The following is a 55,743-nucleotide window of genomic DNA, read 5'->3' on the forward strand; positions in this document are numbered from 1 at the left end:
CTGCTTGTAGATCTCCGGGGTGATCCAGTTGGTGTCACTGCTGTTGGCCGGCTCAGCTGTGGGTTTGGGCAGCTGGTCCTCCGGGGTCTGCGACTCCGGCGGCACGGGGGCGCCGTCACCGTTGAGGAGGACGGGGCGGAAGTTCATGTCCGCGGAAGCCTGGATGAGGTTCCGGGTTTCGGCGGAGGGGGTGCCGGGAAGGCTGACCACCACGTTGCGCCCGGACTGGGTGCTGATTTCCGCTTCGGAGACGCCGGAGCCGTCAACGCGCTGCCGGATGATCGCCACGGCCTGGTTGAGCTGCTGTTCGTTGATGTCCGAACCGCCCTCCACCTTCGGCGCCAGGATCATCTGGGTGCCGCCCTCGAGGTCCAGGGCCAGTTTGGGTGCCCAGCTGGCCTGCCCGGCGACGGTGCCGCCGGCCAGGACGGCTGTCAGCGCTGCCAGGAGTACGCCAAGCCAGACCAGGACGCGGAGCCCTGGTTTCTTGCGGCCAGTTCGTGCCATTGTCGATCTTTCTCTTATTCGCGGAAGAACCGCCGGCGCGGGTTGTTACCTGCGCCGGCGGTGGTCCGCAGCGGTAGAGGGAGGAAAGGGGCCAGCGGGCCTAGCTGTCCTTCTTGCCCTCGTCGTTGAGGCGCTTCAGGGTTTCTTCCGGAGTCTCGGTGCCCGTTGCAGTGCTTCCGGCTTCCGGCGTGGTCAGTGAGGATGCGTCATCCGGCACCACGGGTGAGGCAGCGGCGGGCTCGACCGTGGCTTCCGCGGCAGGCTCGACAACCTTGGTGACCGCCTGGCGGTGCACGGTGGCCAGGTTGCCGGGGGAAAGTTCAAGGGTGACCTTGTTGTCGGCGTCGTCGATGTCCACGATCCGGCCGAAAAGGCCAAAGCTGGTCATGACCTCCACGCCCGGGGCGAACTTCGACTGGAGCTCTGCCTGCTGCTGCTGCGTCTTCTTGTTGCGGCGGAACATCATGAAGATGAACACGCCGAGCATGACGAACAGGAGAATTGACATTGGATCCAAGGGGGAATTCCGTTCTTTTGCGTGGTGCTGCTGGTTTTCCAGCGACGTCGGCTTCGCTTCAGCCGGGGCGGTTGGTGGCACAGGCAGAACGCCTGACATTTCCTTCCCCAAGCGACGGGGGCGTCAGGGCCACCCGCGAAACAAAGACCCGAACGTGCCGGGCGTCATACCAGTCTAAAGGGAAAAGCTGAACGGAGCCTGCTATTGGCTCTCCGGGGCCCAGTCCCCCGCCGCGGGGGCGTCCCCGCCGGGCTCGAAAAGGTCCAACCGCTCCTGGGCGAAGACCCCGGATGGAATGGCGTATCCGAGGTGCGTCCACGCCGGCGCCATGGCAATCCTTCCGCGGGGCGTCCGGCCCAGCAGCCCTTCCCGGACCAGGAAGGGTTCCGCCACGGTTTCCACTGTTTCGGTTTCCTCGCCAACGGCGATGGCCAGGGTTGACAGGCCGACGGGGCCTCCGCCGAATTTGGTGATGAGGGCATCGAGGACAGCACGGTCCAGCCGGTCAAGGCCTTTCTTGTCCACTTCGTACATGTCCAGGGCGGCGGACGCAGCCCTGGCATCGATTTGCTCGACACCATGCACCAGCGCCCAGTCCCGGACCCGGCGCAACAGACGGTTGGCGATACGGGGGGTCCCGCGTGAACGGCCGGCGATTTCAGCGAATCCGGCGGAGTTGACCTTCAGGTCCAGCAGCCCGGCTGACCGGCGCAGGACCAGTTCCAGTTCCGGAACGGAGTAGAACTCGAGGTGCCCGGTGAAGCCGAATCGGTCGCGCAGCGGGCCCGGAAGCAGCCCGGCGCGGGTGGTGGCGCCCACCAGCGTGAACGGCGGCAATTCCAGTGGAATGGCGGTGGCACCGGCGCCCTTGCCCACGACGATGTCGACGCGGAAGTCTTCCATGGCCATGTACAGCATTTCCTCGGCGGGCCGGGACATGCGGTGGATCTCGTCGAGGAACAGGACCTCGCCCTCGGACAGCGAGGACAGGATGGCCGCAAGGTCGCCCGCGTGCTGGATGGCGGGCCCGCTGCTAAGGCGCAGCGGAGCGTTCATTTCCGCGGCCACGATCATGGCGAGGGTGGTTTTGCCGAGGCCCGGCGGCCCGGAGAACAGCACGTGGTCCGCTGTGCGCCCGCGCATCCGGGAGGCCTGGAGCACGAGCGAAAGTTGCTTGCGCACCCGGTGCTGGCCCACGAAATCGTCGAGGTTCTTCGGCCGGAGCGCCGCCTCGATGGCCCGCTCCTCCGGTTCCTCCCCCGCGGCGACCAATGAAGGTTCAGCCACGGCTGCCTACGCGGTTGCCGGCGCGGGCGCCGTCCTGCCCCAGCCAGCGGAGGGTGGTGCGGAGGATTTCGGCCACATTGCCGCGGAAGGACACTTCCGGCTCGTCAGCCAGGGCTTTGTCGATGCTGGCGGAGGCATCCTTCTCGGACCAGCCCAAGCTGGTCATGGCGGCCACCACCTGCGGCTTCCATGCGGCCTCGGCAGGGGTGGCGGCGCCGGCGGGTGCAGCGGTTCCGTGCGGTACCAGCTTTCCGGCCAGCTCCAGCACGATCCGGCCCGCGACCTTGGGCCCGATGCCGGGAACCTTGGTGAAGGTCTTGCTGTCCTCCGTATGGGCCGCAACCCTGATTGCTTCGGGGTCGTGGACCGCCAGGACTGCGAGGGCAAGACGGGGACCGACCCCGCTGACGCTTAGCAGGACGTCGAAAACCTCACGTTCGTCGTCGGATGCAAAACCAAAAAGGGTGAGCGAATCCTCCCGGACAATCAGGGACGTAAACAGCTTGCCCTCTTCCCCCACGCGCAGCCGGCTCAGTGTCTGTGGGGTGGCGTTGACGCTCATCCCGGCACCGTTGAGGTCAATCACGGCCGTTGACAGGCCAACATGCGCTACGGTTCCGCGGAGGAAACTGATCAAGGCCGGGCTCCCGTTGTACTGCGGGCCCCCAATGTGGAGCCCGGCTATCCGAACATATCTACGAATACCCTAGCAAGCGGCAGGGACAATCAGCGTGCACGGCGCGCTTTCGCCTCTGCTTCCGCCCATGCCCGCTGGGCCGGCGTCAGGGAAGAGCTGCCGGGACCGGTGGTGGCCACGGCAGCGCCACTTCCGGCCCGCCACGCATGGGTGATGGCCAGCGCCAGCGCATCGGCCGCGTCGGCGGGACGCGGCGGAGCGTCAAGACGGAGGATCTTGGTGACGAGTTTAGTCACGGCGTCCTTGTTCGAGGACCCGCTTCCGGTCACCGCGGCTTTAACTTCCGACGGCGTATGCAGCGCCACCGGGATTCCCCGGCGGGCCGCCGCCGCGATCACCACGCCGGACGCCTGGGCGACGCCCATCACCGTGCTGACGTTGAGCTGCGAGAAGACGCGTTCGACGGCGAGGACCTCGGGCTCGTAACGGTCCAGCCACTCGTCGATGGCCGTGGCGATCACCAGCAGGCGGCGGTCAAGGGTCTCGTCCGGCGAGGTGCCGACAACCCCTACCGCCACCATGCTGGCCCGGCGGTTGCGTTCAACATCCACCACGCCGATGCCGCAGCGGGTCAGGCCGGGGTCAACGCCCAGGACGCGGAGCGTCACTTCTGCCCCGCTGCGGGCGGCAGGGCCGGCTGGAGCTCCCGCTGCGGTCTAGCTGGCAAGGCCGGACGTCACTCGGATTCCAGTGCGGCCTGGACTTCGTCGCTGAGGTCGGCGTTGCTGTACACGTTCTGGACGTCGTCGAGGTCTTCAAGAGCGTCCGCCAGCTTCAGGAACTTGCGGGCGCCGTCGACGTCGAGTTCCACCTGCATGGAGGGCACGAATTCAACTTCGTCCGTGTCGTACTCAATGCCGGCTTCCGCCAGGGCCTCCCGGATGGCCTGGAGATCGCCCGGTTCCGAGTGGATCTCGAAGGTCTCGCCGTTGTCCTTGACTTCCTCCGCGCCCGCATCCAGGACGGCCATCAGGACGTCGTCCTCGCTCAGGCCGTTCTTAGGCAGGTTCACTACGCCCTTGCGGGTGAAGAGGTAGCTCACGGAACCGGGGTCGGCGATGGTGCCGCCGTTGCGGGAGATGGCCAGGCGGACTTCGGAGGCTGCCCGGTTCTTGTTGTCCGTGAGGCACTCGATCAGCAGGGCCGAGCCCTGGGGTCCGCGGGCCTCGTACATGATCTCGGTGTAGTCCACCACTTCGCCGGTGAGGCCGGCGCCGCGCTTGATGGCGCGGTCGATGTTGTCGTTGGGAACCGAGGTCTTCTTGGCCTTGGTCACCGCAAGTTCCAGGCCGGGGTTGCCGGCGAGGTCCGGTCCGCCCATCCGGGCGGCAACTTCGATGTTCTTGATCAGCTTGGCGAACGACTTTGCGCGGCGGCTGTCAATGATCGCCTTTTTGTGCTTGGTCGTTGCCCATTTGGAGTGGCCTGACATGCTTTACGCTTCTCCTCTGATCATGCGGATAAAAAGTTCGTGTACGCGTTTCTCGCCGGTCACTTCCGGATGGAAGGAGGTGGCCAGCAGCTGGCCGGAACGCACTGCGACAATTCTAGCCGCCCCGGGCAGCGGTACGGCGTGCGAGGCGCGTCCGGGATCTGCCGGTTCCACCTGGGCCAGGACCTCCACGTCCGGCCCCACGCGTTCCACCCAGGGCCCGCGGATGAAGACAGCGTGCACCGGTTCCACGCCCGATTCGGTGGCACTGAAGTCCAGCCCCTTGAAGTCCAGGTCGGTTTCGAAGGATTCGCGCTGCCGGCCGAAGGCATTGCGGCGGACGGTGATGTCCAGGCCGCCGAACGTCTGCTGGGGGGCGCCGGACAGGTCGGTTGCCGGGTCGGTGATGTCCGACGCGAGCAGGATCATCCCCGCGCAGGAGCCGTAGACGGGCAGGCCCTCGGCGATGTACTTGCGCAGCGGGTCGGCAAGGTCGAAGGCCCGCGCCAGCTTATCGATCGTGGTGGATTCGCCGCCGGGAATAATGAGTCCGTCCAGGCCATCGAGCTCCTCCGGGCGGCGGACGGCAACACCCTGCGCGCCGGTGGCCTCTGCGGCACGCAGGTGCTCGCGAAAGTCTCCCTGGAGGGCCAGGACACCGATCCGCAGGCCTGAGCCCACGCGCGCAGGATCAGCAGAAGGGGGGTTTGTCATCCCTCCAGCATACGGCCCCGGCCCTCCGCCCGGTGCGGCGGGCCGGGGCGGGCAAAGGTTGCATGCCGCTGCTGGGATATATTCGAAACATGGTCTTCTTCACTGTTCCGCTCGGCAAGCTGGTCCGCAGGGTATCCCGGCTGCGGGGCGGCGGGTCCGCACTTCCGGGCCTGGTGGTCGAGAAAATCGATCCCGGCTTCATGCGGCGGACGCTCACTACCCTGCCCCACGGCGTAGCTGTGGTCAGCGGCACCAACGGAAAGACCACCACCACCAAAATGGTGGTCGAACTCCTGGAAAGCCAGGGCCTGAAGGTTTTCACCAACCGGACCGGCAGCAACTTCACGCGGGGCGTGGCAGCGGCCCTCCTGAGCGAGGTGGACTGGCGCGGCAGGCTGGACGCGGACGTTGCCGTCCTGGAACTCGATGAAGCCCACGCCGTCCATTTCGTGAACAGCGTTCCGCCCCGGTACTGCCTCCTGCTGAACGTGCTTCGCGACCAGCTGGACCGCTTCGGCGAAATCGACAAGACCGCACAGCTCCTGCAGCACATCGCCGCCAAGACCACGGGAACAGTGGTCCTGAACCGCGAGGACCCGCGGGTTGCCCGGATCGCCGACACGCTGACGGGACAGGACGTCAGGTACTTCGGCCTGGACGACTCCCTGCTGGGCACCTTCCCGAACGATGACGACATGCGCGCCGCTCCCGGCAGCCCCGCCCCGGCGGGCCTGCCCGCCAAGCCGCAGGCCGACGTCGTCCTCCGCAAGGTGGGCGCAGACAGCGCCGAATTCGAGTACGACGGCGTCACGGTCACCACGGCGATGAAGCTGCGCGGCGTGTACAACATCTTCAACGCAGCCGCTGCTCTTACCCTCGCCCGCAGCATTTGCGGCGGCGGGGCCGCCACCGCGAACCACGAGACCCTGCTGCAGGCGCTGTCCCAGGTGGCGCCGGCCTTCGGCCGCGGCGAAAGCCTGACCGTGGACGGCCAGCCCCTGGACCTGGTTCTGGTCAAGAACCCCAGCGGGTTCCGGCTGGGCCTGAAATCCTTCCCCGCTGCCGGTTACGCCACGATGATCGCCATCAACGACAACTACGCCGACGGCCGGGACATGTCCTGGCTGTGGGACGTGGAATTCGATTCGCTTCGCGGGGGCGGGGTGGAGGTGCTGACCGGATCGCGTGCCTACGACATGGCGCTGCGGCTGCAGTACGACGAAGTCCCCGTTGGCGCCGTGGACACCGACATTCCCGCCGCCCTTGCCGCCTTCATCCGGGAAGGCCGGGGCAAACCCAAACGGATCTTCTGCACCTACACCGCCATGCTTGCCATCCGCCGCGAGCTGTCCAAAATCACCACCGTGGAGGTTGTCTCGTGAGTCCGGCAGAAGCAGCAGAAGCTGGCGCCCAGTCCAAGGGCACGCTGCGCGTGGTCCAGCTGTACCCGCGGGACATGAACATCTATGGCGACTGGGGCAATGCCCTGGTCCTGCAGCGCCGCATCCAATGGCACGGGTACACCCCCGAACTGCTTGAGTACAACGTGGGCGATCCCTTTCCCGAAGGCGTGGACATCATTGTGGGCGGCGGCGGCCAGGACAGCGGCCAGCTGGTCATCCAGGACGACCTGCAGGCCCGGGCCGGCCAGCTGAAGGAGTTGGCCGAGGACGGCGCACCCATGCTGGTCATCTGCGGCCTCTACCAGCTTTTTGGCCGTTTCTTCAAGACGCGGACGGGTACTGTCATCCCGGGCATCGGCGTCCTGGACGTGGAAACCCACGGTACCGACGAGCGCCTGATCGGCAACGTCAAGGTCTCAACCACCGAGTTCGGCGAAGTCCTCGGTTACGAGAACCACAGCGGCCAAACCACCCTGGGCAGCGGGGTGCGGCCGCTCGGGACGGTGGCTAAGGGAACGGGGAACAACAGCAACGACGGCCACGAGGGGGCGCGGTACCGAAACATCGTTGCCAGCTACCTGCACGGCTCGCTGCTTCCCAAGAACCCTGCCATTGCCGACTACCTCATCCGCACGGCCGCGGATCGCAAGTTCGGCAGCTTCTCCCCCGGCACCCCTGACGACGCCTACGCGGTCCTGGCACGGGAGCACGCCGCCCGCCGGCCCCGCTGAACTGCGACCGCCTGGATCACCGCCACTGGAAGTACTCCCGGTGGATGTTGAGCCTGCGGACACCCGCTGCCCGGAAGGCTTTGCGGAACTGCCGGAGCATGGCGTCGGGCCCACCCATGAAAACTGACAGGAGGCGCGGTTCGGTGCCCACCGCGGCCATGACCGCGGCCGGGGTCAGCCGCCCGTCCCTTTCGGTGTCAACCACATGGACCTTGAGCCGCGGGTGGTTCCTGGCGATGGCGATGATTTCCTCGGCAAAAGGCGACGGGCCCGCCGAGGTAACGAAGAAGTCGACATCTTCCTGCAGCCCGCCGCCCGGGTCTGCGTCCAGCGACCGCAGCCAGCTCAGGAAGGGCGTGATCCCCACCCCGCCGGCGATCCAGACCTGGTGGGCAGTGCCCTTGTGCCGGTCAAAGCGGCCGTAGGGGCCGCCCACCACGGCCGGCATCCCAGGCTGGACCACGTCGGGAAGCCTTGTGGTGTGGTCACCCAGCGCCTTGACCGTGATGCTGATGCCGCCCTCCTGGGCGGGCCCGGAAATGGAAAAGGGGTGCCGCTGCCAGCCATCCGCTGTTTCGAGGTAGACCATGGCGAACTGGCCGGGTTTGAACACCAGGGGGCGGCCCAGGGGACGGAGCGCCACCTCCGCCAGATCGGCCGCGACCGGGCGGACCCCTGCGACCTGGTAGTCGTGATGGGGCAGGAAACGGCGCGCCAGCAGCTCCCGGTAGACGTAGAACGCCAGCCCCGTTCCGCCGATGGCCACATAGCTCCACCGCAGGACGGGCGCCGCTTCAAACGCACTGGCATCGAGCAGTCCATGCAGGAATCCGGCAGCCACGAACAAGCCTGTGAGGCGGTGGAAGCCGCGCCAGCGCTCATAACCACCCAGCAGGCGCACCACCAGGCGGACCCCCTTGGTCTGCAGTGCGGCGAGCACCACGCGGCGGACGGGCGCCGGCAGCATAGTCCGCCAACGCGGCAGCACCGCCCACACCACCAGTGCGGCAAGGCCGGAAATGGCCACCACGGCCAGTGTCTTACCCACGCTGGTTGCCTCCGGGTTGGACGCAAGTTCTATGTGCGGCAGCAACAGGACAGTAGCCGTAACGGCGGCCCTGCGGTGCCAGATCGCGGCATGGTCTATGCCGCCGAACACCGGCTCAACGTGCGGGAGTGTGCTGACCAGGACCAGGGCGATGGAGTACAGCAGCACGGATTCGCCGCCGAACAGCTGGCCGACGTGGCGGAGGACGGGTTCACCTTCCGGACGCGCGAAGTACCAAAAAATGCCGTAGGCCAGGGCCAGGACCGTGACGGCGCCCGGACCCACCCACCGTACGGGCACACCCAGGGATGCAGCCGCCTGTGTCGTGGCACTTTTGCTCATGGACCGGTGGCCCCCTCGTGTAGCCGAACCCGTGCACGCCTTCCAGCACGTGCGGAATGGGGCCCGGAACGGACACCATAGCGGCAATTCTAGGGATGTGACCTGGGAGGCAGCACCATTTCCATCAATTGAGAACCGCGCCCCGCTGTGAAAGGTTTAGCCCATGACCAACCCCCTCCTCACCGCCAGTCCCCTGCCCTACGGTCTTCCGCCTTTCGAGGCCCTCACAGCAGGCCAGTACGGCGCCGCCATCGAAGCCGGACTGGCTGCCCACCTGGACGAGATCCGGGCCATCAGCAGCAACGCCGCACCGGCCACGTTTGAAAACACGGCACTGGCCATGGAACGCTCCGGGCAGCTCCTCAACAGGGCGGCTGCGGCATTTTTCACCTTGGTGTCGGCGGATGCCTCCGCGGAAATCCGGGACCTTGAAACGGAGCTTTCGCCGCGCTTCCAGGCCCACCAGGACGAAGTTTTCCTCAACAGTGCACTGTATGGGCGCTTTGCCGGCATAGATACGGACAGCCTCGATCCCGAGTCAGCCCGCCTGGTGGAGGAGTACCTCAAGGAGTTCCGCCAGTCCGGGATCCAGCTCGATGCGCCCGGCCAGGAGCGGCTGCGTGCCATCAACGCTGAGCTGGCCCGGTTGGGCACGGAGTTCGGACAGCGGGTCAAGGAGGGGATGAAGTCCGCAGCGCTGCTGCTGGAGGACGCCGGCGACCTGGCGGGCCTGCCGGCGGACGACGTCGCCAGTGCCGCGGAAGCGGCACGCGCCGCCGGGCACGACGGGAAATTCCTGCTTACCTTGATCCAGCCCGGCAACCAGCCGGCGCTGGCCTCGCTCGAGAACCGGGACGTCCGCCGTCGTCTGTTCGAAGCATCCGTGGCCAGGGGCAGTGGCGGCGGGAGCCTGGATGTCCTGGACCTGGCCCGGGAGATGGCCGGGCTGCGGGCGGAAAAGGCCCAACTGCTGGGTTTCGCCAACTACGCCGAATTGGTGGCCGACCGGCAGACGGCGCCGGACTTCGAGGCCGTCCGGACGATGCTGGGCCGGATGGCGCCGGCGGCCGTCCGCAATGCCGACGCCGAGGCGGCAGCCCTGGCCGACGCCGCCGGGCATCCGCTGGAGGCCTGGGACTGGGCCTACTATTCGGCAAAGGTACGGCGGGAGAAGTACGACGTCGACGAACAGGCCCTGCGTCCCTACTTCGAACTCGACCGGGTAATCGAGGATGGTGTGTTCTTCGCCGCCACGTCACTGTACGGGGTCACCTTCCACGAGCGCCACGACCTCCGCGCCTATCATCCGGACGTTCGCATCTGGGAGGTCCGGAACGGGGACGGAACCGTCCTGGGGTTGTTCCTGGGCGACTACTATGCGCGTGAATCCAAGCGCGGCGGTGCGTGGATGAACTCGCTCGTGGACCAGTCGGGTCTGCTGGGCACCCGGCCGGTGGTGATCAATACGCTCAACATTTCCAAGCCGCCCGCGGGTGAGCCGACGCTCCTCACCCTGGACGAGCTGCGCACCCTTTTCCACGAGTTCGGCCACGCCCTGCACGGCTTGTTCTCCGACGTCACCTATCCCCGCTTTTCCGGCACTGCCGTGCCCCGGGACTTTGTGGAGTATCCGTCGCAGGTGAACGAGATGTGGATCATGTGGCCGGAAGTGCTGTCCCATTATGCGCGCCACCACGTCACCGGCGAATCTCTTCCGCAGGACGTTGTGGACAGGCTGGAGGAATCCCGGCTCTGGGGCGAAGGGTTTGCCACCACCGAGTACCTGGGCGCAGCCCTCCTGGACCTGGCTTGGCACACGCTGGAGCCAGGCGACGTTCCGGACGATGCCGTGGAGTTCGAGGCTAAGGCCCTGGCTGCGGCAGGGATTGCGCACCCCCTGATCCCGCCCCGGTACCGCACAGGCTACTTCCAGCACATCTTCGCCGGCGCCGGCTACGCCGCAGGCTATTACTCCTACATCTGGAGCGAGGTCCTGGACGCGGAGACCGTGGACTGGTTCAAGGAGAACGGCGGCCTGTCCCGCGCAAACGGCGAACGCTTCCGGCAAGAACTCCTCAGCCGCGGCAACAGCCGGGACCCCCTGGAGTCCTTCCGGATCCTGAGGGGCCGCGAAGCAGGACTGGACCCGCTGCTCAAGCGCCGCGGCCTGGAGTAACCCCCATCGATTGCTGAGCACTTGTCGTTTTGAGCCCCGAAAACGACATTTACAGAGCAACCGATTTAAAAGAACGACGCCGGTCCCCCACCAAAGAAGGTGAGGGAACCGGCGTCGTAAGTTAGGTCAGTAAACCCGACCCGAAGCGCCAGGACGGTGCGGTCCGGCAGCGTGCGTAAAAGGGCCCCCGCCCCCAACCACCACCAATATGGCGGCAGCGGGAGGCGGGGAATAGCACGCCGAGGATCGCGCCGTCCTGGCGCGTCACAGAACGCGGAAATTACCAGCCGCGCTCGGCGAGACGGTGCGGCTGGGGGATCTCGTCGACGTTGATGCCCACCATGGCTTCGCCGAGCCCGCGGGAGGCCTTGGCGATGACGTCGGGGTCGTCGAAGAAGGTGGTGGCCTTGACGACGGCGGCGGCGCGCTGGGCGGGGTTGCCGGACTTGAAGATGCCGGAGCCGACGAACACGCCATCGGCGCCGAGCTGCATCATCATGGCAGCGTCAGCGGGGGTGGCGATGCCGCCTGCGGTGAACAGGACCACGGGGAGCTTGCCGGCAGCGGCAACTTCCTTGACCAGTTCGTACGGGGCCTGGAGTTCCTTGGCGGCGACGTACAGCTCGTCCTCGGGCAGCGAGGAGAGCTTGGCGATCTCCGAGCGGATCTTGCGCATGTGTCCGGTGGCGTTGGAGACGTCGCCGGTGCCGGCCTCGCCCTTGGAGCGGATCATGGCCGCGCCCTCGTTGATGCGGCGCAGGGCCTCACCGAGGTTGGTGGCACCGCAGACGAAGGGAACCTTGAAGTTCCACTTGTCGATGTGGTTGACGTAGTCGGCCGGGGTCAGGACCTCGGACTCGTCGATGTAGTCGACACCGAGGGACTGCAGGACCTGGGCTTCCACGAAGTGGCCGATGCGGGCCTTGGCCATCACCGGGATGGACACGGCGTCGATGATCTGGTCGATCATGTCGGGATCGGACATGCGGGACACGCCGCCCTGGGCGCGGATATCGGCCGGAACACGCTCCAGCGCCATGACTGCCACGGCACCGGCGTCTTCGGCGATGCGGGCCTGCTCGACGTTGACGACGTCCATGATGACGCCGCCCTTGAGCATCTCGGCCATGCCACGCTTCACGCGGCTGCTGCCCGTGACGCTGTTCGCGGACGAACCGGCCTCGTTGCTTACATCAGGTGTAGACACAAAAACCCCTATGGGTAGACAGATGATCTTCGCCGGGCATGCGGCGGCAGCTGCCGGAGGTGCACGCACGGATTGCCGGGTCGCTTGACCGGGCACTTATATACTAGTCCCCCGCCGCGCGGCGGGCTTAATCATGCTTAATCAGCGGTCGTGGGTTCCGCCAGCGCCTGCCGGCGCACGGAAACGACGCGCTGTACGACGGTGATGAGGCTCGCCGCGGCCAGGAGGACCAGGGTGGCCAGGAGCACCGCCGGTGGCAGTCCCAAACCGGTCAGGCCGGTGACCACCAGCACGGAGACCAGGCGTTCGGCCCGTTCTGCGATCCCGACGTTGGCGGTGAACCCCAGCGACTCGGCCTTGGCCCTGGCGTAGGACACAACCATGCCCAGGACCAGGCACAGCAGCGCGCTGACGGCGATGGCGGTGTTGTTTCCGCCGGTGAAAAACCATACGGACACGCCGGCGAAGAGGGCGCCATCAGCGACCCGGTCAAGCGTGGAGTCCAGGAAGTTACCCCACCGGCTCTTGACGTCCTGCATCCGGGCCATGATGCCGTCCAGGACGTCGGAAAAGATGAACGCGGTGATGAAGACGGTCCCCCAAAAGAGTTGACCCAGGGGGTAGAAGATGAGGGCTCCCGCGGCAACACCCGCGGTTCCGAGGATGGTGACCGCGTCCGGGGAGACGCCAATCTTCAGGAGCCAGCGGGCCAGTGGGGTAAACAGCGCGGTGAAGAAACCGCGGGCATGCCTATTCAGCATCCGACTCCCCGGGCCAGGCCTCAGCCACTTGTTGGCGGACCTCATCAAGGGTCTGGGTGATGGCTTTGGTCTGGGCGATGATGGGGAAGAAATTACCGTCCCCGCCCCACCGCGGCACAATGTGCTGGTGCAGGTGTGCGGAGATACCTGCACCGCCCACCACGCCCTGGTTCATGCCCAGGTTGAAGCCGCCGGGATTGGACACTTTCCGCAGGACCCGCATGGCCGTCTGGGTCAGCTCGGCGAACTCCGCTGTTTCTTCAACCGTAAGGTCCGTGTAGTCCGGAATGTGCCGGTAGGGGCAGACCAGCAGGTGGCCCGGATTGTAGGGGAACAGGTTCAGCACCACGTAGCAGGTCCGTCCGCGGTAGACGATGAGCGCCTCTTCGTCGGTGCGGCCGGGGCCTACGCAGAACGGGCAGTCGTTCTCGTTCTTGAACTGGTGCTGGCCGCCCTTGATGTAGGCCATGCGGTGCGGAGTCCACAGGCGCTGGAAGGCGTCCGGGACACCGGCGAGGGCAAAGTCGTCGGTAACGCCGGCATCGCCTGGATATCCTGCGCCTGTGTTCTCCTGCACTGTGCTGCTTCCGTTCGGCTAGCTGGTCCGGTTGCGGATGGCTTCGGTGATTCGCTTGACCGCTTCCGCGACGGGCACGCCGTTGTCCTGGCTTCCGTCCCGGAAGCGGAACGAAACAGCGCCCGCCTCTGCATCGTCTCCGCCCGCGATCAGCACGAACGGGATCTTGTCCTTGCTGGCGGTGCGGATCTTCTTGGGGAAGCGGTCCGAGGACGTATCCACCTCGGCGCGGATACCCGCCGCCTTGAGCTGGCCAACGACGTCGAACATGTAATCGTTGAACGCCTCCGCCACGGGGATGCCCACCACCTGGACCGGAGCCAGCCACGCGGGGAACGCCCCGGCGTAGTGCTCGGTGAGGACGCCCATGAAGCGCTCCACCGATCCGAAGAGCGCGCGGTGGATCATGACGGGACGCTGGCGGCTGCCGTCGGCGGCCTGGAATTCCAGCTCGAACCGTTCGGGCAGGTTGAAGTCCAGCTGGATGGTGGACATCTGCCAGGTACGGCCCAGGGCATCCTTGGCCTGCACGGAAATCTTGGGACCGTAGAAGGCTGCTCCGCCTGGATCGGGCACCAGCTCCAGCCCGGACTCCTGGGCTACCTCGGCGAGGGTCCTGGTGGCTTCCTCCCAGGTGGCGTCGTCGCCGACGTACTTCTCGGGGTCCTTGGTGGACAGCTCGAGGTAGAAGTCGTTCAGCCCGTAGTCCTTGAGCAGGTCCAGGACGAAGGTGAGGGTCTTGGTGAGTTCGTCCTTCATCTGCTCGCGGGTGCAGTAGATGTGGGCGTCGTCCTGTGTCATGCCCCGGACACGGGTGAGGCCGTGCACCACACCGGACTTCTCGTACCGGTACACGGAGCCGAATTCGAACAGCCGCAGGGGCAGCTCACGGTAGGACCGGCCGCGGGAGCGGAAGATGAGGTTGTGCATGGGGCAGTTCATCGGCTTCAGGTAGTAGTCCTGGCCGGGCTTGCGCACGGTGCCGTCCTCATTGAGTTCAGCGTCGACGTGCATGGCAGGGAACATGCCGTCCTTGTACCAGTCCAGGTGCCCCGAGACCTCGTACAGGTGGCCCTTGGTGATGTGCGGGGTGTAGACGAACTCGTAGCCGGCCTCGACGTGCCGCTGCCGCGAGTAGTCCTCCATCTCCTTGCGGATGATGCCGCCCTTGGGGTGGAAGACGGGCAGGCCGGAGCCCAGTTCGTCCGGGAAGGAGAACAGGTCCAGTTCGGAGCCGAGCTTGCGGTGGTCGCGGCGCTCGGCTTCGGCGATGCGTTCCTGGTAGGCCTTCAGGGCGTCCTTGGTGGGCCAGGCGGTGCCGTAGATGCGCTGCAGCTGCTGGTTCTTCTGGTTGCCCAGCCAGTAGGCCGACGACGAACGGGTCAGGGCGAAGGCGTTGGAGATGAGCTTGGTGTTGGGCAGGTGGGGGCCGCGGCAGAGGTCGCACCAGACGGTGGTGCCTTCCTTGCGTTCCACGTTGTCGTAAATGGTGATGTCCCCGGCGCCGACTTCGACGTTCACGCCTTCCCCGGCTTCGGCGGCTTCGTTCTTTTTGCCCAGGAGCTCGAGCTTGTAGGGCTCGTTCTTCATGGCTTCGCGGGCCTCGTCCTCATTGACCACGCGGCGGACGAACTTCTGGTTCTGGTTGATGATCTTCTGCATCATCTTTTCGAGGGTTTTGAGGTCCTCGGGAGTGAACGGCTCGGCAACGTCGAAGTCGAAGTAGAAGCCGTCGGTGATGTAGGGGCCGATGCCGAGTTTGGCGTCGGGACGGAGCTGCTGCACGGCCTGGGCCATGACATGGGCGGTGGAGTGCCGCAGGACGTTCAGGCCGTCGGGGGAATCAATGGTGACGCCTTCCACCTCGGCGCCTTCAGGAAGTTCCTGGTCCAGGTCCTTCAGTTCGCCGTTGACGCGGGCAACAACAACGTCACGGCGCTCAAAGAAGAGTTCCGCACCGGTTGTCCCGGTAGTCACCTTGGTCTCTTCGCCATCGACGAGAAGGGTGATCTGCTGGGCATCTGACACGGGTGTCTCCTATTCAAAGTTGAGGCTTCATAGCTTGTGGCATACGGGGACCACAGCCAGCCACCGTCAATGCTATCGGTTCCGGTATGGGCCGACCAACGCGGCGCACGGGGGTGCGGAACCGCGGTTACCCGTTGAACCCGGTAATCGCCAGCGTCCTGCTGATGCCATCGAGGGGATGTGGCACATCGCCGAAGGCCTCCGGGCCGGACACCCCGGTGGACCCGCCGATGGACTCCGGCAAGGGCAAACTGTCCGTTTTGCCCAAGTCCCAGGCCATGCTCGCGCTGATGCTGATGCCCCGGGGACCGGTCCTTCGGGTGGTCCCGCGGATCAGCAGCAGGCGGGTTCCAAACAGAAGCGGACCGGCGTTTTCCTGGGCCTCGTGGAAGAAGACCGAATCCACGCAGCCGGTGCCGTCGTCGATGCTGATGAACACCACCCGCCTGCCGCCGCGCATGGGAGGAGTCTGGGTGGCCACCCGTACCCCTGCCACCAGCACTTCGGTCCCGTTGCGCAGGCTGAGCAGTTTGTCGGCAGTGGTGACGCCCAGCCTTTCCAGCAGGGGCCTGTGGCTGTCCATCAGGTGGGAACTGACATCGACGGCCATGAGATCCAATTCCGCCCTGACGTTGTCCACCACTGTGGGGGCGGGAAGTCCAGGTTTGATGTTGCGCAGTTCGATGTCGCCCAGGGGAAGGGACAACTGCCCCTCCAGCACCTCAAAGCCTTTCCGCGGGCCATTGGCTGATTGAAGCTGCTGCAAATGGTGCACCAGGTCCGCGCGGTTGGCGGTGCCTCCGGCTTCGCGGTGCAGGGAATCAAAGGCCCCCAGCTGCGCAAGGCGCCTGATGCTTGGCTTGCTGAGCCGCGAGCGCGCCCGGAGATCCGCCAGTGAGTCATAGGGCTGGCCGGCGACAATCCGCTTCAGTTCTGCAGCAGAGAGGCCGTAAATCCCGTTCAGGCTGAGCCTGATTCCCAGCCTGCCGGCGTCCCTGCCTGTCCCGATCCGCTCCACCCGGTATTCGGCTTTGCTGCGGTTAATGTCCAGGGGAAGGATGGGGATGCCCAGCCGGCGGGCTTCGGCCACGAGCAGCCGTTTGGGGTACATGCCGGGGTCGTGCTCCCATAAGCCTGCAAGGAAGGCTTCGGGGTGGTGTGTCTTGAGCCAGGCGGACTGGTAGGTGGGGACAGCGAAAGCAGCCCCGTGGGCTTTGCAGAAGCCGAAGCTGGCAAAGGACTTCAACGTCCCCCACACCTTGTCCACCACCTCGGGGGTGTACCCCCTGGCTTTGGCGTGGCGCCGGAAGTACTCCTCCACCCGCGCTTCTCCGGCCTCGCTGCTGAGTGCCCGGCGGAATTCGTCGGCTTTTGCCAGGCCGCAGCCGGTCATGACGTGGAGGGTTTTCAGGATCTGCTCGTGGAAGACGGTGACCCCGTGGGTTTCCTGCAGCACCGGCTTGAGGTCAGGGTGGGGGTAGACCTCAGGGGCGAATCCGTGCCGGTGTTCCAGGAAGGGCCGCACCATGTCCGATTTCATCGGTCCCGGGCGGAACAGTGAAATATCGATGATGAGGTCATTGAACTCCCGCGGCGCCATTTTGCCGATCAGTTCCCGCTGCCCGGGTGATTCGATCTGGAAGCAGCCAAGGGTATGCGTGCTCCTGATCAGCTCATAGGTGGCTTCGTCGTCGAGGGGGACGGCGTTGAGGTCTATCCGGCCGTTGGCGGCAATGTAATCGGGGCCGGAACCTTCCGGGCCCGCAGGGTGGTTCCCCGCCTTGACCACTTCCTCCTTGGAGGGATGGATCCTGATGATCTCCCGGACCGCAAACGCCATGGCGCTTTGCATGCGGACACCCAGGACATCGAGTTTGAGCATGCCCATGGGGTCCATGTCATGTTTATCGAACTGGCTCATGGGCAGTCCAAGACCGCTGGGCTGGACCGGGGTGCGGTCCAGGAGGGTGGCATCACCCAGGATGACGCCGCACGGGTGCATGGATATGTGGCGGGGAAGCCGGTCGAGCCGTTCGGTCAGGTCCACCAGCAGGTCCAGTTGCTGGTTGCCATGGGCGTCGCGTTGCTCCACCCGGCCGGCAAACTCTCGCAGTTCCGGTTTTTCCTGCAGTGCTTCCCGGAATTTCCGTGCAGAGAACCGCCACAGCTGCTTGGCGATCTCCCCCACCTCGTCGTCGTCCATGCCCAGCGCCAGGCCGGCGTCGCGCACGGCACCGCGGGCGCGATATCCGTTCTGCATGCTCATCAGGGTTACCCGTTCAGAGCCGAAGCGTTCGAAGATCCGGTGGTAGACGTTGTGGCGCTCAGCGCTTTCGACGTCGATGTCGATGTCCGGAAGGGTGGCGCGGTCGTTGGAGAGGAAACGTTCAAAAATCAGGTCGTGCTGGAGGGGATTCACATGGCTGACGTCGATCAGGTAATTCACCAGGCTGGATGCTCCCGAACCTCTTGCTGCTGCCCTGACCCCCATGTCCTGGATCATCCGGGACACCTCGGCAACAGTCAGGAAGTACGAGGAGAATCCCAGGTTGTCGATGATCCCCAGCTCATGGTCAAGGCGCGCCATGATCTCCTTCTCCGTGTTGCCAGTGGCGCCCGGGAACCTCCGGCCGATTCCTGCATGGCAACGCTGGATGAGTTCAGCGTGCGGATCCTGGCTGATGCCAATAACGGATGCTTCGGGCACCACGGGCTGTTTCCATCCCATGTCTGAGGTGGGATCGATCCGGCAGAGATCGGCGAGCGCCTCCGTCTGCGTCATCAGCTGCTTGAGATCGGCGGCACCATAACCGGCAGCGGAAATGATTTCCTTGCCCAGCCCCAGCATCTGCGCCGGGGTTTTCAGCCACCCTTGGCCGGTGGGTTGCAGGAGTGGTTCCCCTGCCAGTTCGGGCAGGGACTTCAATGTCCGGGCCGAATCCAGGACGTCAGCGGTTGGTGCTCCGTCCGCAGCGCAGTACCTAACGGCATTGGACAGGACCGCCGGTACCTGGTGTTCCTCGGCGAGCCTGAGCATGCGCACAGCATGCGCCGTGCTCATCGGGGTACCAGGTGCGCTGAGTTGGGAGACGATTTCAGCCACCACGGTTCCGGCGGGCATGGCGTCGAGCCACTGCTTGAAGAGGGTCCGGGGCCGCAGGTAGCGCCGTCCGCCCATGGCCCGGCCCACATCCGAATCAGGGCCGAGCAGTACGGTGAGCACCGGCTTAAGGGTTTGGGGGTCCAGGGTGCGGGAGGCCAGTTCGGCGCGGGTGACAGCAGCGGGCACCGCTCCCCCGGCTTTCCCCGAGGTCCTTGCGTGGGCGTCGGAAACCAGGCGGCACAGCGCACGGTATCCGGCACCGTTGTTTTGGCCGCGGGCCAGCACCACCACCCTGCCTGACACCTGCGTTCGGTGATCGCCGTCGTCGTCAAACACTGCAAGGTCCACCCCCACAATGGGGTCGATGCCCGCGGCCATGCAGGCCTTGAGGTGCTTGATGGTTCCGTAGAGGCCATCCCGGTCTGTACAGGCGAGGGCTGTGGCACCGTCGGCGGCGGCAGCCATGGCCAGTTCCTCCGGCCAGGAAACACCGTAATGGGCGCTGAACGCCGTGGAAACGTGAAGGTGGGTGAAGCTCATGCTGGACTGGTCAGGCTGTTCTGTGGCGGAGGGCGTCATGGATCCGCAGCAGCCGCCAACGGTTGCTGCGGAGATGGCGGGTCAGGTCAAGGGTGAGGGGTTCTGCGCCGGCCGGTTCTTCCGGCGCAGCGGAACGGGAGGTTGCCCGGGAGGGCAGAACCTGCACTCGCCAGATTTCGTGATCCACCACGCCCTGGCCGCTTCCCAGCGGTGCCCTGCTGTCCTCCGCCCACCATTGCCGGCGTTCGTACCACCGGAGGGGTTCGGCGCAGACGGTGTAGGAAGCCCCGGCCCAGGTCAACGATTCCGGCTGTCCGGCTTCGTTGCACACCACGTCAACAGACTCGCTGAACATGCCCAAGCGCACCTCCCGGACGATTCTCCCCATAACAGGTATTCGAATATGTATTCGAATAAAACCAGTCTACGCCGGGATGGCATCAAAACATAGGCGGGGGTGGACGGGGCGTGCGGCAGGGAGCAGGATGTTGGCATGAGTACCGATGACGCACTCCTGAAGCAGGCCAGCATCAAGACCGAGGACTCCACCCTGGTCGCCACGTTCGATATCGACGGCACCATACCGGTATCCGGTGCCTACGTGGTGGGGTTGATGGGAGCCTCGCCTGATTATTCGGCGCAGCGCCGGCTGTGCATTGAGTTCATGAACGGGGAGGCCATCGCCTGCTACGCGTTCAACCGGGACCAGGGAATCGAAGAGGATTACGACCTGTCCGGCGTCACCCACTCACAGAGCAGCATCACCGGCAGCTTTCCCCTGACGGCGTTGAACGGGCTCGGGCAGGGGCATGTCCTGTCCGCCTTCAGTGAGGCGGACGGACGGGAGTTCCAGCACGGGGTGCCGGTGGAGGAAGCACTCTAAGCTTCCTCAGCTGTTTTCTTTATGGATCCGCAGTTCAAGTTCAATGAACGCGGAGATCATGGCCCGGTAGGTTGACTCCACGATGTCCGGGTCAATGTCCTTTTTCTCGGCAGCAGCCCGCACGTGTTCAATGATCCGCTCCACCCGGCCCGGGGCGCGCACCTCGGCGTCATCACCCTTCAGCGTGCCGGCGATCCTGATCAGCCTCTCGCGGCGGGCGATGAGGGTGACAATCTGCTCATCCACCTCGTCAACAGCAACCCGGACGGCAGCGAGCTGTTCCCTGTCTGCCCGGGCATCCCTATCGTTTCCTTGAATTGTCGCCATCATCTGACAGTATCGAAGCATGGAGCCCAGAGTCGACTTTATCTCCCTCGGTGTCCGCAGTGTCGAGGCCTCGCGCGCCTTCTACGTGGACGGCCTTGGCTGGCCCGTCCACCGCGAGGTTGCCGGGGAAGTCCTGTTCATCCAGGTGAACCATGGGCTGGTGCTCTCCCTCTGGGACAGCACCCAGATGCAGGCCGAGGCCGGCACCAGTCCTCCCGCCGGCGTCCCCGGCATCACGCTCAGCCACAACCTGGGAAGCCCGCAGGAAGTGGACAGCGTCATGGAACAGGCTGCGGCGGCCGGTGCTGCCATCGTTGCCGAGCCCGTCACCAAGGCGTGGGGCGGCTACGCAGGATATTTTGCCGACCCTGACGGGTTCCGCTGGGAAGTGGCGTACAACCCCACCTGGGCAGTGGACGACGCCGGCACGGTCACCGTCTGACGGGCGGCGGCCCCGGCGGGGCTGCTAGAACAGGGCTTCCACCGGGCGGATCAGTTCCGGGCCGTTATTGCGCACATTGCCCACTTCCTTGCCGACAGAGTCCACCTGCCAGTCGGCTGCGGCCTCCTTAACCCCTGACCGCACCAGGTCAACGAGTGCGGCGGCATCGTCCGCCTGCGGGTCCAGCCAGGCCTCCATCGTGGCCTTGTCCATGGGCAGCGGCACCCTGTCATGCAGCTCGGTCAGTTTCCCGAAGATGGTGGATTCCGTCCCTGGCGGCGGTGTGTCCGCCGTGAGGATCGACGTCGACAGCAGCCAGCGTCCGGGCTCCCCCTCCGGCACGGACGGGTCCTTCCACCACTCGTAGAGGCCGGCGAAAACCAACCCATGGTCCCCGCCCGGGTGCACGTAGTAGGGCTGCTTCGATTTCCCGGGCCCCTGCTTCCATTCGTAGTAGCCGTCCGCCGGGACGGCGCAGCGGCGGGACTGCACAGCCTTCCGGAAGGCCGGCTTCTCCAGCACGGATTCGCTCCGGGCATTGATCATGCGGGATCCGATCCCGGGATCCTTTGCCCAGGACGGGACCAGGCCCCAGCGCGCCACATGCAGCTGGCGGACCTGCCGGGGCTCGGCATCGCCATCCACCAGCCGCTCCAGCACGATGGGGACCGCGTCGGTGGGTGCCACGTTCCAGGACGGCGGGATGGTGACCTCGTCCTCCAGCCCGGCGTCGAATTCGGCCAGGAGATCACCCACGGCGCGTGCCATTACGTAGCGTCCACACATGCCACAAGCTTGCCACCGCCCGCCACAAACTGTCATCCAGGCACCGCAGCGGCCACCCGGCACGGGGGAATACCGCCGGCCACGCTACGGTTGACAGTAAGGAAACCTTTCAAGCGACGTATAGGAGATCCCTGTGGACTTCACTCCCGAATCCGGCACCATCACCATGTTTTCCACCACCTGGTGCGGCTACTGCAACCGGCTGAAGAAGCAGCTGGACGCACAGGGCATCGGCTACACCGAAATCAACATCGAAGAGGTGGACGGCACGGCTGAACTCGTGGAGCAGCTGAACGGTGGCAACCGCACCGTCCCCACGGTCCTCTTCCCGGACGGCACCGCGGCAACCAACCCGTCCGCCGCGGAGGTCAAGAGCCGCCTGGCCGCCTGACCGGCCGCCGCACCACAACTGTTGCGGGTCATGCCCCCAGGCTGCTGAAGGAAGCAGTTTCCAGGGTGGCATGGCCCGCATACGTGTTAAGGATGGCCTGCTCGACCGCGGCGACGTCCAGGCCTGGCACCAGATCGTTGGCGGCGCCGGCGGTGGCAGGATCCCAGTCCAGGCCGAGCGCGGCATAGCTGTCGGTAAGGACCTTCCGGATCGGGGCGGAGTCCTCCACCACAATCACCGAGCTGAAGAGCCAGCCGCCGGAGACAACCCGCTGGGCGGTGCCCACCAGTTTCACCCTCCGGGAGCTGTCTGCGGGGTCGGTACCGTGGACACTGAATTCGCCGGGACAGTATTCGCCGGGAATTTCGCCCACGGCCGCCTGCACGCCCACGCTCCGCAGCGCCTCGGCAAACAGGTCCCCGAAGTAGCCGAACCGGGCTTTGGACCCGGCGACGGCGTCGGTATCCGGTTCAATGTGGTCCACCACCAAGGTGCCCCGGTGGTAGGCGGCAGCGCGGCCGCCCGCCCTCCGGACCAGGGGTTCGAAGCCGTTGTCCCGGCAGGCCTGGGCTGCGGCGTCGAATCCCGGCAGCCGGGTGTCCCGCTGCCCGAACGCCACGGTGGGCGACGGCCGGTACAGCCGCAGGGTGGGACCAATGGCGCCGCTCCGTGCCCTTGCCAGCAGCTCCAGGCCGAATTCGAGGTCCCGGCCCGCGCCGAGCGACACGTCCTGCCGCACCACGGTGAGCGTGCTGGATCCGGTACCGGTGTGGTGCATTGTGGCGAAGCTCCCATGGTGTGGCGGCGACAATTTCAACGTCGACAGGTTTCAGTGGCGGCGGTTCATGGCCCGCGGACGGGCAGGCCACCCCTAGGTTACGCCCGACGGCGGCAGCCGCCTTAACGTCCCCGCCGCCCCACCCACAGCGCGTGCAGCAGCGGAAGGGCCGACGCGGTCATCAGCACATTGCCCAGCGCAAGGTCGTCGGGGCGGACAATGGCTCCCGCGAGCAGCAGGGCCCCGAAGACCAGGGCCGAGGCTGAGCGGCGCACAGCCCGGTCCAGCCGCGCAGCCTGGCGCTCCAGGCGTGGGACGGAAACCTGCAGCGATCCTTCCTCCAGCCTCCCGGCCAGGGCATCCAGGCGGCCCGGGAGGCGGAGGGCAACACCGGCAGCGTCGACAGCCTGCCGGGCAACGTCCTGCACCACGTTGCCCCGTTCGTTCCGCAGCAGCTGCGCGGCGTAGGGCTCCATCGAATCCCAGAGGTTGAAACGCTCATCCAGGGCACTGCATACCCCGGAGGTCAGGGACATGGCCCGGATGATCAGCAGGAAGTTCTCCGGCAGCTGGAACGGCAGCGACCGGACCACGTCGCCGAACTCCACGGCAAAGTCACGGAACTCCCGCGGGTCGACCTCGCGCAGTTCGGCGAATCCCATGCCGCCGAAGCGGGCGAAGAGCTGCGTCATGGCGCGTTCCAGGCCCACGCTGTCGGCTGACGGCATCAGGACGCCCACGTCATTGATGGCCGCCACGAGCCCCTTGCCGTCCCGGGCGGCGGCTGCGATCAGCAGCTTCCGCAGGCCGCTGCGCGTGGAGGCCGTGACTTCGCCCATCATCCCGAAGTCGATGAACGTCAGCTTCCAGGGAAGTCCCCCTGCGTCCGGGGGGACCGGGGTGACGAAGATGTTCCCCGGATGAGGGTCGGCGTGGAAGAAGCCGTTGGTGAACAGCTGGTCGAACATGATGGACGCGAATACCGGTGCAACCGCGGCGGGATCGATGCCGGCGGCACGGAGCGCCCGGACGTCCGTGATCTTGATGGCTGTGACGTCCTCCAGGGTGAGCACACGGCGGGTGGTCCGTTCCCACACCACGCCCGGGACTTCCACGCGGTCGTCCCCGGCGAAATCCGCGGCGAACCGCTCGGCGTTGACGGCCTCGTGCAGGTAGTCGATTTCCAGCAGGCTGGTCTGGGCGAATTCCTCCACCAGCGCCGGCATGTCGGCGCGGCGGGAAACGAGCCGGATGTGGCTGAGCCAGCCGGCAACCTTGCGCAGGGCGGCAAGGTCGACGTCGACAATCGCGCCGATGCCCGGGCGCTGCACTTTCAGGACCACGGCGTCGAGTCCGGTGTCCCCGGCGTCGGCAGGATTCAAGCGGCCGCGGTGGGCCTGGCCCAGGGAGGCAGCCGCGATCGGTGCCGGGTCCACCGAGGCAAAAACGTGCTCCAGCGGTGTTCCCAATTCCCTGGCGGCCAGGGCGGAGATGGCCGGGAAGTCGACCGGCGGCACCTCGTCCTGCAGCCCCTCCAACTCCTTGGTGATCTCGGGCGGAAGGACATCGAGCCGGGAGGACAGGAACTGGCCCACCTTGATCATGAGGCCACCGAGGTCCACGGCCAGGTCATGGAAGCGCTGGGCAAAGCTCCGCATCCGCCGTGACCGCGTCCTGGCGGCCACCCGGCCGAGGCCAATCCGGGGCAGGAACAGCTCGAACCACCACGTGGCGGCGAGGTTCCAGGCAGCGAAGCGCAGAATCCGCCGGTAGCGGCCGCGGTGTTCCCGCAGGGGCAGCTGGGGGTTCGCCCTGTCCTGGACGGTGGACGCCACCCCCGTCAGTCCTGGGCGAGGATCGCGTACAGGCGGCGGCGGGCCTCGTCCAGCACCGCCACCGCCTGGTGCACCTGCTCCTGGGTGCCGGTACGGCCAACCTGCGCCGCGGCCTGTGCCAGTTCGATCCCGGCTTTGGGCAGGGAGGCAACGCCGCCGGGCAGGGGGCCGGCCGGATCCCAGGGCGCAGCCCCGTGGTGGGCCGCCACTTCCTCGCGGCCGGCTTCGGTCAATGAGTAGATTTTGCGCCCGTTGGATTCCTCGGCAGTGATTGATCCTTCATCCGCAAGCAGCTGCAGGGTGGGATAGACGGAGCCCGCGCTCGGTTTCCAGCTGCCCCCGCTGCGTTCCTCGATCTCGCGGATGATCTGGTAGCCGTGCATGGGCCGTTCGGCCAGCAGGGCCAGCACCGCCGTCCGCACCTCACCTTTCCCGGCGCGGGTTCCGGCCCGCTTTTCGAACCGGGAGCGCAGTTCCTCGACGGCCTGCCACATACCGTCAAGATTGTTCCCGCCGAATCCGCCCGCAGGGTATGAAGCACGCATCATGAACTCCTTTGCCAATCGTGAACGATATACAACGATACTCAGCGATACATGCCCGCACCATAGGTCAGGACCCGCGCACGGCGAGGACCAGTCACAAGGTCAGGGCGTGGGAATCATCAGGATTTGCGCAGGGTCAGGATCTGTTCAGCCCGGCCGAACGGCCCCTGCCGGTCGTGCAGGACGGTGGATGTCAGCCCGATTCCGTCGCTGCCGAACGACACCGCGTTGTCCAGTCCGAGCCATTCCCCCCGGGGGCGGCGGTACATGTGGATCTGCAGGTCCAGGTTGGGGAACGCGTAGCTGCCTTTCCCCGGCGGAACCCTGGCCGCGATGCCGTTGGCCGTGTCCACCATGCCCATGAGGCGGGCCAGGTCGCCGCTGTCGGCGCGGTCGGTCAGGGGGTGGTCGGTGCGGAGCCACACCTTGCCCGCTCCGGGGCGGTGGCCCTCGGCCACCCTCATTTCGAGGGAGCGGATGTAGCCGCCGGGCCAGACGGCGGCGCCGTCGTACGGCTTGCATTCGTCGGGGCCGGGGATCCCTGCGTCCTCGACGGCGGCGACTTCAGCGGTGTCGCTGGTCAGCATGCGCCACCCGGCGGCGCGGATGGCGGTGCGGCCGCCGGCCACCAGCTCCGCCTGCACCAGTTCGATGGTCCGTCCGGGACGCAGCGTGGTGGTCTCGATCCGGAACTCGCCGCCCGGGATCAGTCCAAGGATCTCGTAGCTGAGGCGGGCCATCCGCATGTCTTCCCGTGGCTGGTGCCGTTCCAGGGCGTCTGCCATGAGGCCCGACGCCGGGGCCATGTGCTGTTCGTGGACGTTCCAGGCACCCTGGGCGTGGATGGTGGAGCGGAACCGCCCGCCGCCCAGGTCCTGGTAGTAGAAATTGCCTTCGGCGAGTTCAGGCAGGTCTGCAGTCAAGGCTGGCCCCTTACGAAAATTCAGTGAATTGCCACTAACTCTATCCCCCGTGGACACCGCACGGCGCGGCGGCGCGGGCAACGAAATGTTGGAGGGTGCGGGTGGCAATCGGACTAGAGTAAGGAACTGGTCCTGTCAGCAACCCTCAAAAGAGGTGTTTCATGCGCGTCATCAGCTACAACCTCCGCAAGCACAAGGCCAGCGGCGAACTTCTCGCCCTGGCCCGCAACCATGACATCGATGCGCTGTGCCTCCAGGAAGTGGACGCCAGCGACCTCCCGGAGACCCTCGGCCCGCTGCACCTGGCGGATGCCACCAAGGGCAACCGGCTGGGCCTGGCCATCTACTACCGCACCAGCCGCTTCACCGCACTGGACACGCAATCCTTCGCGTTGAAGAAATCAATGCATGACAGGGTGCTGGCTCCGGCCCATGAACGGCTCATCGGCACCAGGGTGATGGACACCGAAACGCAGCACGAGCTGGTGATCGGTTCCTTCCATGCAGCCCCGCTGACGGCGTCGAACTCGCTGCGGCGCAAGCAGATCCACGCAGCCCACGCGGAACTACTCAGCATGGGCAAGGGCCTGATGACCCTGATGGTGGGTGACTTCAACTACCCGTTCTTCACCAAGAACCTGGACATGCACATGAAGAACTCCGGGTATGCCCTCTCCCTGAGCAACCGGCGCACGTACACCCGCTACAAGGTGTTCAAGGGCCACTTCGACTTCGCCACCTCGCTGGGCCTGGACATCGCCAGCGTGGAGACGCTCCCGCGCGGAAATTCAGACCACCTGCCCATCCTGGTGACCGCCGAGTACGGCGAAGGCTACTAGCCGAAAGCTCCCGGGGAGGAGTCCGGGGCCGGCCTACCAGGGTTCGCCGGTGTCCAGCTGCGCCAGCAGTTCCGGCCACGCCGCCGCGAAACCGGGGTGCAGGTCCAGGGCTTCCACCTCTGCCACCGGGATCCAGAGCAGGGCGATGCTTTCGGGGTCGCTGATCACCGGCTCGAAGGATTCCCGCACCCTCACTACCACCGTGGTGTAGGACCAGTAGCCGTGGTCCAGCACGGACGTGAACAGCACTTCCACGCTCTCCGATGGGACGGCGGCTTCCTCGTACGCCTCGCGGAGGGCACCGTCAACGGGTTCTTCGCCCTGGTGCAGGGCACCGCCGGGCAGCCCCCAGGTTCCACCGTTGTGGCTCCAGACCGCACGGTGCTGCAGGAGCACGCCTTTGGCGGGGTCCCAGGCAAGGACGCCCGCGGCGCCGAAGCGGCCCCAGTACCTGCCGCGGTCCCCTTCCACCCAGGCGTCGCCCGGGTCGCGGGGACCGGTGCGCTGCGGCGGGGTGGAGGACATGCCTGCGGACGGAAAATGATCCATTGGTCCAGTCTGACAGGTGAAGCGGCGCCGGTGGAGTCCCGCAGGAGCGTCAGGCGTCGCGTCCGTGCTCGACGGCGAAATCGCCGCCGGGATACATGACGGTTTCGTGCCCGTCGTCGAAGCGGACGACGTACGGCGGACTGCCGCCCTCGCCGCGGACCTCCAGAATCACCCCGTGCCGGTCCGAGGACCCCACCGTCCTCCCGTGCACAACGATGCGGTCGCCTTGGGCTGCCTCCATGGCAATCACCTCCAAGCCCCCAGATTACGACTCCCGGCCGCACGGGAACAGGGCACCGTGGCAGGATTCGGGTATGCCGTTGAACCTTGTGCTGCTCGCCGATACCCACGTGCCCAAACGGGCCAGGAGCCTGCCCGGGCAGGTGTGGGACGCGGTTGACCGCGCCGATGCGGTCTTCCACGCCGGCGACTGGGTGGAGGCGGCACTGCTGGACGAGTTCGAACGCAGGAGCAGGCGCCTGCTGGGGGTTTTTGGCAACAATGACGGCCCGGAGCTGCGGAGGCGGCTGCCCGCGACCGCCACCGCAGTCCTGGATGGTGTCCGTTTTGCCATGGTCCACGAGACCGGCCAGGCAAAGGGCCGGGAACAGCGGTGCGAGGCGCTGTTTCCCGACGCCGACGTCCTGGTGTTCGGGCACAGCCACATCCCCTGGGATACGGTGTCGCCGAACGGGCTGCGGCTGTTGAATCCAGGATCGCCCACCGACCGCCGCCGCCAGCCGGCATGTACCTTCATGGAGGCCGTGGTGGACGGCGGGCGGTTGGCGGAGGTCAGGCTGGTGGAGGTCAGCCGCGGCTGAGCCCGCGGAGCAGCTTGGCAGGGCGGCGGATTTCTGCCTAGGGTAGGAACCGTAAGCATGCTTAGTTTTTAGTGGTTGCCCCGGCAGCCCGGGGCTGCTGCACCATCCGGGCGAAGAACCAGCCCGCGTCCCGCACGAACAGGAGTACCACCATGACTGACCAGTACACCTTCCGTAATCCCGTGACTGCCTACGAAAAGATCTCCCCGCCCAAGCAGCACCAGCCCGAGCCCGGGCTCGATGCGGACCTGGCGCCCAAGGCCGACCTCGGCGAAGAGACCTACCGGGGCACCGGGCGGCTGGAAGGCCGCCGGGCCATCGTGACCGGCGCGGACTCAGGCATCGGGGCAGCAACGGCGATCGCTTTCGCACGGGAGGGCGCCGACGTCGTGCTTTCCTACCTGCCGCAGGAAGAGGAGGACGCCTCGCGCATTGCCGGACTCATTGAGGCCGCCGGCCGCAAGGCCGTCAAGGTACCCGGCGACCTGAAGGACTCCGCCGTGTGCCGGGAACTGGTGGACACGGCGGTGGCCGTGCTGGGCGGGGTTGACATCCTGGTCAACAACGCCGGAAAGCAGGTTGCGCAGGAGGACCTGCAGGACATCAGCGACGAGCAGTTCGACCACACGCTGAAGACCAACGTCTATGCCATGTTCTGGGTGACCAAGGCCGCCGTGCCGCACATGCCGGCGGGCTCAACCATCATCAACACCACGTCGATCCAGGCCTACAACCCGTCCCCCACGCTGGTGGACTACGCCACCACCAAGGCCAGCATCAACAACTTCACCAAGGGCTTGGCCCAGCAGCTGGCGCCCAAGGGAATCCGGGTAAACGCGGTGGCCCCGGGGCCCATCTGGACGCCCCTGCAGGTCAGCAGCGGCCAGCCCAAGGAGGAACTGCCCGAGTTTGGCCAGTCCACTCCCCTGGGCCGCGCGGGCCAGCCCGCCGAGCTCGCCCCCGCCTACGTCTTCCTGGCCTCGCCCGAGTCCAGCTATGTGGTGGGTGAGACGCTCAACGTCAACGGCGGCAGCCCAACACCGTAGCGCGCCCCGCGCTCCCCGCAGCAGCGGGACAGCCGCCGGAGGTCAGCCAGCCGCGTCCTGGCCGGCCAGGAGCTCGTCCGTGGCCGGGTCCGGTTCCCCGTTGAAGAACTGGGCCAGGACGGTCTTGAACACTGTTTCTCCGGGCGCCGCCCGGAGGAACAGTGTCATGCTGGAGCGGAGTTTCCTGGCGTCGATTCCGCCGAAAATGTCTTCGGCCGACTGGTCGGCGTGGTTTGCCAGGACCAGCGCGCACTCCAGGAGCCGCGGACCCAGCACCTCGTGGTCCAGGTAGGCGCGGGCCTCCGCCAGCGAGGAAATGGCGTACTTGCGGGACGTGTCGCTCTGTCCCAGCCCGGCAATCTGCGGGAAGACAAACCACATCCAGTGCCCGGACTTCCTGCCGACCTGCAGCTCGCCCAGCGCCTGCTCATAGGTTCCGCCGGTGTTTTGGGCGGCAACAAAACGCTCAAGGTCAAACGGTTCATTCATGTGGATCTCCTCGGTACGTTTCAAATGGACAAGTGTTTTTCAAGGGCGCCGGCCGCCGCCCGCAGCTGCGGGTCGGGGTCTTCCCGCCACCGCGCCAGGACAACACCTGCCCGCTGCCGCTCGCGCTCCCCCAGCCCCGCCAGCAACGGGACCAGGACGTCGGTAAGAAGGGGCCCGGTCAGGTCCGCCGCCTGCGCGGAGCGAAGGAAGCCCTCCAGCCGGGTCAGGTCAGAGTGACGGAGCAGCCGCAACCGTGACTGCAGCAGCACCACCGCTGCCAGGCGGCGCTCGAACACCGGCCGGGAACCGGGCCGCGGCTGACCCCACAGGGCGGAGGCCAGCATGACCGTGCCGTCATGGTCCAGGTCCTTGAACTTCCGCAGCGCATCACGCACGGTCCCGCGGACGGCCCCCACAGACGAACCATAAGAGGCCAGTACCCCGCCCAGCCGGGCGCCGACGTCGTCCGCACGATACCAGGCGCCCTCGTTCTGCAGGGTCCGGTCCACGAAATCCGCCGCCGCGGACACAACGTCCGCCGTACCGGTCACAGTCCGCGCCCGGACGCCGCGTGCCGGATGCAGTACGGGGTCCAGGGGCGGGCTTCAAGCCTGCCCTCGGCGATGGGCTCCCCGCAGACGGCGCAGGTTCCATAGGTCCCCGCCGCCAGCCGGGCAAGGGCCGCCTCAATCTGGTCCAGGCCCGCCGAACTCTGTTTCAGGAGCGCGGAGGCCTGTGAGAGTTCGAAGGCGATGGTGGCACCCTCGGGATCGTGCTCGTCGTCGACGTTGGAATCCTGGCGCGCCGAGTTTGCTGCCTCGATGTCCGCCCGCAGCGCCGGCAATAGTGCCAGGCGCCGCGCCCGCTCCTCTTCGAGCAGCGCACGGAACCGTTCGAAATCTGGCATGTTGACAGCCTAACGCGTCAGTCAGTACCAGTTCAGGGATACGGAGTGGTTCCAGGCCGCGCACGGGGAACCGTAGCGGTCGCGGATGTAGCCCAGGCCCCATTCGATCTGGGTGCGGTAGCTGGTGAGCCAGTCACCGCCGGCGCTGGCGTACTTCCCCGGGGGCAGGGCCTGCGGAATCCCATAGGCTCCGGAATAGGCGTTGGTGGCGGTGGTCAGCCAGTTGGACTCCTTGGTCCACAGCTGGGCCAGGCACAGGAACTGGTCCTGGCCCCACCCGTAGGCGGGCAGGCGTCCGGACGCGTAGCTTTTGGCCCCGGCGGGGTCGTTCACCGCACCGCCGGGAACAGAAGGCACGACGACGGCGGGAGGGCTTGGCGGGGCCGGTGCCGGGTCTTCCGGAGCGGGAGGGCCGGGGTTGCTGACGCCGGGATTGCTGACGGCGCCGGGGGCCGGACCGGGTTGGGCCGGATTGGCCTGGCCAGGGTCGGCAGCGGGTGCGGGCGCCTTTGGCTGCCGGGCTGCCACTGCGGCCGCCCTGGCTGCAGCCTCCGCCTGCCCGCGGGCCTGCTCCTCAGCGGCGGCACGTTTGGCCGCCTGGGCCGCCTCGTAGGCGGCCAGTGCGGCCTGGCCCTGGCGGTACTCACCCTCCATGGCCGCCGTCGTACCTTTCAGGGTGGCGAGCTGGGCGGTCAGCTCGCTGCCGTGCCGCTGCTCCTCTGCGACGCGCCGGGCCAGCGAATCCTGGGCGGAACGTGCGGCGTCCAGTTTTGCTTTCGCTTCCCCGGACAGGCGTTCCCGCTCGCTCCTGGCGGCTTTTTCCTGTTCGGTGAGGGCGGTGGCCGTCTTTTCGGCGGCGGCAGCATTGGCGACCAGGGTGGCAGTCTTGTCGCCCACGAGCTTGACCAGGTTGAGCCCCTGGACGCTGTTGGTTTCCAGGGCGTCCAGCGCGACGAAGAATCCTGCATTGGTACCGCCGGTCTTGTAGGACTGGACGGCCAGGGCACCGATGTCCTTCCGGTGCCGGGCCAGCTCCGCGTTGGCACGGGCAGCGTGGGCGGACAGGGTATCCAGGCGGGAGGTGGCTGCCTGCAGCGCGGCGTCTGCGGCGGCATAGTCGGCGGCCGAGCGCACGGCCATCCCGCCTGCTGCCTCCGAATCCGCCTCAAGGTCCGTCAGGAGTCCATTAATGGTGGCGATTTCTGCGGCTTTTGCCGCTTCGGACGATTTCGCCTCCTGCACGTCCGCCCAGGAGGGATACCCGCCGGGCGGTGGCGGCTCGTCGGCCGCCGCCGGCAGCATGGTGCCTGCGGCCAGGGCAAGGGCCAGGAGGCCTCCCTGCCAAGGGAGCCTCGCGATGGTCACGAACAGGGGCATAGTCCGGAAGCTTACCGCCGGATTCCCGCGCAACGCAGGCTGCTGTTTCCACATTGTTACCGTGCTCAACAGGAAAAGTATCAGCAGAGGTCCGCCCAGGAACGCCCTGGAATGTCCAGACGTTTGCGCAATGCGAGAGAAGAACCTCGTATGTTATCCAAATGTGACAATTGCGATGCACCTGGGTTATGGTCGACTGGTGTCCCTCTCAGACGGGACATTCCCGTCAGCATGCCGAGCCCTGCCGCTGATCATGGGATCCAACCGCTCCAGTTGGCAGGGACGGGGGAACCAAGTTTCCACGGCCATATTGTGGCCTAGGGGTTAAGTCGAATGCGCTTCCGCCTACCGCGGAGCCGCTTCCGGCCGGGTATCTCCAGCCCGAACCCGACAGCTCACCCCGCAGGCATGGGAGAGGCGATCAACCGTGTCAAAAAATTCCATTTCAGCCCGTCACCGCGCGACTCCGGCCCGCTCCATTGTGCTCGAGGGCCTCGCCGTAACAGCAAAATCCCAAGCCCGCTCGCTGGGCCGCCCGGCGCTCGCCGTTGCTGCAGCGTCCGGCATTGCCTTCGGAGTCGGCGCCCCGGCCCATGCAGGTGTATCCGGCCCGGACACCACTGAGCAGACCAGCGTCCAGGCCACCTCGGCACCCGCTGCCCCGGCCGCAGCCCCCGCTGCAGCAGCAGGCAACGTCCACACCGTCGTTTCCGGCGACACCCTTGGCGCCATCGCTTCAGCCTACGGCGTCAGCCTCAATGACGTGCTGTCCGCCAACGGCCTGGGACTGTCCTCGATCATCTACCCGGGCGACCAGATCCAGATTCCGGGCGCAGGCTACACCGCAGCCCCGGCGCCGGCCCCTGCAGCAGCACCCGTGCAGGCCGCAGCCGCCACCGCTCCGGCGAACACCGGCATGAACATGTCTTACGCCTCGGCAACCCCCGTGGCATCAACCACCGGCACCGGCACCGGCGCAGCGATCCTCGCCTCGGCCTACGGCCAGCTGGGCGTCAAGCAGGATTGCACCGCCATGGTCGAGAAGGCGCTGCGTTCCGTCGGCAAGTCCGTGGGCGACCTGGCCCCCACCCAGTTCTTCCAGTACGGCACCGTTGTAGGCGCTCCCGCCCCCGGCGACCTGATCATCACCTCCGGCCACGTGGGCGTTTACGCAGGCAACGGCCAGGTTGTCAGCGGCGGCGTCAACGGCTTCGACACGCAGGTGCACTCCATCAGCTGGCTCGGCGGCTACTCCGCTGTGCGCGTAGCCTAGTCTTCGCACTGTCCGGTGCCCTTGGCGGCCCCGGACGAAGCAGGAGGGTGGCAGCCGGGAATACCGGTTGCCACCCTCCTGTCGTTTTGCCCCCGCGGCCCGCTGCGGTCAGGTGCCGCAGAAGGTCATGTAGCTGCCGAAGTCGTCGGGCGCCCCCTGCAGGTAGCGTTCCAGGCCGGGCCGCTCGGTGAAGGGGGCGCTGACCGCCTCCAGCAGTTGCTGCAGTGGAGCCAGGTTTCCGGCGGTGGCAGCGGACAGCGCCTCTTCCACCAGGTGGTTCCGCGGAATGTAGGCCGGGTTCACGCTGTCCATCAGCTCCGGGTCAGGTTGCAGCGCCTGCCACCGGTCCAGCCAGGCATCGAGGGCGGCCAGGTCGAGGACCATGCCGCGCACGGGACGAAGGTCCCCGCGGGCCGCTTTGCCCAGGTTGCGGAAGAACAGGGTGTAGTCCACGGGTCCGTCCTTAAGAAGGTCGAGGACATCATCCACCAGGGCCCCGGCGCCGTTTTCATCGACGCTGTCCAGTCCCAGCTTGGCCGTAATCCCGCGGGTCCATGCCTGGCTGTAGTGGCCCCGGAAACTGCCCAGGACCTCCACTGCCGGGGCCACGGCCTTCTCCTGGTCCTTGTCAATCAGCGGCAGCATGGCCTCGGCGAGCCGGGCCAGGTTCCATTCGGCCAGGACAGGCTGGTTGGCATAGGCATAGCGTCCGCCGACGTCAATGGAACTGTAAACGGCGGCCGGGTTGAAGGCATCCATGAACGCGCACGGGCCGTAGTCGATGGTTTCCCCGGAGATGGTCATGTTGTCCGTGTTCATGACCCCGTGTACGAAGCCAACGAGCATCCACCGGGCCACCAGCTCCGCCTGGGCGGAGACGACCGCCGCGAACAGCGCAAGGTAGGGGTTGTCGGCATCCGCCGCGTGGGGGTAGTGCCTGCCGATGGCGTGGTCCGCCAGCCGCTTCAGGAGGTCCATATTTTCGGTGGCGCGGGCGTACTGGAAGCTGCCGACGCGCAAATGGCTGCCCGCAACCCGCGCCAGGACGGCACCGGGCAGCATGTCATCGCGCCGGACCTGCCGGCCGGTGGCCACGACGGCGAGTGAACGGGTGGTGGGAATGTGCAGTGCGTGCATGGCCTCACTGACTATGTACTCACGCAGCATGGGCCCGACCACGGCACGGCCGTCCCCCGCGCGGGCGAAGGGCGTTCGCCCCGAACCTTTGAGATGGACGTCCAGGAGGCGGCCGGCCCGGTCAGTGACCTCGCCCAGCAGCAGGGCCCGTCCGTCGCCGAGCAGGGGCGAATACCCGCCAAACTGGTGTCCGGCGTACGCCTGCGCCACGGGTGTGGCACCGGCCGGCACATGGTTTCCCACAAGGAGCCGCACACCCTCGGGGCTGCGCAGGTACTGCGGGTCGAGGCCCAGGTCCGTTGCCAGTTTCTCGTTCAGGACGAGGAGCTCAGGGCTGGGCGCTTCCTCGGCCTGCCAGGGCACGGCGAGTTCCGCCAGTTCCCGGGCGAAACGGCCATCGAAAGTGACCGTGGATTCAGCTGCTGCCGTCATGGTTCAACCCTATCGCCGTTGTTGGGGCCGCAGCCTCTGCCGCTGGTTGCCGCCGCCGTGGGACGGGGATGCGGTCAAGGTCGTTGGCGGCGATCACGGTAACCCCCGGAGCCCGTGCCTGCGCCTGTTGTTCCAGCACGGAAACGTCGTCGCCGTACCGTGCGGAGAAGTGGGTGAGCACCAGGGTGCGGGCCCTGCCGGAGGCCGCCAGCTCCCCGGCCTGCCCGGCAGTGAGGTGCAGGTATTGCCGTGCCAGGGCGTCGTCGTCGTCACTGAACGTTGACTCGGTGACCAGCAGGTCAGCCCCGTCCGCCAGGTCCTCGGCGCCCGGGCACGGCGCGGTGTCCATAATGAAGGCGAAGCGCTGGCCCGGCCTGGGTACGCTCACATTCTCCAGCCTGACTGCCCCAAGGACGCCGTCGCGTTGCAGCCGGCCCACATCCGGCCCTCCGATTCCTGCCGCCCGGAGCCGCTCCGGCAGTAACGTGCGTCCGTCAGGCTCCCTTAGCTGGTAACCGTAGGTCTCGATGCGGTGCCTCAGGGGCTGCACCTCCAGGCAGTCCGCCACGGGCCCGGCGCCCGAATGCGGGTGGAGCCGCAGGTCGATGCCGGGCGAACCCACTGCCACCAAGGCCTGCACCACCGGGTCACCCGACGCCGGATAGTGCAGGTGGACAGGGTGTGGCACACCGTCAAGGGCCATCCGGGACAGGACCCCAGGCAACCCGTAGCAGTGGTCACCGTGCACATGGGTGAGGCAGATCCTGGTGATGTGGCCGGCCGCGACGCCGGCGTGGATCATCTGGCGCTGGGTTCCCTCACCGGGGTCGAAAAGCAGCCCCTCGCCGTCCCAGCGCAGGAAGTAGCCGTTGTGGTTCCGGGTCCGGGTGGGAACCTGGGAAGCGGTGCCCAATACCACCAGTTCACGCACCGCCGGCGCCTGCCGTTCCGCCATGCAGCCCCTTGGCGTAGGCGGCCTGGCCGATGTGCTGAAGGCAGTCCCCCAGAATGCTGACCAGCCGCACTCCGAGGGTCACAGGTGGATTCCAGTGCCTGTCAACCACGCGGTCCAGGTCCGGATCAGCAATGTCTTCCAGGACCTTGGCGGTCTGCCGGTGGACGGCTTCGTAGTACTCCTGCAACAGCTCCCGCGGCGCCCTGACGGCGTCCACCTGTTCACTGGAGTGGCCGTAGCCCGTGTCGCGTTCCCCCAGCGGAAGGCCGAAACGCTTAACGAAACCTTCAGCGGTCCACACCTGTTCCAGGCCCGCAGCGGAGGCTACCTGCGCATCCTCCACCCGGCCCGTATGCCAGATCAGCCACGCGATGGAATTGCCGTTGCCACCCGGCCGGCGCTGCAGCTGCGCCGCGTCCAGCCCGTCGAGGGCCTCCCGGACCAGGCCCGGGAGCCGGTCGAAGGACTCCAGCAGCAGTTCTTTGGATTGCATGGGTCTCCCTCCCCTGCCGGCCGGGCCACGCCGGCTCGGCCCGCGGGGTTGCTAGCGTTCCAGGTCGTCGGGCTCAAACTCGCTGAGCGGCGAGCCGCCAAAATTCTCCTCGTCGTCGCTGCCGTCAGCCTCGAGGCCGGTGGGGGCTTCCCCAAAATCGACATCCGCTGCGGCCTCCCCCAGGGTGGGGGTGTCCGGCGATACCTGCTCATCGCCCGAACGGTACCGCGCCCGGGCGCTTTCATCCCGCAGCGCCTGGTCGCTCAGGAAGTCCTCCTCTTCACCGGAGAGGGCCTCGTCCTGCAGCAAGGGGTCCTCCTGCCAGCGGTCGGGGTTGTTTTCGGCAGCACCCGGGTAGCTGTCAGGCTCCCCCGATACGGGGTCCAGTTCCAGGGACGACGCCGCGCCGGGAGTTTCGTCGAGAAGCACGTCGTCCTGCTCCACGACTTCCAGCTCATCGTCCGGGACGTTCTGTTCAGTCATGATGGTGCCTTTCTCGTTGCGGTGGGCAGACAATAGTAAGCATACTGACCAACTAATGCTGATGGAACCTCAGGTGCACCCGGCAGCAAGGAGAAAGCCCATGGAAGGCAATGAACCCCTGGACGGGGACGCGGCAGATCGCTCCCGTCCGCGGTCTTTTAGCGGCCGGATGTCCCTCCTGTGGACCGACGGCCTGGGCCGGGCAAGCATACGGGCAGTCCAGACGCTCTCCCTACTGGCGCTCGCCTGGGCAGTGGTGACGGCCGCGACCAGGGTTCCCCTGGTCACCATCCCGGTGATGGTGGCCTTGATCCTGGCCTCGGCCATGGCTCCCGCGGTCCGCTGGCTTGCTGCCCGCGGCTGGCCCCGCGCCCTTGCCGTCCTGTCGTCCTTCCTGGTGATCCTGGCAGGGGCGGCCGGCGTGGTGGGAGGCATCATCACACTGGTCAGGCAGCAGGCCTCCGTCCTGGCAGCCCGGGCAGAAGCCGGTATAGGCCAGCTTCAGCAGTTCGTTACCACCGGCCCCGTGGCGCTGACGAACGACCAGATCAATGCCGCGCGGGAGGAGTTCCAGAAGTTCCTTGCCGGCGGGAGCCTGGGGGCCGACGCGTTGACAGGGCTGAGAACGGCTGGTGAGATTGCGGCCGGCTCGGTGCTGACAGCAGTCATCCTGTTCTTCTTCCTCAAAGACGGCGAGAAGATCCGGTCCTTCCTGATCGGGTTTCTCCCGGCAACCCGCCAGGGCAAGGCACATCTGGCGGCCGGGCGAAGCATCGTGGTGCTGGGCGGTTACGTCCGCGGGACGCTCATCATCGCTGCCATTGACGCCGTGATGGTCCTGATCGGACTCCTGGTCCTGCGGGTCCCCCTGGCAGTGCCGCTGGCCGCCGTGGTCTTCCTGGGTGGTTTCATTCCGATCATCGGAGCAACCGCCGCCGGCAGCCTCGCGGTGCTGGTGGCCCTGGTGGAAAACGGGCCGGTAACCGCCCTCATTGTCCTGGTGATCCTGGTGGCCGCCAACCAGTTCGAGCACCACATCCTCCAGCCCCTCTTCATGGGCCGGGTCCTGCGGATCCACGGGCTGGTGATCATCCTCGCCCTGGCCGCCGGGGCCACCCTGGCCGGCGTCATCGGGGCCCTGCTGGCAGTGCCGCTCACCGCCGTCGGCTGGACCATCTTCAAGACCCTCGCGGAAAAGGACACTCCGGGCCCGGAGCCCGTCGCTCCGGCAGAACCGGGAGCGTAGAAGCGCCTGAGCAGCGCTTCCGTGACTTTTGGCCCTAGAGTGCCGCCAAGGCCGGGGCCAGTCTTGAAAGGCAGGAAACCCCAGTTCACGACGAGCAGGAAGAGCGGCCATGACATCGCAAAAACCCATAGCTGCGGGCACCAACGACTCAGCCCAAAGCCAGGCCGCGGTCCTGTGGGCAGCCCGCCGGGCCCACCGGGCGGGCCTGCCACTGGTGGTCCTCCATGTGGTGGACGACCGCTGGGTTGCCGAACCCTATCCGTGGTTCGGAACCCTCCAGCAGGCGGGCGAGGAACTCCTCAAGACCGCCGCCAGGCGCCTGGAAGGAGCGGTTCCCATCACGCCCGCCACGGAACTGCTCACCGGAAGCGTGGGCGGCTCCCTGGCCAAGTACTCCAAGAAAACTTCGATGATGGTCATTGGGTCCGGCAGCGGCCACCTCGGCGGCGCCCTTGCCGACCGCGCCCTCCAGGTGGCCACCGCTGCCAAGGTCCCCGTCGCCGTCGTCGGAACCCAGGACCTTGAGGGCAGGTCGGGAGTGGTGGTGGGCGTTGACGGGTCACCGGAGGCCACCCAGGCCGTTGCCTTCGCAGCCGCTGAAGCAGACCGCGAGGGAGACGAGCTCACGGTCGTGTACGCCGTCAGCGTGCCCGATCCCATCATCGATGCCGGTCTGACGCCGGGTGCCCTCGCGGACCTCATCGTGGACGAGGACCGGGTTGTCCTCTCCGAAACCGTCGCCGGGCTGAAGGAAGACTACCCCGACCTCACCGTGCACCAGCGGCTGGAAACCGACAAAGGCCCCGTGGACGCCCTCGTCGAAGCCGCAGCAGGAGCCCGGCTCCTGGTGGTGGGCAGCCGCGGCCGGGGCGCCTTTAAACGCCTCCTGCTCGGCTCCACCGCCCACGGGGTCCTGAAGCACCTGCCCTGCCCCACCATCATCACCCGGACCCAGGCAGTAACGAATGCCATCTAGGCAGCACCGCCCGCTGATCCTCCCACCGCCCTGCCCGCATACCTAACGCGGAAGGTTCACCCCATGAAGAAGCCCGCAGCCATCATCATGCTGATCCTCGGGATCCTGATAACGCTTCCGGGCCTTGCCGCGCTGGCGGGCGGGGCCGTGGCGTCGGCGGTGGGAACCATCCAGGGGGACGGATACCTGACGTCCGGCTCATCGCGTTTCTCCGTGAGTTCATTCGCCCTGACCTCGCCGCGGGCAGACGCCATTGGAGACGACGTTCCCGGCAGGCTGCCCTTCGACGTCGGAACCCTGCGGCTGCGCGTTGAATCAGTGACCCCGGACAAACCGGTGTTCATTGGCATCGGCCGGCAGGCCGACGTCGAACAGTACCTCTCAGGCGTGCACCACTCGGAGCTGCTGAACATCCGCCAGCGGCCGTTCCGCGCCGAATACCGCGATGTACCGGGCGGCAACCCGGCATCACCGCCCGCGGACCAGCGCATCTGGACCGCCTCCGCGTCGGGAACGGGACAGCAGGAGCTCACCTGGAACATCACGCCGGGCGCGTGGGAAGTGGTGGTGATGAACGCCGACGCCTCCCCCGGGGTTGATGTCCAAGCGCAGGCCGGCTTCCGCTCGGACCTGATCCGGCCGGCAGCCACGGGCCTGCTGGTGGGCGGGATCATCGCCCTGCTGATCGGCGTTCCCCTCATCATCTTCGGGGCCGCGGGTCTGGGCCGGCACGCCGCACGCCCTGACGGCGGGCGCCCCATGGGTGGTCCGGACATGGGTGGTCCGGACATGGGTGCGGGCGCGTATCCGGCAGCGGGATATCCGGGAACCGCATATCCGGGAGCGCGGGCAGTGCCCGAAGCCGTTCCCCCGCCCCAGCCATCCGCGGCGGGACCGGGAGGGCGCCCCGGCTACCCCTCCAGCCTCTTTGGTGAGCTCGATCCCGGGCTTTCACGCTGGATGTGGCTGGTCAAATGGTTCCTGGCCATACCGCATTTCATCCTCCTCTTCTTCCTCTGGTTCGCGTTCGCCATCACCACCATCGTGGCGGGGTTCGCCATCCTCTTTACCGGCCGCTATCCGCGGGCGCTGTTCGACTTCAACGTGGGCGTCATGCGGTGGAACTGGCGTGTGGCCTTCTACGCCTACGCCGCCGTGGGCACCGACCTGTACCCGCCGTTTACGCTCAAGCGCGCCAATTACCCGGCCGATTTTGACGTGGAGTACCCGCAGCGGCTCTCGCGCGGACTGGTCCTGGTGAAATGGTGGCTCCTGTCCATCCCGCATCTGCTCCTGGTGGCCGCTTTCGCAGGGAGCACGGAAAGCGTCTGGCGGTGGCAGTCGGAGGACAACGTCCTTGGGGCCACCTACGAACGGGTCTCCGGGCCGTCCCTGCTGGGGCTGCTGGTGCTGATAGCGGCAGTGATCCTGCTGTTCACCGGCCGCTACCAGCGGCCGCTGTTCGACTTCATCCTGGGCATCAACCGCTGGATTTACCGTGTCCTGGTGTACACGGCGCTGATGCGTGACGAATATCCGCCGTTCCGGCTGGACCAGGGCGCCACCGAACCGGAGGGGCCCGGAGATGTGGTTCCCACCGGGGGCGTGCCGCCTGCGGGTGCGCCATGACCTTCGGCCCTAGCCCCGCCGCGCGCCTGCAGGCATGATGGGCCTGACAACGCGGGTCCGACGAGGGAGCAAACATGAGCATTGCCGGGGCACCAATAGCCAGGATCGTGGTAGGCGTCGACGGGTCGGAGGCGTCCGTGGAGGCACTTCGGCAGGCCCAGCGGATGGCCACCCCCCTTGGCGCCAAGGTCCAGGCCATTGCCTGCTGGGAGTACCCGCAAATGTACAGCGGTTACGTGATGATGGGCGTCGAGGGCTTCGAGGAGGGGGCCCGGAAGGTCCTGGACGATGCTGTGGCGCAGGCCTTCGGAGACGAGACACCGGCCAACGTCAGCTCGACCCTTGTGCGCAGCCATCCCCGGGAAGCGCTGATCGATGCCAGCCGGGACGCCGACATGATCGTGGTGGGGCGCCGGGGACACGGCGGGTTCGGCGGCCTGCTCCTTGGCTCGGTCAGCTCCGCCATCGTTGCGCACGCCCATTGCCCCGTCCTTGTGGTCCACACGGCGGAGACCGAAGCCGACGGTTCCAAGGGTTCCTGAACGGAACATCGGCGGCAGGCACGGCTGACTTCCAAGGCAGGTGATGGTGGTGCCGGCCAGTGACGCACGACGACGGGCGCCCGCCATAGCGCTCGCCGCCGCCCTGGCGGTCCTCGCCATCATCCTGGCCCTGTTCCTTCCGGCACCCACGTCCGGGCCGCCGTCGGCCTCCCCGTCCCCATCACCGGCGCTCCCATCGCCGCTGCCGGGACCAACAAGTCCGCCGGCCCCGGGCAGTTCCCCGCCGGCAGAGGAGCCGCAGGAAACCGATACCCCCGAAGCAGGCCAGGCTCCGGTCGAGCCACCTGTGACCGTTCCGCCGGTGCCAGTGCCACCGGTTCCCGAACCGGAGCCGCCTGAAGCGCCGGCCCAGCCTCCGGAACCGGCCCGGCCGGCGCCGTTTCCGGAATCCCTCCGCGGCCAGGACCTGACCGTCATTCCAGGGGCAGGCCGTGTCGTGGCCCTGACCTTCGATGCAGGAGCCAACGCGGCAGGGCTGCCAAAAATCCTGTCGGCCCTTGCAGCCCGGGGCGTTGCCGGGACTTTCTTCCTGACCGGCAACTGGGCGGCGAACAACCCGCGGGCCGAGGCGCAGATCGTGGCCGCCGGGCACCGTGTGGCAAACCATTCGATGACCCATCCGGGGTTCACCAGCCTGGGAGATGACCTGATCGCGCAGCAGGTGCGCGGCGCCGAGGAGGCCATCCTGGCTGCCGGGGCCGACCCCAGGCCGCTGTTCCGGTTCCCCTACGGCGAACGCGACACCCGCACCATCGCGGCGGTCAACACCCTGGGGTACGTGTCCGTGAGGTGGACCGTGGACACCCTCGGCTGGAAAGGCACCAGCGGCGGCGCCAGCATCCAAACGGTGGCCGACCGCGTCCTGGCAGGGCTGCAGCCCGGCGAAATCGTCCTCATGCACATCGGGTCCAACCCCGACGACGGGACGACGCTGGACGCCGACGCCCTCCCCCAGGTCATCGACCGCATCACGGCCGCGGGGTACGGTTTCGCCACCCTCGACGCCGTGCTGGGACACTGATCAGGGCGGCGGCACCCGTGGCGAAGCACAGGCCCTCCCGGAACAGCCACGTGACGGCCCGGCAGCCGGACCCGTCCGGCAGTGGCACCGGACCCGGAGACGCCGGGGATACGGCCCACCACGGATTGCCCGTCCACGAGGTGGTGTTGCTGCTTGAGACGGATGCCGCCAGGGGCCTTGACCAGGAAGAGGTGGCGCGCCGGCGTGCCCAGTTCGGCGTCAACGAGCTGCCGCGGTCACAGCGCGCAGGCATCGCGCGCAAACTCGGACGCCAATTCAACAATCCGCTGGTCTATGTGCTGTTGGCCGCTGCCGTGGTCACCGTCTTCCTGGGCGAATTCCTTGATTCCGCCGTGATCCTTGCAGTGGTCCTGGTCAACACGCTGATCGGCTTCGTCCAGGAGGTCCGGGCAGAGGCGGCCCTGGATGCCCTCCATTCACTGGTCCGCACGCATGCGGCCGTGATGCGCGGCGGCGAACGGAAGCATGTCCCGTCCGAGGACCTGGTCCCCGGCGACCTCGTCCTGCTGGAAGCCGGCGACAAGGTACCGGCCGACCTCCGCCTGGTACGCCTGTCCGCCCTGCGGGTGGACGAATCCGCACTGACGGGCGAATCCGATCCCGTAGCCAAGGACGAGGTGGTGCTGCCTCAGGTCACGCCCGTGGCGGACCGGCGGAACATGCTGTACAGCGGCACTCTGGTGACCGCGGGAACCGGTGCGGGAATCGTGGTGGCCATCGGCGGCGAAACCGAACTCGGCGAAATCCACCGGCTCATGGGTGCCGTCCGGCCCGTGGCCACGCCGCTGACCTTGAAACTGGCACGGTTCAGCACCACCCTCACCGTCGCCATCCTGGCCCTCGCCGCCGTGGCGTTCCTCGCCGGACTGGCACATGGCGAACGGCCGGGACAGATGTTCACGGCCGCCGTCGCCCTGGCCGTGGGGGCCATCCCCGAGGGACTTCCCGCCGCAGTGACGGTCACGCTTGCCATCGGCGTGCGGCGCATGGCCCGGCGCCGTGCCGTGGTGCGCCGGCTGCCCGTGGTGGAAACGCTGGGCAGCACCACGGTGATTTGCTCGGACAAGACGGGAACCTTCACCGAGAACCAGATGACAATCCGTGCGCTGTGGACGCCCTCCGGGTGGTACGACGTGACAGGCTCCGGCTACGGGCCGGAAGGACACATCACCCCGTCGGCCGGACAGCACCCCGCCGCCCCACAGCACCCGGACGGCCGGAACCTGGCCGCCGGTGTGACACGTCCCGGCGGTGCCGCGCAGCCCGGCGGCGCCACGCACCCCGGGGATGCTGCGCTGCCCAAGGATGATGCGCTGCAGTGGTCGCTGTTGGGCGGAGCAGCCTGCAATGACGCCAGCATCCGCAGGGAGGGGTCCGGCTGGCAGGTGCGCGGTGATCCTACGGAGGCCGCGATGCTTGTGGCGGCAGGAAAGGCCGGCATCAAGGTGCAGGACTTCCTGGCTGCCAACCCGCGGCAGGCAGAGCTGCCCTTCACGTCCGAGCGGCAGTTCATGGCCACGCTCCACGCATCCACGCTCCCGGAGGACGGCGGCACAGTATTCGTGAAAGGCGCCGTGGAACGTGTCCTGGAGCTCTGCGCCCACGAAATGGACGGCCAGGGCGCCGACAGGCCCGTTCGCAGGCACGCCGTGCTCGGTGCAGCCCACGCGCTCGCGGACGACGGGCTCCGGGTCCTTGCCACGGCCATGATGAGCCTTCCCGCCGGTTCGGGCCCCCTCTCCGCCACGGAGTTGCGGGGCCGGATGACCCTGACCGGGCTTCACGCGATGCACGACCCACCGCGGGAAGCAGCCGCAGCCTCGGTGAAGGCGTGCCAGCGCGCAGGCGTGGGCGTGAAGATGATCACCGGGGACCACGTGCGCACCGCCGTCACGGTGGCAGCGGCCGTGGGGCTGGCTGCTGACAGCGCCGCGGGGACAGCCCTGACCGGGGCGGACCTCGATGCCATCCCGGCGGACCGGCTGCCGGAGGCCGTAGAGCGGGCCACGGTGTTCGCCCGGGTTTCACCGGAACAGAAGCTTCGGCTCATCGGTGCCCTGCAGTCCCGCGGACACGTGGCCGCCATGACCGGGGACGGCGTCAACGATGCACCCGCCCTTCGCCAGGCAAACGTGGGCATCTCCATGGGGCGCAGCGGAACGGAAGTGGCCAAGGAAGCATCGGACATTGTCCTGACGGACGATGACTTTGCCACCATCGAGGCGGCTGTCGAAGAAGGCCGTAACGTCTTTGACAACCTGACCAAATTCATCGTCTGGACCCTCCCCACCAACATGGCCGAAGGCCTGGTGATCCTCGTGGCCATCCTGCTGGGGGCGACGCTGCCCATCCTGCCCACCCAGATCCTCTGGATCAACATGACCACCGCCGTCGCCCTTGGCCTGATGCTCGCCTTCGAGCCGAAGGAACCGGGACTGATGTCCCGCCCGCCGCGCCCACCGGACCGCCCCCTGCTGACGTGGGCGCTCACAGTGCGGGTCCTGCTCGTTTCAGCCCTCCTGGTGGCCGGCACGTGGTGGCTCTTTGAACACGAGGTGGCCACCGGCGCCTCTGTTGCCCAGGCCCGCACGTCGGCCGTGAACCTGTTCGTGGCCGTGGAAGTTTTCTACCTTTTCAGTTGCCGGTCCCTGACCCGGCCGGCCTGGCGGATCCATCCATTCGGCAACCGGTGGCTCCTCGTCGGCGTCCTGGTCCAGGCAGGCGGCCAACTGGCCCTCACCTACACACCGCTAATGAACGGGCTCTTCCACACGGCCCCCATCGGAGCCGACGCCTGGTTGCGGATCCTTGGGCTGGCCCTGCTCGCGTCCCTGGCCGTCGCCGTGGACAAGCGGCTCCGGCGCCGCGGCTTCTAGGACCCGGTCCCACCGGAAAGCCCTGCAGCCGCGGGCCGAAACAGGACCAATGACTCTCCCCCGGACCCCTGCGGGAGCCCAATACTGGAACGGAAAGCAGACGGCTGGCGTCCGCCTTTCAGTGGACCGGAGGTCGCGGAAGTGTACGGCTGGAACGACGGCATGGGCCTGTGGGGCTATGTCCTGATGAGCATCAGCATGGTGGTGGTCTGGGGAGCAATCATCACCGGCATTGTCCTGCTGGCCCGTTCCCTGCGGGGACCCTCCCCGTACGGTGCCCACCCTCAACCCCCTCGGGTGGCAGAAGACGTCCTGGCTGAGCGCTTCGCCCGCGGGGAGATCGACGCTGCCGAGTACCAGAACAGGCTGGCCGTCCTGCGCGGCCACCCGGGTACCTGAGTCCGCGGCTCCCGCAGGCAATGGACAGTGGGGTGCAGCGATGCTCTCTGAATTCGAAAAACGCGAACTCGACCTGATCAGCCACGGCCTGGAAGCGGAAGACCCCAAGCTGGCAGCCCTGCTCAACAAGGATGCCTTTGCGCTAACACTCCGTACCCGCTTCCGGCGGGGGCTCGTCCTTGTCGCAGTGGGCGCCTGCCTCCTGCTTCTTGGGCTGGTGGTCCGGGTCCCCTTGCTGGGCATCGCAGGTTTTGCGGTGATGAACGGGGCTGCCTATTGGGCAATCAAGGACCTCCGCTGGTCCCTGCGCACCACGAACCGGCATGTCACCCAACTGGAAGGCAACAGCGAATGAACGCGGTGAACGGAAAGGATGCCTCCGCCGAGGCCCAGGCGCTGCAGGCAGTCGAGGCGCACCACGCCGACATGCTGCGGCACCTGAACGGTCTGGTGGGGCTGCTCACGGAGGCCGTGGAGGCGGGCGATCCCGGCGCCGGGCAGGAAACGCAGGCCGCCCTGCTGGACTGGTGCGACAAGGAGCTGGTGCCGCACGCGCTGGCAGAAGAAGGACCCCTCTACAGCGGGCCGCACGGCATGCCGGAGGCCCGGCTGCTGGTGGACGGCATGCTGGCCGAGCATCAGGTCATCGTGGGCCTGGTCGATGAACTCAGGACGGCCGACGGCGTTGCTGCAGCGGTGGCAGCCGGCGCCATCCAGCGGATCTTCGCCCTCCACCTGGACAAGGAGAACCGGCTCCTGATGCCCTTCGTCGTCGAATCCCCCGGCCTGTCACTCGCCCAGGCGGTCGAAGGACTCCACGAACTGGTGGGGGAAGGTGCGGCCCACCACCACGGGCAGGGCCACCACGGACACTAGGACAACCGGGCACACGGACACGCGGGCACACGGACGACGGCGGCGGGCCGGGTCCCGGAGCCAGGGCCCGTCTCCCGGGGCCATGGCCCGTGGGCGTCAGGTCACCGCAGCGTCAGGGCAGCTCAGGGCAGCACAGCAGACTGGGCCTGGGCAGCATTGTCGCCGGCTCCAGCCTCCGGGGCGTGCACCACCAGCACAGGGCAGTGCGCGTGGCTCACGCACGCGGAACTGACGGACCCGGGCACGAAGTTTCCATGCCCCCTCCTGCCGACAATCAGCAGCGAGGCGTTGCGGCTCGCGTCGATCAGCGCGGGGCCGGGCTTGCCGCGCACCAGGCGTGGATGCACAAATGCCGGCACTTCCCCGAAAGCGTCCGCCAGCGCCTGCTCCAGCACCTGGTGGGCGGCATACTTGAACCCCTCGATCCCTACGGCCAAATACACGCCGTAACCGGCTGGAACGTCCCAGCAGGCCCAGGCCTCCACCGGCGCGGACATGGGTTCCGCCATTGCGCTGGCCACCCGGAGCGCGGCGACGGATGCCTCGGAGCCGTCCACCCCCACAATGATCCTGGGGCGCCGATCGGATGGCCGATCGGAAGCAGGCACCGCTGCCCCGTTCCCTGCTGTTGCCACGTTGCCTCCTGTCGCCGTCCCACCCCAGCGTGTCCCTGAACCGCTGCCTCGAACAGGGCCAAAGGTCATCACGGGTGCACCAGTGCCATGGTGCCATGCGCAGCACCGGCAGCGACATGGGGTGCCCGGCGGACTTTGGTCCCTTCCGGCACAACGCCCGGCAGGGAACAATGGGACCCAGGCCCTTCCGGGGCCTGGCCCGCGCAGGCGGGACGGGGTGGTGAAGATTTTGGGAGCGTTCGGTGCAGATGCATGAAACTGGGGCTGATGAAGCGGCAGGATCTTCCGGGCAGGTCCGCGTGTTCATCCTTGATGACCACGAACTTGTCCGGCAGGGGCTGAAGGACCTGCTGGAAGGCGAAGGGTTCCTTGTGGTCGGCGAGAGCGGATCCGCGGCCGAGGCCACGCGGCGCATCCCCGCCCTGCACCCTGACATCGCCATACTGGACGGCCGGCTTCCGGACGGCACCGGGATCGAGGTCTGCCGGGATGTGCGTTCACTCGATCCCCGGCTGCGCTGCCTGATCCTCACCAGCTACGACGACGAACAGGCCCTCCGTGGGGCGGTCCTGGCCGGCGCGTCAGGGTACATCCTGAAGCAAATCAGGAGTGATGACCTCCTGGCGGGTATCCGCCGGGCCGCTGCGGGCGAGTCCCTTTTTGATCCGGGAGTCGAACAGCAGATCATTGCGGGGCTGTCCACGGTGCCCACCGACCCCCGGTTGGACGGCCTGAGCGCGCAGGAGAAAAAGGTGCTGGCCCTGATCGGCCAGGGGTTGACCAACCGCCAGATCGGCGATGACCTGTTTCTGGCCGAGAAGACCGTCAAGAATTACGTGTCGTCCATCCTGGCCAAACTGGGTTTCGAGCGCCGGACACAAGCCGCCGTGTACGTTACCAAGAGCTCCACGGACTCTGCCTGAACCGCACCCTGGCCGGGACTTACGCCAGCGGCACGGACCATTTCACGCAGGTGCCCCCGCCGGGGACACTCTCGATGACGCAGCTGCCCTTCAGTTGCCCGGCGCGGTTGCGCATGTTTGCAAGGCCGCTTACCTGGACAGGTTCGGTGAAACCGTGGCCGTTGTCACTGATGAGGAGCTCCACCTGGTTCTGGCCAACGGCGACCGAGACCTGGATTTCGTCTCCGCCGGAATGCCGCAAAGCGTTACTGAGGCCCTCTGACGCCACCGACAACAAATGGACAGCCACGTCTTCCCCGATCGAATCGACCGGTCCGTCCAGGGAGACCTTGGGAGTGACGGCGTAACTGCGTGAGCTTTCCCGGACCACGCGCAGGATACGGCCCGTCAGGGGTTCGCGTTCCTCATCCGCGGTCCTGAGCGAGTAGATGGTGTCCCTGAGCTTTCGGATGGTGTCATCGAGTTCGGTGGTCACGGCGGCAATCCGTTCGTGCGCCACCGGGTCCAGGGTGTAGCGGCGCAGGGTCTGGATGCTGAGTCCGGCAGCAAACAAGCGTTGGATCACCAGGTCATGGAGGTCCCGGGCGATCCGCTCCCGGTCGGTGAACAGGAGGTTTTGTTCACGCAGGGCATTCACCCGCGCCAGGTCCAGCGCCAGCCCAATCCGGCTCCCGAAGATGGCACTGGACTCCGCCTCAGCCTGGTTGAATGCGGGCGCTCCTTGTGCGCGGGCCAACAGGAGGACCCCGTTGTCGCCGGCGCTGTGCCCCAGCGAAAACACAAGGACGGAGCCGAGCTTCTCTGCCATCCTGTCTTCGAAAACCTGCCGCGGGTCCTGTGCCACGAACGACCCGCCGTTCTGGATCACGCCGGAGACCGCCTCGGAGGCTATCAGTTCCTGGCCTGTCTGGAGGCCCTGCACGCCAAGGCAGGCCCTGCACCGCAGCGCACCATCGCCCGCCGGCACCGCAATCACCGCAAGCGCCGAATCGGACACCTTCAAGGCGGTCTCGGCAACGGCGTCCAGGCTGCCCGCGTCCCCCGGTTGCGGGGTCATGATCAGGCGGCTGCTCAGCTCCATGCCTGCCTCCAGCCATTTCTGCCGGCGGCTGCTGTTTTCAAAGAGGCGGGCGTTCTGGATTGCCACGCCGGCCGCGGCCGCCAGGGCAACGGCAAGGTCCTCATCCTCCACGGTGAAGTCCTCCCCGCCCTGTTTCTCGGTCAGGTAGAGGTTTCCGAACACTTCATCCCGGACGCGGACGGGGACGCCCAGGAAGGTCCGCATGGGCGGGTGGTTCGGGGGAAAGCCTGAAGTGATGGGATGCCGGCCGAGGTCGTGCAGGCGCAACGGCTTTGGGTCACGGATGAGCAGGCCCAGGACGCCATTGCCCGTGGGCAGTTCGCCGATGGAACGGATGTCTTGTTCGTCGATGCCCACAGTGATGAAGTGGCTCAACCGGCGGTCCTCGCCGATGACACCCAAGGCTCCATACTTGGCGCCCACCAGGGCGCAGGCGGACCGCACCAGGCGGTCCAGGACGGTTTCCAGGCTGAGGTCCTCGGCGAGGGCCACCACCGCGGCCAACAGGCCGTTAATCCGCTCCTGGTTGTCCGGCAGGCCATCTCCCCGGACGGTGAAGTCCCGCTGCAGGTCTTCCACCGGATCCCTCATCGGAGAGTGCCAAGGCCGCTCAGTGCTCACGTCCCACCTCCTGCGGCAGGAACCTGCGGCGCTGCGGGTCCTTGGCGCGGTCTAAGTGCACGAAACGGAAGTGCCGGCCTCCGCCCCCAGTGCCGCCTTCACCTGGGCATGAAGACGCTTCGCCTCCCATTCTAGGAGAGCCGGGGGGAAAATACCCTCAGTGAGCTTGGTAATGGGGGGCATGCGGGGTGCGGGACCTTCTTCCCTATCCTTGGCAAGCCGGCCGCCCTAGGCTACGGCCATGAACAGCGCAGCGGCAGAACCGGAAATCAAGGAACTCGGCGTCCACGATTGCTGGCGATACCTCAGGTCAACGTCCCTTTGCAGGATTGCCTTCACCGACGGCGGCACCGTGGAGAACTACCCGGTGAATTTTGTCCCCACCAACGGCACGTTGCTCATGCGTACCGGCGAAGGAACAAAGCTTGCTTCCCTGACGGACCGGAAAGCGGTCGCCGTCGAGGCGGACGGAATGAACCAGTACGGCACCATCGCCTGGAGCGTCGTCCTGAAGGGCCATGCCATGGTGGTGTCCGATGAAGAGGAAACCAGGGATGCCATGGAGGCCGGCCTGTCCCCCTGGCAGCCGGGTCAAAAAAATATCCTGATCCGGATCACGCCGGAGAAGATCACCGGCCGGAGGTTCGTGATCGCCGCTCCCACCCATTGGTGGCCGCCGCGGGAGCCCACCGCAGACTAGCCACCCAGCCCGACCTGACACCCCTCACCAGAACCCCCAAAGGATGGTTTCCCATGGCACCTGCCAAGCCAATCGCCGTCGGCATCTCAGACACTGCGGCGTCCAATGCCGCCCTGTTGTGGGCAGCAGCCCGGGCCAACCGGCTCAAGTGTCCCCTCGCCGTCGTGAACGTTGTGGACGACCGGTGGATGGCGGCGGAAGTGCTCCCCTACCTCGAAGTCCTGCGTGAATCAGGCCTGGGCCTCCTGAAGGAGGCCGGCGAAAAAGCCGTCGCCGCCGAACCCGGCCTGCAGATTTCGCTCCAGCTCCTCGAAGGAGGAGTGGGGGCGGCACTGGGTGACTATTCCAGGAACGCCTCCATGCTTGTCCTGGGCACCAGCGGGCACAACCGCGGTGCGCTGACGGACCGCGCGCTGCAGGCGGCTGCCACGGCTGAGTGCCCCGTTGCTGTCATCGGTGAGGGCCAGGCGGAGGGCCGCGGCATCCTGGTTGGCGTGGATGGGTCGCGGGAGTCAACGCAGGCAGTGGCGTTCGCGGCCGCCGAAGCTGATGCGCTCGGTGAGGAACTGACGGTGCTCTACGCTTTCACCGGCCCCAACCGGTGGATCGCGGCCGGGCTCCCGCAGAGCAGCTTTGCCACCCATGTGGTCGAGGAAGAGCAGATCGTGCTCTCCGAAACCGAGGCGGGACTCCGGCAGGACTATCCGGACCTGGTGGTGCACACCGTGATGGAAACCGTGCTGGAGCCGGCGGACGCCCTGCTCCGGGCTGCCGCAGGCGCCCGGCTGCTGGTCCTGGGCAGCCGCGGAAAGGGCGGCTTCGAAAGACTCGTGCTGGGTTCCACGGCGCACGCGGTGCTGACCCAGCCGCCGTGCCCCACCGTGATCACCCGCATGCACAAGCACAACGGCTGACCGGGCCTGCTGCCTGCCGCACCATGCCACCAGCCGGGGAAAACGGGACGCCGGTCCCGGGAATGGACCTGCGCCATGCCCGGGACGGGCTCTCCACGGCCGAAGTACGCGAACGGACCGCTTCCGGCCGCATCAACAGCGTGCCCACGGCAACCAGCAGGAGCGTCCGTGAAATCGTCCAGGCCAACGTGTTCACCCTCTTCAACGGCGTGGTGGGCGGGTGCTTCATCCTGCTCCTGTTCCTTGGCCAGTGGCGTGATGCGCTCTTCGGCCTGTCAGCCATCAGCAATTCGCTGATCGGCATCGTCCAGGAGTACCGGGCCAAGCGGTCGCTGGACCAGCTGGCCATTCTGCAGGCTGCCCGGAGCACGGTGGTCAGGAACGGGACCAGGGAGAGCATTTCCTCAGAAGATCTGGTGCGGGACGATCTCGTTGTCCTCAACGCCGGAGACCAGGTCGCGGCGGACCTGTTGCTTCTGGGCGACAGCCCGCTTGAGGTGGACGAGTCCCTGCTGACCGGCGAGTCGGAGCCCGTCCCCAAAACCGCCGGCGCGGTGCTGCTGTCCGGGTCGCTGATCCTGGCAGGCAACGGCCGGGCCACGGTGCTGCGGGTAGGGCCGGACACGTTCGCCTACCGGCTGGCCGCCGAAGCACGACGGTTTTCCCTGGTCACGTCTGAGATCCGCAGGGGCCTGGAAAAAGTCTTTACCGTCATCACCTGGTTGCTCCTGCCCACAGCCCTGCTCCTCACCAATGCGCAGATGCAGGATCAGGGCGGATGGGCTGGCGCTCTCGGGTCGGGGCGGTGGATACCGGCCGCCGTGGGGGCGATCGCAGGCATCATGGCCATGATTCCCCTGGGCCTGCTCCTGATGACCAGCGTGGCGTTTGCCGTGGGCGGCCTGCGCCTGGCCCGCCAAAAGGTCCTCATCCAGGAACTTGCCGCGGTGGAGGTCCTGGCCAGGGTGGACGTCCTCTGCCTCGATAAGACAGGCACGTTGTCCTCCGGTTCCATCGTGTTCGACGCCATCCACGATGCCGGGACGGCCCGGGCGGCCGGGTGGCGGGCGGCACTGGAATGGTTCGGCGCCAATGCGGACGCCAGCAGCACCGCGGCTGCGATCGGGGCAGCCTTTCCCGTCCAGCGACCGCTGCAGGAGCAGGCTTCCGTTCCGTTTTCGTCAGCCCGGAAGTGGAGTTCGGCAACGTTCGGGCCGGAGTCAGCCGCGGTCGGAACCTGGATCCTGGGAGCACCGGATGCGGTGCTCGGTTCTGCCGGAAGCGTCCGGGCCCATGGCAAGGCCGCCGCCCTCGCCTCCACCGGCCTCCGGACTTTGGCCCTGGCCCACCTTCCGGCGCCTTTGCCGTCCGGCGCCGCGGACAGTGGCCTGCCCACGGACCTGGTGCCCGTCATGATCCTGACCTTCCGCGAGAGCATCCGCCGTGATGCCGCCGCGACGCTCGACTATTTCCGGCGCCAGGGGGTTTCCGTCAAGATCATCTCCGGTGATGATCCCCGGACAGTGGCGGCCCTGGCAGGTGCGGTGGGTTTTGGCTCCGGTGCTGCCTATGACGCCCGCACACTGCCCCTGGACCCGCTCCAGCTGGAGGAGGCAGTGGAAGCCTGCGACCTCTTTGGAAGCGTGACGCCGTCCCAGAAGCGGGACCTGATCCAGGCCCTGAAACGGCGGGGGCACACGGTGGCAATGACTGGGGACGGGGTGAACGACGTCCTGGCCCTCAAGGAGGCGGACCTGGGCATCGCCATGGACTCGGCCTCGCCGGCGACCAAAGCCGTGGCCCGGCTTGTGCTCCTGGACGGGCGGTTCGAAAGGCTGCCGGCGGTGGTGGATGAGGGGCGCCGGGCCATCAGCAACATTGAGCGTGTCTCCCTGGTCTTCCTGAGCAAGACCGTCTACGCCACGGTCATCTCCATAGTGACCGGCATCCTGTTGCTGGCCTTTCCGTTCCTTCCCCGGCAACTGTCCGCGCTGGACGGACTGACCATTGGCCTGCCTTCGTTCTTCCTGGCCCTGCAGCCCGGCGGCCAGCGTTACGCACCGGGATTCCTCCGGCGCTCGCTTGCCTTCGCCGTACCGGCAGGAATCTGCGGAGCCCTGTGCGTCCTCGCGGTCAGCGGCTATGCCCAGATCTGGAGCGGCCACAGCCAGGAAGCCGCGCAATCGGCGGCCACCGTGACCCTGGGCCTGGTGGCGGCGTGGATCCTGGTGATGGCATCCCGTCCCCTCAACCTGACCAAGGTCCTGATCCTCGCCGGGATGTACGCGGGCCTGGTCCTGCTGTTCACCGTGCCGTTGACGCAGGAGTTCTTCCGCGTGGACTGGCCGCCAGCCGGGCTGCTGGTGCCCGCGGTTGCAGTGGCCGCGGCAGGGTGCGCGGCCATCGAAATCATCGGCCGTCTGACCCGCCGCCGGCCCGCCGCCGCCGATGGGCCGGGGCTGGGACCTTTGACTCTGGAACCGGCATCCCGGGAAGCGGATGGTGGAAATGCCGGGCACCGCGATGGTCCGGTATCCAGATGAGCAGGGGGCAACAATGACTGACCTGATGAAATGGTTCGAAAGCCGCCGTTCCCCGATGGATGTCATCGAAAGGCTTTTCGAAGGCGACGTGGGTTCCTCGGCCATCCGGGTTGAGGAGATGGTGGACGGCAACACACTCGTGGTGCGCGCCGAACTGCCCGGCATCGATCCGGAAAAGGACGTCGACGTGACGGTTTCCGACGGCGTGCTGTCCATCAAGGCGGAGCGGCAGGAGAAGAAGGAGCAAAAGGACAAGGACAGCTACCGGTCCGAGTTCCGGTACGGGTCCTTCGTCCGGCGGATTCCCCTTCCCGGCGGCGTCCAGCAGGGTGACGTCACCGCCTCCTACAAGGACGGCGTCCTTGAAGTCCGGGCGCCCATGCCGGACCAGGGACAGGCAGCCGCGGCGGCGTCGAAGATCCCCATCAGCAGGGGTTGAGGACAGCCAGGGTACGACGCCGGTGCCTGGCTCCCTGAGGGGACCATCCCTTGAGGTGCCAGGCACCTCAGCCAGGCACTTTCAGCCGGGCCCTTTCACGGCGACGGCCGGCCAGCCGCCCGGACCCTGTCAGCGGCGGCCTCCGCCGCTGCAATGACGGGCAACGTTTTTACGTAGGTATCAGGGTTAAGGGACACCGAATCGATCCCCTGGCTGACCAGGAACTCCGCCAGGTCCGGATGGTTGCTTGGCCCCTGCCCGCAGATGCCGATTTTGATGCCGGCGGCGTGGGCCTTGCTGATCGCCTGGCCCATCATGGACATCACCGCCGGATCCCGCTCATCGAACAGTCCGGCAAGTTCCTCCGAGTCGCGGTCCACGCCAAGCACCAGCTGGGTGAGGTCGTTGGACCCGATGGAGAAGCCGTCAAAGCGCTTGGCGAATTCCTCCGCCAGGACCACGTTGGCAGGAATCTCGCACATCATGTACAGCTGCAGCCCGTCCACGCCGCGCACCAGACCGTGCTCTTCCATGGCCTGGATGACCTGGTCCGCTTCCCGCACCGTGCGGCAGAAGGGCACCATGACAATGACGTTGCTGAACCCGGCCTGTTCCCGTACCCGTTTGATGGCCCTGCACTCCAGGGCGAACCCCTCCCGGTAGTGGCTGCTGTAGTAGCGGGACGCCCCGCGGAACCCCAGCATGGGGTTTTCCTCCGGGCGCTCAAACGCGCTGCCGCCGATCAGGTGGCTGTACTCGTTGCTCTTGAAGTCGCTGAGCCGCACAATCACCGGCTTGGGATGGAACAGTGCGGCGATTTTGGCGATGCCGGTGGCCAGGACGTCAATGAAGTACTCCTGCGGGTCCTGGTAGCCGCTGGTGAGCTTCCGGATCAATGCCGCCTCTTCCGGGTCCGCCACCCTTTCCGGATGGACCAGGGCCATCGGGTGGACCCGGATCAGGTTGTTGATGATGAACTCCATCCGGGCCAGGCCCACGCCGGCCGCGGGCAGGCGCCACCATTTGAACGCGGCAGCCGGGCTGGCGATGTTGATCATCACGGCCGTGCGGGTGGCGGGAAGTGCCTGCATGTCCACTTCCTCCACCGAAAATTCGAGCAGCCCCTCGTAGACGTGGCCCTCCTCCCCTTCCGCGCAGGACAAGGTGACCTGGGCGCCGTCGGGAAGTACTTCGGTGGCGTTGCGCGTCCCCACGACGGCGGGCACCCCCAGTTCGCGGCTGACGATCGCGGCGTGGCTGGTTGGGCCGCCGTGGTCGGTGATGATCCCCGCGGCCCGCTTCATCACGGGCACCCAGTCCGGGTCAGTCATGCGGGTAACCAGGACTGAGCCGTCCACGAAGGATTCGATGTCCTTCGCATCCCTGACTACGCACGCCTGGCCGCTGGCAATGGAGTCACCGATCGCGGCACCGGTCACCAGCACCCGGCCGGGCCGGTCCAGGTGGTAGGTCCGGAAGGTGGAGGTGCTGCGGCGGGC

Annotated in this window: 57 protein-coding genes and 1 riboswitch (2 of these 58 cut by a window edge); of the genes, 24 read left to right on the plus strand and 33 right to left on the minus strand. The window is 67.0% G+C overall.

The window, feature by feature from the left end; genetic code table 11:
* From secD to pdxT, 7 genes are all read right to left on the minus strand, one after another.
* Positions 1-507 carry the start of a protein translocase subunit SecD gene (gene secD, locus LDO22_RS03935; RefSeq protein WP_159631894.1) on the minus strand. 1,251 nt of this gene lie to the left of the window's left edge, so 507 of the gene's 1,758 nt are visible here — the first part of the coding sequence; it begins with the start codon at positions 505-507; its stop codon lies off the left edge, out of view.
* A gap of 100 nt (positions 508-607) precedes the next feature.
* Positions 608-1,015 (minus strand): preprotein translocase subunit YajC, encoded by a 408-nt coding sequence (gene yajC / locus LDO22_RS03940; protein WP_159631893.1) that lies wholly within the window; start codon positions 1,013-1,015, stop codon positions 608-610.
* A 210-nt stretch (positions 1,016-1,225) separates the two neighbouring features.
* Positions 1,226-2,311: a Holliday junction branch migration DNA helicase RuvB gene (gene ruvB, locus LDO22_RS03945; protein WP_224026168.1), complete on the minus strand. Its 1,086-nt coding sequence runs from the start codon at positions 2,309-2,311 to the stop codon at positions 1,226-1,228.
* Positions 2,304-2,948: a Holliday junction branch migration protein RuvA gene (gene ruvA / locus LDO22_RS03950; protein ID WP_159631891.1), complete on the minus strand. Its 645-nt coding sequence runs from the start codon at positions 2,946-2,948 to the stop codon at positions 2,304-2,306. The genes ruvB and ruvA overlap by 8 nt, the downstream gene beginning before the upstream one ends.
* Before the next feature lie 89 nt (positions 2,949-3,037).
* Positions 3,038-3,616 (minus strand): crossover junction endodeoxyribonuclease RuvC, encoded by a 579-nt coding sequence (ruvC, locus tag LDO22_RS03955; RefSeq protein ID WP_159631890.1) that lies wholly within the window; start codon positions 3,614-3,616, stop codon positions 3,038-3,040.
* Positions 3,617-3,684: 68 nt separating this feature from the next.
* Positions 3,685-4,440, minus strand: a complete 756-nt coding sequence (locus LDO22_RS03960; protein WP_159631889.1) for a YebC/PmpR family DNA-binding transcriptional regulator — start codon at positions 4,438-4,440, stop codon at positions 3,685-3,687.
* A 3-nt stretch (positions 4,441-4,443) separates the two neighbouring features.
* Complete coding sequence (gene pdxT / locus LDO22_RS03965) at positions 4,444-5,154, minus strand: pyridoxal 5'-phosphate synthase glutaminase subunit PdxT (RefSeq protein ID WP_224026169.1); 711 nt, start codon at positions 5,152-5,154, stop codon at positions 4,444-4,446.
* Positions 5,155-5,243: 89 nt separating this feature from the next.
* Between pdxT and LDO22_RS03970 the strand changes: the two genes are divergently transcribed.
* Together LDO22_RS03970 and LDO22_RS03975 are read left to right on the plus strand one after the other, a co-directional pair.
* Positions 5,244-6,536, plus strand: a complete 1,293-nt coding sequence (locus LDO22_RS03970) for a Mur ligase family protein (protein ID WP_224026170.1) — start codon at positions 5,244-5,246, stop codon at positions 6,534-6,536.
* Positions 6,533-7,288, plus strand: coding sequence for a glutamine amidotransferase (locus LDO22_RS03975; protein ID WP_224026171.1), 756 nt, complete (start codon positions 6,533-6,535; stop codon positions 7,286-7,288). Before LDO22_RS03970 ends, LDO22_RS03975 begins: the two co-directional genes overlap by 4 nt.
* Positions 7,289-7,304: 16 nt before the next feature.
* Here the strand turns inward: LDO22_RS03975 and LDO22_RS03980 are convergent, their stop codons facing one another.
* A complete protein-coding gene (locus tag LDO22_RS03980) occupies positions 7,305-8,678 on the minus strand; it encodes a hypothetical protein (RefSeq protein WP_224026172.1) in 1,374 nt (457 codons plus the stop codon).
* A gap of 163 nt (positions 8,679-8,841) precedes the next feature.
* Here LDO22_RS03980 and LDO22_RS03985 point away from each other — a divergent pair, with 163 nt between their 5' ends.
* The gene (locus tag LDO22_RS03985) at positions 8,842-10,854 is read left to right on the plus strand and encodes a M3 family metallopeptidase (RefSeq protein WP_224026173.1); all 2,013 of its coding nucleotides are present in this window, start codon (positions 8,842-8,844) and stop codon (positions 10,852-10,854) included.
* Positions 10,855-11,134: 280 nt separating this feature from the next.
* Here the strand turns inward: LDO22_RS03985 and pdxS are convergent, their stop codons facing one another.
* The 6 genes from pdxS to LDO22_RS04015 form a co-directional block, all read right to left on the minus strand.
* Positions 11,135-12,061, minus strand: coding sequence for a pyridoxal 5'-phosphate synthase lyase subunit PdxS (pdxS, locus tag LDO22_RS03990; protein ID WP_159631883.1), 927 nt, complete (start codon positions 12,059-12,061; stop codon positions 11,135-11,137).
* Positions 12,062-12,198: 137 nt separating this feature from the next.
* A complete protein-coding gene (gene pgsA / locus LDO22_RS03995; protein ID WP_224026174.1) occupies positions 12,199-12,822 on the minus strand; it encodes a phosphatidylinositol phosphate synthase in 624 nt (207 codons plus the stop codon).
* A complete protein-coding gene (locus tag LDO22_RS04000; protein ID WP_159631881.1) occupies positions 12,812-13,399 on the minus strand; it encodes an HIT domain-containing protein in 588 nt (195 codons plus the stop codon). Before LDO22_RS04000 ends, pgsA begins: the two co-directional genes overlap by 11 nt.
* 18 nt (positions 13,400-13,417) lie before the next feature.
* Positions 13,418-15,427: a threonine--tRNA ligase gene (gene thrS / locus LDO22_RS04005; protein WP_224026175.1), complete on the minus strand. Its 2,010-nt coding sequence runs from the start codon at positions 15,425-15,427 to the stop codon at positions 13,418-13,420.
* Positions 15,428-15,554: 127 nt separating this feature from the next.
* A complete protein-coding gene (gene dnaE, locus LDO22_RS04010; protein WP_224026176.1) occupies positions 15,555-19,070 on the minus strand; it encodes a DNA polymerase III subunit alpha in 3,516 nt (1,171 codons plus the stop codon).
* A 10-nt stretch (positions 19,071-19,080) separates the two neighbouring features.
* The gene (locus tag LDO22_RS04015; RefSeq protein ID WP_224027154.1) at positions 19,081-19,431 is read right to left on the minus strand and encodes a DUF6504 family protein; all 351 of its coding nucleotides are present in this window, start codon (positions 19,429-19,431) and stop codon (positions 19,081-19,083) included.
* A 132-nt stretch (positions 19,432-19,563) separates the two neighbouring features.
* Between LDO22_RS04015 and LDO22_RS04020 the strand changes: the two genes are divergently transcribed.
* Complete coding sequence (locus tag LDO22_RS04020; RefSeq protein WP_159631878.1) at positions 19,564-19,953, plus strand: hypothetical protein; 390 nt, start codon at positions 19,564-19,566, stop codon at positions 19,951-19,953.
* A 6-nt stretch (positions 19,954-19,959) separates the two neighbouring features.
* On the opposite strand, the gene LDO22_RS04025 is transcribed toward LDO22_RS04020, so the two are convergent.
* On the minus strand, positions 19,960-20,283 hold the full coding sequence (locus LDO22_RS04025) for a chorismate mutase (protein ID WP_159631877.1): 324 nt from the start codon (positions 20,281-20,283) through the stop codon (positions 19,960-19,962).
* A gap of 16 nt (positions 20,284-20,299) precedes the next feature.
* Here LDO22_RS04025 and LDO22_RS04030 point away from each other — a divergent pair, with 16 nt between their 5' ends.
* Complete coding sequence (locus tag LDO22_RS04030) at positions 20,300-20,722, plus strand: VOC family protein (protein ID WP_159631876.1); 423 nt, start codon at positions 20,300-20,302, stop codon at positions 20,720-20,722.
* Between the two features lie 24 nt (positions 20,723-20,746).
* On the opposite strand, the gene LDO22_RS04035 is transcribed toward LDO22_RS04030, so the two are convergent.
* Positions 20,747-21,508: an SOS response-associated peptidase gene (locus LDO22_RS04035; protein ID WP_159631875.1), complete on the minus strand. Its 762-nt coding sequence runs from the start codon at positions 21,506-21,508 to the stop codon at positions 20,747-20,749.
* Between the two features lie 133 nt (positions 21,509-21,641).
* Here LDO22_RS04035 and LDO22_RS04040 point away from each other — a divergent pair, with 133 nt between their 5' ends.
* Positions 21,642-21,899 (plus strand): mycoredoxin, encoded by a 258-nt coding sequence (locus tag LDO22_RS04040; protein WP_141941622.1) that lies wholly within the window; start codon positions 21,642-21,644, stop codon positions 21,897-21,899.
* A gap of 28 nt (positions 21,900-21,927) precedes the next feature.
* Here LDO22_RS04040 and LDO22_RS04045 read toward each other — a convergent pair whose 3' ends face one another.
* The 4 genes from LDO22_RS04045 to LDO22_RS04060 all read right to left on the minus strand — a co-directional run bounded on the left by LDO22_RS04045 (position 21,928) and on the right by LDO22_RS04060 (position 25,980).
* On the minus strand, positions 21,928-22,677 hold the full coding sequence (locus LDO22_RS04045) for a lipoate--protein ligase family protein (protein WP_224026177.1): 750 nt from the start codon (positions 22,675-22,677) through the stop codon (positions 21,928-21,930).
* Positions 22,678-22,799: 122 nt separating this feature from the next.
* The gene (locus LDO22_RS04050; RefSeq protein WP_224026178.1) at positions 22,800-24,512 is read right to left on the minus strand and encodes an AarF/UbiB family protein; all 1,713 of its coding nucleotides are present in this window, start codon (positions 24,510-24,512) and stop codon (positions 22,800-22,802) included.
* A 5-nt stretch (positions 24,513-24,517) separates the two neighbouring features.
* A complete protein-coding gene (locus LDO22_RS04055) occupies positions 24,518-25,057 on the minus strand; it encodes a PadR family transcriptional regulator (RefSeq protein WP_224027155.1) in 540 nt (179 codons plus the stop codon).
* A 119-nt stretch (positions 25,058-25,176) separates the two neighbouring features.
* Complete coding sequence (locus LDO22_RS04060) at positions 25,177-25,980, minus strand: thioesterase family protein (RefSeq protein ID WP_224026179.1); 804 nt, start codon at positions 25,978-25,980, stop codon at positions 25,177-25,179.
* Between the two features lie 161 nt (positions 25,981-26,141).
* Between LDO22_RS04060 and LDO22_RS04065 the strand changes: the two genes are divergently transcribed.
* Complete coding sequence (locus tag LDO22_RS04065; RefSeq protein ID WP_224026180.1) at positions 26,142-26,819, plus strand: endonuclease/exonuclease/phosphatase family protein; 678 nt, start codon at positions 26,142-26,144, stop codon at positions 26,817-26,819.
* A 33-nt stretch (positions 26,820-26,852) separates the two neighbouring features.
* Here the strand turns inward: LDO22_RS04065 and LDO22_RS04070 are convergent, their stop codons facing one another.
* Positions 26,853-27,368: an NUDIX hydrolase gene (locus LDO22_RS04070; RefSeq protein WP_159631870.1), complete on the minus strand. Its 516-nt coding sequence runs from the start codon at positions 27,366-27,368 to the stop codon at positions 26,853-26,855.
* Positions 27,369-27,417: 49 nt separating this feature from the next.
* Entirely contained in the window at positions 27,418-27,609 is a 192-nt protein-coding gene (locus LDO22_RS04075; protein WP_224026181.1) for a DUF1918 domain-containing protein, read from the minus strand.
* Between the two features lie 73 nt (positions 27,610-27,682).
* Here LDO22_RS04075 and LDO22_RS04080 point away from each other — a divergent pair, with 73 nt between their 5' ends.
* Entirely contained in the window at positions 27,683-28,189 is a 507-nt protein-coding gene (locus LDO22_RS04080; RefSeq protein WP_224026182.1) for a metallophosphoesterase, read from the plus strand.
* Between the two features lie 152 nt (positions 28,190-28,341).
* Positions 28,342-29,235, plus strand: coding sequence for a glucose 1-dehydrogenase (locus LDO22_RS04085; RefSeq protein ID WP_224026183.1), 894 nt, complete (start codon positions 28,342-28,344; stop codon positions 29,233-29,235).
* Positions 29,236-29,277: 42 nt separating this feature from the next.
* On the opposite strand, the gene LDO22_RS04090 is transcribed toward LDO22_RS04085, so the two are convergent.
* Genes LDO22_RS04090 through LDO22_RS04105 form a run of 4 tightly spaced genes read right to left on the minus strand, consistent with a single transcriptional unit; the run spans position 29,278 to position 32,008 of the window.
* Positions 29,278-29,724, minus strand: coding sequence for a DUF1810 domain-containing protein (locus LDO22_RS04090; protein WP_224026184.1), 447 nt, complete (start codon positions 29,722-29,724; stop codon positions 29,278-29,280).
* A 20-nt stretch (positions 29,725-29,744) separates the two neighbouring features.
* On the minus strand, positions 29,745-30,275 hold the full coding sequence (locus LDO22_RS04095; protein WP_224026185.1) for a DNA alkylation repair protein: 531 nt from the start codon (positions 30,273-30,275) through the stop codon (positions 29,745-29,747).
* Positions 30,272-30,631 carry a TraR/DksA C4-type zinc finger protein gene (locus LDO22_RS04100; protein WP_224026186.1) on the minus strand — a complete coding sequence of 120 codons (360 nt, stop codon included), beginning with the start codon at positions 30,629-30,631 and terminating at the stop codon, positions 30,272-30,274. The genes LDO22_RS04095 and LDO22_RS04100 overlap by 4 nt, the downstream gene beginning before the upstream one ends.
* A 21-nt stretch (positions 30,632-30,652) precedes the next feature.
* Complete coding sequence (locus LDO22_RS04105; protein WP_224026187.1) at positions 30,653-32,008, minus strand: lytic transglycosylase domain-containing protein; 1,356 nt, start codon at positions 32,006-32,008, stop codon at positions 30,653-30,655.
* 224 nt (positions 32,009-32,232) lie between these two features.
* Positions 32,233-32,432: riboswitch (cyclic di-AMP (ydaO/yuaA leader) on the plus strand.
* Positions 32,433-32,435: 3 nt separating this feature from the next.
* Between LDO22_RS04105 and LDO22_RS04110 the strand changes: the two genes are divergently transcribed.
* Positions 32,436-33,281: a LysM domain-containing protein gene (locus LDO22_RS04110; RefSeq protein WP_159631865.1), complete on the plus strand. Its 846-nt coding sequence runs from the start codon at positions 32,436-32,438 to the stop codon at positions 33,279-33,281.
* A gap of 108 nt (positions 33,282-33,389) precedes the next feature.
* On the opposite strand, the gene LDO22_RS04115 is transcribed toward LDO22_RS04110, so the two are convergent.
* Genes LDO22_RS04115 through LDO22_RS04130 form a run of 4 tightly spaced genes read right to left on the minus strand, consistent with a single transcriptional unit; the run spans position 33,390 to position 36,781 of the window.
* Positions 33,390-34,850 carry a protein adenylyltransferase SelO gene (locus tag LDO22_RS04115; protein WP_224026188.1) on the minus strand — a complete coding sequence of 487 codons (1,461 nt, stop codon included), beginning with the start codon at positions 34,848-34,850 and terminating at the stop codon, positions 33,390-33,392.
* On the minus strand, positions 34,834-35,781 hold the full coding sequence (locus tag LDO22_RS04120; RefSeq protein WP_224027156.1) for a ribonuclease Z: 948 nt from the start codon (positions 35,779-35,781) through the stop codon (positions 34,834-34,836). The genes LDO22_RS04115 and LDO22_RS04120 overlap by 17 nt, the downstream gene beginning before the upstream one ends.
* Positions 35,774-36,298, minus strand: a complete 525-nt coding sequence (locus LDO22_RS04125) for a DUF664 domain-containing protein (RefSeq protein ID WP_159631863.1) — start codon at positions 36,296-36,298, stop codon at positions 35,774-35,776. The genes LDO22_RS04120 and LDO22_RS04125 overlap by 8 nt, the downstream gene beginning before the upstream one ends.
* A gap of 51 nt (positions 36,299-36,349) precedes the next feature.
* Entirely contained in the window at positions 36,350-36,781 is a 432-nt protein-coding gene (locus tag LDO22_RS04130; protein WP_224026189.1) for a hypothetical protein, read from the minus strand.
* Positions 36,782-36,950: 169 nt separating this feature from the next.
* Here LDO22_RS04130 and LDO22_RS04135 point away from each other — a divergent pair, with 169 nt between their 5' ends.
* The 9 genes from LDO22_RS04135 to LDO22_RS04175 all read left to right on the plus strand — a co-directional run bounded on the left by LDO22_RS04135 (position 36,951) and on the right by LDO22_RS04175 (position 46,388).
* The gene (locus tag LDO22_RS04135; RefSeq protein WP_224026190.1) at positions 36,951-38,027 is read left to right on the plus strand and encodes an AI-2E family transporter; all 1,077 of its coding nucleotides are present in this window, start codon (positions 36,951-36,953) and stop codon (positions 38,025-38,027) included.
* 109 nt (positions 38,028-38,136) lie between these two features.
* Positions 38,137-39,003, plus strand: coding sequence for a universal stress protein (locus LDO22_RS04140; RefSeq protein ID WP_224026191.1), 867 nt, complete (start codon positions 38,137-38,139; stop codon positions 39,001-39,003).
* Between the two features lie 63 nt (positions 39,004-39,066).
* On the plus strand, positions 39,067-40,632 hold the full coding sequence (locus LDO22_RS04145) for a DUF4389 domain-containing protein (protein WP_224026192.1): 1,566 nt from the start codon (positions 39,067-39,069) through the stop codon (positions 40,630-40,632).
* 74 nt (positions 40,633-40,706) lie between these two features.
* Positions 40,707-41,174 carry a universal stress protein gene (locus tag LDO22_RS04150; protein WP_224026193.1) on the plus strand — a complete coding sequence of 156 codons (468 nt, stop codon included), beginning with the start codon at positions 40,707-40,709 and terminating at the stop codon, positions 41,172-41,174.
* Positions 41,175-41,217: 43 nt separating this feature from the next.
* On the plus strand, positions 41,218-42,216 hold the full coding sequence (locus LDO22_RS04155; protein ID WP_224026194.1) for a polysaccharide deacetylase family protein: 999 nt from the start codon (positions 41,218-41,220) through the stop codon (positions 42,214-42,216).
* 50 nt (positions 42,217-42,266) lie between these two features.
* A complete protein-coding gene (locus LDO22_RS04160) occupies positions 42,267-45,113 on the plus strand; it encodes an HAD-IC family P-type ATPase (RefSeq protein WP_224026195.1) in 2,847 nt (948 codons plus the stop codon).
* Positions 45,114-45,254: 141 nt separating this feature from the next.
* A complete protein-coding gene (locus LDO22_RS04165) occupies positions 45,255-45,512 on the plus strand; it encodes an SHOCT domain-containing protein (protein ID WP_224026196.1) in 258 nt (85 codons plus the stop codon).
* Between the two features lie 40 nt (positions 45,513-45,552).
* On the plus strand, positions 45,553-45,867 hold the full coding sequence (locus LDO22_RS04170) for a DUF3040 domain-containing protein (protein WP_159635445.1): 315 nt from the start codon (positions 45,553-45,555) through the stop codon (positions 45,865-45,867).
* A complete protein-coding gene (locus LDO22_RS04175; protein ID WP_224026197.1) occupies positions 45,864-46,388 on the plus strand; it encodes a hemerythrin domain-containing protein in 525 nt (174 codons plus the stop codon). Before LDO22_RS04170 ends, LDO22_RS04175 begins: the two co-directional genes overlap by 4 nt.
* A gap of 122 nt (positions 46,389-46,510) precedes the next feature.
* Here the strand turns inward: LDO22_RS04175 and LDO22_RS04180 are convergent, their stop codons facing one another.
* Positions 46,511-47,023 (minus strand): universal stress protein, encoded by a 513-nt coding sequence (locus tag LDO22_RS04180; protein WP_224026198.1) that lies wholly within the window; start codon positions 47,021-47,023, stop codon positions 46,511-46,513.
* Positions 47,024-47,271: 248 nt separating this feature from the next.
* Between LDO22_RS04180 and LDO22_RS04185 the strand changes: the two genes are divergently transcribed.
* Positions 47,272-47,946, plus strand: coding sequence for a response regulator transcription factor (locus LDO22_RS04185; RefSeq protein ID WP_159631855.1), 675 nt, complete (start codon positions 47,272-47,274; stop codon positions 47,944-47,946).
* Positions 47,947-47,965: 19 nt separating this feature from the next.
* Here LDO22_RS04185 and LDO22_RS04190 read toward each other — a convergent pair whose 3' ends face one another.
* Entirely contained in the window at positions 47,966-49,618 is a 1,653-nt protein-coding gene (locus LDO22_RS04190; RefSeq protein WP_224027157.1) for a GAF domain-containing sensor histidine kinase, read from the minus strand.
* Positions 49,619-49,889: 271 nt separating this feature from the next.
* Between LDO22_RS04190 and LDO22_RS04195 the strand changes: the two genes are divergently transcribed.
* Genes LDO22_RS04195 through LDO22_RS04210 form a run of 4 tightly spaced genes read left to right on the plus strand, consistent with a single transcriptional unit; the run spans position 49,890 to position 54,244 of the window.
* Positions 49,890-50,348, plus strand: coding sequence for a pyridoxamine 5'-phosphate oxidase family protein (locus LDO22_RS04195; RefSeq protein WP_224026199.1), 459 nt, complete (start codon positions 49,890-49,892; stop codon positions 50,346-50,348).
* Positions 50,349-50,401: 53 nt separating this feature from the next.
* Entirely contained in the window at positions 50,402-51,262 is an 861-nt protein-coding gene (locus tag LDO22_RS04200) for a universal stress protein (protein ID WP_224026200.1), read from the plus strand.
* A 23-nt stretch (positions 51,263-51,285) separates the two neighbouring features.
* A complete protein-coding gene (locus tag LDO22_RS04205; protein ID WP_224026201.1) occupies positions 51,286-53,805 on the plus strand; it encodes an HAD-IC family P-type ATPase in 2,520 nt (839 codons plus the stop codon).
* 13 nt (positions 53,806-53,818) lie between these two features.
* Positions 53,819-54,244: an Hsp20/alpha crystallin family protein gene (locus LDO22_RS04210; protein WP_224026202.1), complete on the plus strand. Its 426-nt coding sequence runs from the start codon at positions 53,819-53,821 to the stop codon at positions 54,242-54,244.
* Between the two features lie 95 nt (positions 54,245-54,339).
* Here the strand turns inward: LDO22_RS04210 and ppsA are convergent, their stop codons facing one another.
* Positions 54,340-55,743 carry the 3' portion of a phosphoenolpyruvate synthase gene (gene ppsA / locus LDO22_RS04215; protein WP_224026203.1) on the minus strand. It continues 1,035 nt past the right edge of the window, so 1,404 of the gene's 2,439 nt are visible here — the last part of the coding sequence; the start codon falls outside the window, past its right edge; it ends in the stop codon at positions 54,340-54,342.

The sequence above is a fragment of the Arthrobacter sp. NicSoilC5 genome (assembly GCF_019977395.1).
GTDB lineage: Bacteria > Actinomycetota > Actinomycetes > Actinomycetales > Micrococcaceae > Arthrobacter.

What these genes read in the sequence shown, in the direction of transcription:
- LDO22_RS04185 (WP_159631855.1), top strand. Translation starts at nt 47,272, where the DNA reads ATGCATGAAACTGGGGCTGATGAAGCGGCAGGATCTTCCGGGCAGGTC.
- LDO22_RS04030 (WP_159631876.1), top strand. Translation starts at nt 20,300, where the DNA reads ATGGAGCCCAGAGTCGACTTTATCTCCCTCGGTGTCCGCAGTGTCGAG.
- LDO22_RS04075 (WP_224026181.1), bottom strand. Translation starts at nt 27,609, where the DNA reads ATGGAGGCAGCCCAAGGCGACCGCATCGTTGTGCACGGGAGGACGGTG.
- LDO22_RS03970 (WP_224026170.1), top strand. Translation starts at nt 5,244, where the DNA reads ATGGTCTTCTTCACTGTTCCGCTCGGCAAGCTGGTCCGCAGGGTATCC.
- LDO22_RS03960 (WP_159631889.1), bottom strand. Translation starts at nt 4,440, where the DNA reads ATGTCAGGCCACTCCAAATGGGCAACGACCAAGCACAAAAAGGCGATC.
- LDO22_RS04155 (WP_224026194.1), top strand. Translation starts at nt 41,218, where the DNA reads ATGGTGGTGCCGGCCAGTGACGCACGACGACGGGCGCCCGCCATAGCG.
- LDO22_RS04055 (WP_224027155.1), bottom strand. Translation starts at nt 25,057, where the DNA reads ATGCGTGCTTCATACCCTGCGGGCGGATTCGGCGGGAACAATCTTGAC.
- LDO22_RS04035 (WP_159631875.1), bottom strand. Translation starts at nt 21,508, where the DNA reads ATGTGTGGACGCTACGTAATGGCACGCGCCGTGGGTGATCTCCTGGCC.
- LDO22_RS04175 (WP_224026197.1), top strand. Translation starts at nt 45,864, where the DNA reads ATGAACGCGGTGAACGGAAAGGATGCCTCCGCCGAGGCCCAGGCGCTG.
- LDO22_RS04020 (WP_159631878.1), top strand. Translation starts at nt 19,564, where the DNA reads ATGAGTACCGATGACGCACTCCTGAAGCAGGCCAGCATCAAGACCGAG.
- pgsA (WP_224026174.1), bottom strand. Translation starts at nt 12,822, where the DNA reads ATGCTGAATAGGCATGCCCGCGGTTTCTTCACCGCGCTGTTTACCCCA.
- yajC (WP_159631893.1), bottom strand. Translation starts at nt 1,015, where the DNA reads ATGTCAATTCTCCTGTTCGTCATGCTCGGCGTGTTCATCTTCATGATG.
- LDO22_RS03985 (WP_224026173.1), top strand. Translation starts at nt 8,842, where the DNA reads ATGACCAACCCCCTCCTCACCGCCAGTCCCCTGCCCTACGGTCTTCCG.
- LDO22_RS04190 (WP_224027157.1), bottom strand. Translation starts at nt 49,618, where the DNA reads ATGAGGGATCCGGTGGAAGACCTGCAGCGGGACTTCACCGTCCGGGGA.
- LDO22_RS04140 (WP_224026191.1), top strand. Translation starts at nt 38,137, where the DNA reads ATGACATCGCAAAAACCCATAGCTGCGGGCACCAACGACTCAGCCCAA.
- LDO22_RS04100 (WP_224026186.1), bottom strand. Translation starts at nt 30,631, where the DNA reads ATGCCAGATTTCGAACGGTTCCGTGCGCTGCTCGAAGAGGAGCGGGCG.
- LDO22_RS04070 (WP_159631870.1), bottom strand. Translation starts at nt 27,368, where the DNA reads ATGGATCATTTTCCGTCCGCAGGCATGTCCTCCACCCCGCCGCAGCGC.
- LDO22_RS04150 (WP_224026193.1), top strand. Translation starts at nt 40,707, where the DNA reads ATGAGCATTGCCGGGGCACCAATAGCCAGGATCGTGGTAGGCGTCGAC.
- LDO22_RS04085 (WP_224026183.1), top strand. Translation starts at nt 28,342, where the DNA reads ATGACTGACCAGTACACCTTCCGTAATCCCGTGACTGCCTACGAAAAG.
- LDO22_RS04200 (WP_224026200.1), top strand. Translation starts at nt 50,402, where the DNA reads ATGGCACCTGCCAAGCCAATCGCCGTCGGCATCTCAGACACTGCGGCG.
- LDO22_RS04025 (WP_159631877.1), bottom strand. Translation starts at nt 20,283, where the DNA reads ATGATGGCGACAATTCAAGGAAACGATAGGGATGCCCGGGCAGACAGG.
- LDO22_RS04145 (WP_224026192.1), top strand. Translation starts at nt 39,067, where the DNA reads ATGAAGAAGCCCGCAGCCATCATCATGCTGATCCTCGGGATCCTGATA.
- LDO22_RS04115 (WP_224026188.1), bottom strand. Translation starts at nt 34,850, where the DNA reads ATGACGGCAGCAGCTGAATCCACGGTCACTTTCGATGGCCGTTTCGCC.
- LDO22_RS04170 (WP_159635445.1), top strand. Translation starts at nt 45,553, where the DNA reads ATGCTCTCTGAATTCGAAAAACGCGAACTCGACCTGATCAGCCACGGC.
- LDO22_RS04195 (WP_224026199.1), top strand. Translation starts at nt 49,890, where the DNA reads ATGAACAGCGCAGCGGCAGAACCGGAAATCAAGGAACTCGGCGTCCAC.
- LDO22_RS04080 (WP_224026182.1), top strand. Translation starts at nt 27,683, where the DNA reads ATGCCGTTGAACCTTGTGCTGCTCGCCGATACCCACGTGCCCAAACGG.
- LDO22_RS04135 (WP_224026190.1), top strand. Translation starts at nt 36,951, where the DNA reads ATGTCCCTCCTGTGGACCGACGGCCTGGGCCGGGCAAGCATACGGGCA.
- LDO22_RS04130 (WP_224026189.1), bottom strand. Translation starts at nt 36,781, where the DNA reads ATGACTGAACAGAACGTCCCGGACGATGAGCTGGAAGTCGTGGAGCAG.
- LDO22_RS04125 (WP_159631863.1), bottom strand. Translation starts at nt 36,298, where the DNA reads ATGCAATCCAAAGAACTGCTGCTGGAGTCCTTCGACCGGCTCCCGGGC.
- LDO22_RS04045 (WP_224026177.1), bottom strand. Translation starts at nt 22,677, where the DNA reads ATGCACCACACCGGTACCGGATCCAGCACGCTCACCGTGGTGCGGCAG.
- LDO22_RS04090 (WP_224026184.1), bottom strand. Translation starts at nt 29,724, where the DNA reads ATGAATGAACCGTTTGACCTTGAGCGTTTTGTTGCCGCCCAAAACACC.
- dnaE (WP_224026176.1), bottom strand. Translation starts at nt 19,070, where the DNA reads ATGAGCTTCACCCACCTTCACGTTTCCACGGCGTTCAGCGCCCATTAC.
- LDO22_RS04205 (WP_224026201.1), top strand. Translation starts at nt 51,286, where the DNA reads ATGCCACCAGCCGGGGAAAACGGGACGCCGGTCCCGGGAATGGACCTG.
- pdxT (WP_224026169.1), bottom strand. Translation starts at nt 5,154, where the DNA reads ATGACAAACCCCCCTTCTGCTGATCCTGCGCGCGTGGGCTCAGGCCTG.
- LDO22_RS04065 (WP_224026180.1), top strand. Translation starts at nt 26,142, where the DNA reads ATGCGCGTCATCAGCTACAACCTCCGCAAGCACAAGGCCAGCGGCGAA.
- LDO22_RS04210 (WP_224026202.1), top strand. Translation starts at nt 53,819, where the DNA reads ATGACTGACCTGATGAAATGGTTCGAAAGCCGCCGTTCCCCGATGGAT.
- LDO22_RS03980 (WP_224026172.1), bottom strand. Translation starts at nt 8,678, where the DNA reads ATGAGCAAAAGTGCCACGACACAGGCGGCTGCATCCCTGGGTGTGCCC.
- LDO22_RS04105 (WP_224026187.1), bottom strand. Translation starts at nt 32,008, where the DNA reads ATGCCCCTGTTCGTGACCATCGCGAGGCTCCCTTGGCAGGGAGGCCTC.